The sequence below is a fragment of the Dialister pneumosintes genome, assembly GCF_001717505.1.
GTDB lineage: Bacteria > Bacillota > Negativicutes > Veillonellales > Dialisteraceae > Allisonella > Allisonella pneumosinta.
Genome location: NZ_CP017037.1, coordinates 1192672 through 1250342, shown reverse-complemented (window position 1 = coordinate 1250342; position 57671 = coordinate 1192672). Strand labels below are relative to the sequence as shown.

Genomic DNA, 57671 nt, shown 5'->3' with positions numbered 1-57671 from the left:
TTTCGGTACCAATAAAAAAGTAAGTGATAAATTTAAAAGTTTTGCAGTAAAAGCCATGCTTGCCATTAAAAATCCGGATTATAAAAACTCAAATGATATCAAATGGAACTTCACTAAATTCATAGTAGATCGCCAAGGAAATGTAGTCGCTCGCTTTGAACCGACACAGGATATGAATGAAGTTGAAACATGCATCAAAGAACTACTCACACAATAACATATAAAAAAGGACTTCTTTAAAGAAGTCCTTTTTTATATTAGAATTTACGTTCTACACCTACACGCCATACACGCCCATCCAAGTATATATCGCTATCTTTCTTATTCAAAATATTATCTATGCCGCCAAATACACTCATTCCATTTTTAAATTTCTTATTAAAAGAGAAATTTAATGTGTTATAAGTAAAGTTTCTATCTTTTCCATTTCTATCCGTATCATAAAAATCACTAATGAAAGTATCCCAAAGCACAGCAGAGAATCCATCATTCTTATGATCATCATAAACAAGCTGGAAAGAAATGGCGTTCTTCGCTCTTCCGGTTAAACGTTCACCGGATATAGCATCCGTTGCATCCAACCAACTGTCATGAATCTTGACACTTAACCGATTGGATAGATGATGACCTATTTCGGTTTCTACACCGTTTACTTGCGTTTTATCAATATTTACATATGTAGTCTTTGTCGATTCTATACGTTTAGTAGCAATCAGATTATTCACTTTATTTTTAAAATAGGAAATTTTACCAAAAGTTTTACCATCATCATATTCAAAGCCTACATCAAAATTGGTACTTTCTTCCGGTTTCAAGTTCGGATTTCCTACAATATTCATAACTACGGCAGAACCCATAGGATGTGTCATATCTAAATACATTTCACTGACAGTCGGTGCTTTATATCCTCTTCCATAGTTAGATTTAAAACGCAATTTGTCATTAATATGATAAGTAAGTCCTAATTTCGGTGTTGTTTTATTTCCGAAATGACTATTATGTTCAAATCGAAGAGAAGGTGTTATTAATAAATCATCATTAACTTGCCACAAATCTTCTGCATAACCGGCATAGGAATTAAAGTTATGTTTCCCAACGGTAGAACCGGCAGTCTTTTTAAGACGAGTTCCTTCATATTCTGTAAAACGATATTCTCCGCCAAAAGTTAATGTATGAGCATCATTTACATACATAGTATCTTTTGCTTCTGCTACCCAAGTTGTATATTTACTGAAATCACTCGTCATCTTAGGATACGTTTTATTCAACATATTTACTATAGCCGGCGGTCCACGGAAATCTGGACGTGCATTATATGTGTTTGTATTTTTCTTCAACTGATCATAATAGGTTCTGAAGCTATAATCATTTCTATCCGTTTGTCCTGCATATTCTACAGAAAATCCAATACGTTCATTATCAAAAGTAGAGTATTTATTTTTTGCAGTTACGGTCTTACCTGCCGGACTCTTAGAATAAGCATCTGCATACGCACTTTTCAAATCATCTTTTAAATAATCTACGTCAAAACGCAATGTGTTTTTATTGGCATTTTCAAAATCATACTTAGCAGCTGTATGATAGGTGCGATGCATACCATACATATTGGAGTTAATTCCATCAATAACAGTAATCTTTCCACCTCTTCCCATTTGTTCGGAATATTGATATTCTTTTCGTTCTCGTACTTTATCCCAACGAGCGGATACGGAAGAAGACCATCTTCCATTCTTACCTAAGTCTGCATAAACATAAGTGGCGGTATTCTTAGTCCCTGTTACCATACCTATGGTAGTAGAAGATTCACTGGGCACTTTAGTAATAATATTAATGATTCCGCCTATTGCATCTGAGCCATATAAAGCACTGGAAGAACCTCGAACGATTTCTATTCTTTCAATATCATTTACATTTAATCTCTCTAATGCATAGGAATTAGTCAATTTAGCAGTATCTTCGCCTGCCATTCTTTTCCCGTCAACTAAAATTAAAATATGGTTTTGGCTCATTCCTCGAATCTGCACATTACTACCTACTATACTGGAACGAACAGTTACATCATGTGCCAATGCGAGAGCATCTTGCACGGTAGTTGCCCCGAGATCTTGTATATCTTGTGCTGTAATCACTTCTGTAGCTTGTGGAATTGCTTTTATTTCTTCTTGTGTTCGATTAGCAGTTACCACCACTTCTGATGTAGATAATTTTTCTGCAGGTTCTGCAGCACAAGTAATCGGCATAGCTACTCCCAAAGAAGACATAACGATGCAAGAAACGATTCCCATTTTTAACATTTTATTGTTCATAACTAACTCCATTTTTACTAAATAACTAAATCCCTATTTTATATTACAAGGAACACATAATAAATGATCTTTCTGCCCAATATTTTCTTTAAGGATTTTAACCTGAATCCCATATAAAGGTTCTAATACTTCCGGACAAAAGACCTCTTCACAAGTACTGTCTGCCATAATTTGACCATTTTTAAGTGCTATTAAACGATGACCATATCTCGCTGCATAATTCAAATCGTGCATGACCATAAGTATCAAAATATTCATTTTTTGATAAAGAGAAGTAACCAATTCCATTAAACTCATTTGATGTTTTATATCCAAATAAGTTGTCGGTTCATCTAAAATAAGTACTTTTGGCTGTTTTGCCAAAGCCATTGCAATCCAAGCACGTTGTTTTTCTCCTCCGGATAAAGAACCTATTCTGCGATTTTTTAATTGCTGCAACGCCGTTTCTTGCAATGCCCATGCAACCAATTCTCTATCCTTATCATCCGCTTCCGAAAAGAGAGATTGGTAAGGCATCCGCCCATACATAACTAACTCTTTAACTAACATATCAGGAGGTGCTTCTACTATTTGCGGTAAATAAGAAATCTGCTGCGACTTTATCCGTTCACTTATAGAGTGAATTTCTTTATTTTGAAAAAGTACTTCTCCTTCAAGAACCGGAAGTATCCCTGCTAATGCTTTAACCAAGGTAGATTTACCGGAACCGTTAGGTCCGATAATCGATACAATTTCAGGTATATCAAATCGAAGAGAGATGTGTTCTAACACTTTTTTTGTTCCATAGCCGATACTGATTTGTTTCGTTTCCAATATACTCATTGTTTCATCTTCCTTTTTAGCAAATATAAAAAGAAGGGTGCTCCGATAAAACTCATAAAAATGCCAACCGGAACTTCGACCGGATTAAATAAAGTACGAGCTGCCATATCCGTAATGACAACAAATCCAGCACCTAAAACAGCAGAGCAAGGTATGAGTACTTTAAAATCCGAACCTACCAACAAACGAGTCACATGCGGAACAATTAAGCCGACAAACCCCAAAAGACCTGCCACGCTTACCGCGGATGCAGCTAATAAAGCTGCCACCATCACAAGTAATGTACGTGTTTGCTTGACAGGAACGCCCAACATACAAGCTACTTCATCTCCCAATTGTAATGCATTAAGTCTTCCTGCTAAACCCATAGCACCTACAACACCTAACAAACTGTAAGGGAGAATCATACGTACATGGCTCCAACCACACCCATTAAATCCGCCTGCCATCCAGCCAATGGTTCCTTGTACTTGATCGGAAAAAAATACGGATAAAGCAGTCATCCCTCCACCAAAAAATACAGAAACGGCAACACCTGATAAAACCAAAAATAAAGGTTGAACTCCTCGATTCCAAGCTAGTGCAAATACGAGTACCGCTGCCCCCATAGCACCTATAAATGCAACTATAGGTACCCAAAACACTAAATTCGGTGCCAGAAACATCAACAACATAGCTGCCATTCCTGCACCGGCGGAAATACCGATAATCCCCGGATCTGCTAAAGGGTTTCTAACCAGCCCCTGCAAAATGCAACCGGATAAAGCTAAATTCATACCTGTTAAAGCAGCATTCAACGCACGAGGAACACGCAATCGATAAATAAATTCCCCTGTATTGGCTAACGGAGAAGACGTTAAAAATTGCCATAATTCCACGGGAGATACCGTTCCTACCAAAAGAGATAAAAACAAACTGCCCAATAATCCTAATAGTCCTCCAAAAAAAGTGAGTTTTCGTATAGTTTGCCTTGATAACTCTACATGCATCATGACTCCTCCCCATATAGAAGATTTGCCATAAATTCCATTGCTTCTCCCACTTGACTGCCGGGATTTGAAGAAAATAACGTATCCGGTAAATTATAAACTTGCTTATTCTTTACCGCTGCCACTTGTCCCCATAACTCATCTTTTTCCATATCCGATACGACCTTATCAAAATGTCCTTTGTACGGGCCTTTATTAACAATAAAAATAGCTTCCGGATTTTTTCTGATAATATATTCCATACTGATAGGTACATAAGGTCCGTGAATCGTAGAATCTACATCTGCAATATTTATTCCACCAAGACGTTTCATAATATCACCGGCAAAACTTTCACCGGTTGCCATATTTTGACTGTTTGGCGATGCAAATAAAATTAACGCACGAGGAGCTGTTTTATTTCTGCTATGATGCAACGCTTTATCGCATTCCTCTTTTATTTTCTTCCTTAACGCATCCGCCTCGTTTTCATCCCCTGTCAATCGTCCATAAAGTTCTACCGTTCTATCCGTGTCTTCTATACTTTGTAATCCATTAATATAAAAAGGAATATGATTTTCTTTTAATACTTCTTTTACACGATTATGCATAGGTACATTAATCCCTATAACTAAATCCGGTTGGAGTGAAATAATTTTTTCAATATTAGGTTCATGTACAATACCTACTTCTTCCACCCCCTGTACTTGTTGCCTTAATTCCTCACTCATAATAGACGTAGTCGGTATACCAACCACCGCTTCTCGTCCCCCCACTGCACAGTACATTTCTAAATTAGCAGTATTTAGAAAAACAACTCGCTTCGGATGTTTAGGAATAGTAACAAATTCTCCTGTACTGTCCTGTACTTTTATAGTTTCCATCATCACATCTCCAGAAGAAGACTTCCAATGAAATCCCATATCTAAGACCACAAATAAAAGAAGTATCATACCGATATAAATAATAGGTTTTCTTATATTCACAAAATTACCTCCCTTTATGCATAGAAGGATGTGATACTTTATCTTGTTGTGACACAGAATCTACTCGTAATTCTTTTTTCCCTGCTAATAAATAGCTGATACATTCAATAATTGTTTGTAATAAATTCACTTGCCAAAATGCACCTGCCCGAGTTAATTCATAAGCCACCCCGTTAAAAAAAAGGAGTCCCCGTTTTTCCCATAATTGGAATAACCATTCTAAATCTGCCAACCGGGAATCTTTTTCTACCAATGTTTCTAACAAAATATATCCTTGTTCTATTTCTGTTGTTACCGCATCGGCAATCCATTGCAAAGGAGAACGTTTTGCACAAAACATAATCGGCTTTTCTCCACGTGATACAAAGGTTTCATAAGGTTGAAGGGTACGTCTTAACATAAAGGAATAGCTGTCTATATGCCCACCGGCACTACTTCCAAAAGGAAATATAGGTACTCCCATCTTTCCCATTACATTGTATAAGCTTCGCTCTCGATTCGTCCTCCTCCAGTGACGAACATTCACCTTTTTATATCCGCGTTTTTCTAAATAGTCGCTTCCGAAATCAAACATACATGCCTGTTCTTGTGTAGTAGCAGCACGAGATACTTTCCCTAACGTAATCATGCGTTGCAAATCACTCTCTTCAAAAACATCTAATTGGTACAAATCGGCACCGTCAATACCGCTATCCACCAAATCTTTTAAATCGTTTTCCCATATCTTCATAGTTTGATCAGGAAATCCATACATTAAATCAATAATAACTGCACATTGTCCGGTTTCTTTTAATTTACGAAGTCGTTCCAATACCACTTCTCTCGTATCTATACGCCCCACCTGTTGTCGTATATGCGTTTGAAAAGATTGTACGCCTAAAGAAATACGATTCACACCATACGAAAGCCATACATCCATTTTATCCGATGTTACATCATGTACACGCCCCTCTAAGGTAAATTCACAGTCATTAGCAAGCGGTAATGCGTTATGTAAAGTGGATAAAAGTCGTTTCGCATTGTAAGAAGAAAGAGAAGTTGGCGTACCACCACCAATGAATACGGCATGAATCAGTCCGTCTCTTAAACGGGGCTTTGCCGCATCCCTTTCTATTTCTTTTATAAGATGATCTACGTAAGTATCTTCTTCCTCCTGATTTGTTCCATTTTTAAAAAACTGACAATAAGTACACTTAGTTTTACAAAACGGAATATGCACATAAGCGGCTTGCCATTGTCCTTTGCGAGGAGCAGATTCCATAATCTCTTCCCATGTATGTTGTACCGTTTCCGGTGCTATAGGTGTAGTTGCAAGCTTTGCATGAACGACACGCTTACTCGAAAATGCAGATGTTAAAGGATTTCCTGTTTCTCTTCCAAACTGTATTTCTCGCTCTGCTTCCGACATAGATTCATATAATTTCTTTATAGTCACTACTACTCGCTCCCTGCCAACTCAATTAATTCCCTTACTATTCAAGTCTAAAAATAACCGGTGTAGTTATGGATACGGTATGTCCGGAAGCATTAGGATATGGACAAGTCTCCTCCGCCGCTTTTACGCCTGCATTATCCAGTACTTCTGAACCGGATGATTCTATAACGGAAACACCTAAACAATTTCCATTTGCATCCAAAGTCGTTTCTATATATACCGTACCGGTGATACCTCTTTTTATGGCAGACAACGGATATTTTTTATGTGCCGTAATAGCAACTCTAAACCCTTCCCTATCAAAAGGAATTCCCGGTTTACCTCCCCCTGCATCACCACCGGAAGAAGAACCTCCCGAATCATCTCCAAAACTATGTTCTTCCATTCCTTCTTCACCGGATAAACTATGTCCATGTGATTGCGGACTGCCTTTAACTGCCATCCCTTCTCCTACATATGTTTTAATACCTTGCGAAGCGTTTCCGCTATGTCTCCCTTGACTGTTAGTAGTTCCATCTCCATTTCCAATACCGACACCCAAAGATTCCGTAGCCCCCTCCTTATTTGTAGTTATAGATTCGCTTAAATCAATCACATAGATTTCCTGATCACCATGTTGTAAAGTAATACCGATAAAAATTAAAAGAACCGTTCCTAGATGAATAAGTAAGGAAGTGAAAAAAGCTTTTTTCCATGAATAAATTTTTATCACCTCTACTGTGCAGCAACAGCTAATCGCTTAACACCTGCACCTTTTAACATATCCATTACCTCAATAACTTGCCCATGTGAACTCTCTTTATCTGCTTCCAATAAAGCACTTACATTACCATTTTCTTTTGTAATATGCTGCATATATTGTGCCGCCTCTTCCATAGATACTTGCTTCTCTTCTATAAAAAGAGATCCCTCCTTTTGCAAAACTATATGTACAGGCGGTACATATGCATCCGATGCATGACGAGCTGTCGGCAACTGAACCGGTAAACTCTTCAGCTCTCCACCGGCACCGCTCATCATAAAGAAAACAAGCAAAAAGAAAATAATGTCAATCATCGGAATAATCATAAACATAGGCTTTTGTTTCATTCTGCAGGTTGAGAACATGATTCACTCCACCACTTTTTTCTTTCATAAACAATAAGTATACATACCTTTTCCATAGCATTTACAATCGAATCGATACGATGTGAAAAATATGTATAAAAAACAAAGGCAGTTAAAGCCACACATAATCCGGTAGCTGTTGCAATCAAAGCTTCTCCCACACCGCCGGTCACAGAAGAAACTCCTCCACCGGCACCTAATACACCAAAAGTACTAATCATGCCGGTGACTGTCCCCAGAAGTCCTAATAAAGGTGCAATAGTAACAATAGCACTTAAATAATCTAAATACTTTTTAAAACCTGCCATCTCAATAGACATACGCTCATTTAAAATATTACGTATTTCCAATTCGGTTCGTCCGGAGTTAAGACCTTCCTCAATAACTCGACCAAAACAAGAGGAACATTCACAACATTCTGTTATCGCTTCCCAGTGATTACAACGCACGGCATGTTCAACACCGATAAGCATTTTTCTAAAACCTTTGCATCGTATATTAAAATAATGAAATCTCTCTACAGCAATAGCCACAGAAATCAGTGACAACAATAAAAGAGGATACATAACCAGTCCACCGCTGACGAACCAATGCACTAACATCGATAGAGAATTAAACACTTACTCCCACCCTTTCAAATCCGTTACAACCAACGACGTATATATAAGAAATATAGCTACCGCAACCAATGCTGCTAATAAGTGTAAAATATATGATTTTATAAATAAAGACAGTACATCTATTATCATATTCACAAATACCTCCCATGAAACAATTCCCGAATACAATCACTGAGAAAATAAAAATTTATTTTCTCAGTGATTGTTTGTGTCATTATAAAACACTTTTTAATAACAATTGCGAATTGTTCGCAAATTATAATATCACAATTGAGAATTGTTCGCAAGTTATCTTTTGGAGTTAAATAATTAGCTGTTTTACTTTTTTTATTTTGCTGCCAATAACATGCACCTTCTAAAATTATGTCATTTTTTATCTATTTATAGTAGATAAACTATATAAATCACAGAGTTATCCACAACATGTTGATAACTCTGTGATTAACTTTATATAATTCCCCCACAAAATAATGTCTGTTACCTTTTTTCATAATAAAAAGCTTTGGAAAATTATACTTTTTCCAAAGCTTTTATACTTCTACTAATTAACAGTAGAATTATTTGCCATATCCATAAATTCTTCCGGTAATTCATCCGAAAGTTCTTCATTCGTCTTTACTAATGTATTTTGTGGATATAATCTTTGTAAATTAGCAATAGCATTTTGGTCGCCTAATGCAGCGGCACGCTTAAGCCAGAAAAGTACTTTTTCCTGACTCTTTTCTACACCAATTCCATGTTCATAACAAGCAGCCACCCATCCCATAGCTGCCGGATATCCTTGAATAGCGGCTGTACAAAATACTTCAAAGGCTTCTTTATTCTTACCTTCTGTTTTTAAAATAACACCCAATTGCAACATAGAAGAATGTAAGCCTGCTTTAGCACCTACTTCATACCATTTTTTAGCTTCTGATAAACTCTTCTTTACACCACGTCCATAGAAATAGCAGTTTCCCACATTCCCTGCAGCCAAAGGAAGCCCTGCTTTAGCTGCTTTATCAAAACATTCAAAAGCTTTCTTATCATCTTTTAATTTTTCATCAAAAGAATATACAAAACCTAATGCATTAGCAGCTGCAGCATTTCCTAAATTCCAAGCTTTTTCCCAAAGACGAACCGCCTCTTTCACATCACGTTCTACACCAATACCTTGGAAGTAATGAAAACCTAAACGATAATCCGCTTCAGAATACCCTAATTTAGAAACTTCTTTATAAGCAGCACAAGCTTTTGCATAGTCGGTATCTCTATGTCCATTATCATCATACTGTGTAGCTTGATCATAAGCAGCTAACCAATATCCGGCATCTGCCGCCTTATCAATACTCTCTAAACCACGTTTTTCATCAACGGAAGTTCCTAATCCGTAAAAGTAGCAATCTGCAATATCATCCATAGCAAACACATCGCCTGCCGCCGCTAACTCTTCCGCTTTAGGAAGCCATTCTTTCATGAAATCATCACGTTTTTTCTCTTCTTGCAAGTATCCAAGAGAAATAGCACATAACACATCTCCCTTTTCCATACCTTTCTGAAACCACTCCATGGACTTCTTCGGATTGTAATGTCCTACCCCTAAATACAATCTGGAATAAATGCCCATGAAATACATAGCTCTTGCATCCCCTGCATCTGCCAGTTGTTGGAAAATCGGATAAGCTTCTTTATGTTTAAACTGTTTAAACAACAATTCCGCCTGTGCTAATTCTTTACTCATCATGTATAAGCCTCCTGCCATTTTTAGGATAGTAAATCACGCGTTCCTATCCTGTATGAATTGTTATTATTATAAAATATTAATATGTATAATACAAATCTCGTCTAACATTCGATAAACACTAGAAATTTAACATCAAACAATTTTTAAATTGGTAGCCACGCAAACATTTTTTAATCGTATCTTATTATGTAAATTCTATATTTTTGCAAATAAAAAAGACCTACCGTGTTTAAACAGTAGGTCTTTTTTTATACTCTATCATATATCTCTCTACGGTTTCCTATATTAATTACTACGACGATACACTTATCATCTTTTATTTCGCAAATAACTCTATAATCTCCTGCTCTATATCTCCAAAAACCTTTTAAATTATGTGTTAGAGCTTTCCCTATATATCTAGGATTTTCAGCATTTTCTATTTTCGTTATCAGCTTTTTTATTTGTAATTGACCGATTTTAGATATTTTAGAGAGTTGCTTTATTGCTTGCTTTTCAAAAACAACAGAATACATTATACCCCCAACTTTTCAAAAACTTCACTTGCAGGAGTAAACTCGGTTTCACCCAATTCTTCACGTAATAGATAATCTTCACAAGCTTTCATATCAATCTCGTCTTCAATGCGTTCTAATGTATATTTTCTTAACATTTCAGATAAAGTCATGTGATTACTTTTAGCATACGCTTTGAATAATCTTTCTTCTTTGTCATTTACTCTAATGGATATGTTCATAGTCTAACCTCCTCGTATTACAAGTGTAATACAAATATATATAAATGTCAAGGTTAAAGCATATAAAACGCCAAAAGACCTACCGTGTTTAAACAGTAGGTCTTTTGGTGACTAGAGAAGCAAACCTGCAGGAGCCGGTATTAACTTTTTAGTTGTCCTCTTAAATGAATGTACCTTACCAAAGAGATTCCCTACCACATGGGATAGTGTATTTTCTCTTTCATTAAAATCTTGTTCCGTTTGATATTAGCCTAGTGTGTCAAGTGTCACATTCATAGCTACGATATAGTTTCTAACCTCTTGTATATACTCAACCAGTTGTTTATTATCAACATCTACTACCATTGGTATTTCTCTCTTAAATTCACCAAAGGGGTCAATCTTTCCTGGATTTTCTCGCTTAAACTCTATCATATCTCTTGATTTAAGGACAGTGTAATTAATATTGTTGCTCTTAAGCAAGTTATTTATGGAAATTCACATCATCTGTATTGGTTGCTGGGTTTGCGCATTTAGAGACGGGCAGTAATCGCAGCCGTCAGACCAAAGATGATGCCCGGGAGATTGGCCAAAACGATTGGCCAGTCGCGCTGCTCTTTGAAAAACCCATATCCAACCCACATCGTGCAGTTGATGAACGCGACAGACGGCTGAATCCAGTCTCCCTGATGACCGGACAGATTTCCAATGATTTGCGGAATATAAGAGACATACATACAAATGGACAGGCAGGAGGCAATCGCACCAATGATTTTCATCTTGCTTTTCCGAGCCTCTTTCTTAATGTTCTTCAACATGATATAACCCTCCTTCTACCGGAATCCCTTCGCCAAGGTGCATAGCCTGCTCTGCCTTGACTATTTGACAACGAGAACGGCGCACTTCGCCTCCTCCATGACTTCCTGCGTCGATGCCGTCGGGAAGCTCCTCGCGCGCTTCGGACAAGACATCACCGACATACCGGATGCATACATTCAGGAGATGTTTGATAAATTAAATCGACGTCCACGCAAATGCCTAGGATACAGAACTCCCTACGAGGTCTATTATTCAAAGACGTTGCACTTGACTTGACAATTCGCAGTCAAATGGACTGATAAATCTAGTATAGTTCTTTTATTTAACAAATGCAACAACACCAAGTCCTGCTGCTAAAACAGCATATATCCGGCGCTGTTTTTTTAGTCTTCTATTCGTTTTCTCCAGCGAATCTATCTCCTCTCTCAACGTCTTTATAAATGCTTTCTGCGTCGCTAAGTAGTTCTTGGCAGCGGTTAAGTCTTGATTGGCACTCGTCAATAATTCCTGTGTTTGATGCAGCTCCTCTTTGCAGGTCTTGAGCTCGTCCGACAGCACGTTCAAGCTTTCCGTTTGTTCGGCTGAGTTTTGCTTGAGCTGTTGCAATCTTATCTGTAGCATGCTGCACTGCATCTGTAGCTCTGTTGTTATACTCTTCAACATGTTGTACTGATGCACCGTCATGCTGATGGATTGTGCTGGATACGTGGAAGAGATAAACTCCGCCGCAGATGCAGAGTGCGGTAAAAATGATAAACAAATAAGTTACTCAAAAAGATGTTTGTAAAATTTTAAATTTTAAAGAAACAACTTTTTCAGAGTGGGTTAGAGCAAAATCATATCCACGTATAGATAAAATTGAAATACTGGCTAATTACTTTAATATAGAAAAATCAGATTTAATAGAAGATAAAACCTCTATTAACAATGGTTATTATCATGACAAAGAAGTTGCTGAAATAGCAGAACAACTACGAACCAATCCGGAAGGACGTATATTATTTGATGCATCAAGAGACTTATCAAAAGAAGATATAGATATTGTTTTAAATTTAATTAATGGTTTAAAGGCAAAAGAAAATAAATGAGTATTGTATTAACCTATCAATTATTACCGCATAAAATTAAAGCATTAACGCATGATAATCAAGATGGTAGTTACACTATCATCATTAATAATACTATTTCTATTGAATTGCAAAGAATTGCTATATTACACGAATTATTACATATAGAAAGAGATGATTTTTATACACATTATAATGCTAACTTAATTGAGAAGTTAGCACATTCTCATAATAAACAAAATGTAAATTTATCTAAATTTCAGTTTTATTGTGTTTAAATATTATTTTATTTAGAGTAAGGAGAATTAATATGGAAGTATTATCTGGAATTTTAGCGATTGCATCAATTGTATGGCTTATTTTTGGTTTAATAAAACCAACTAAAGCGGCTCCGTTTTTAAAGAAGCCTACTAGATTAAAAGTATTCGGAATGGCGTTATTACTCTTTTTCGCTGCAGGGGTAATCGCGCCTAAAGAAAGTGCGCCGCAAACTACAAGTGCAAAAGCAGATACAACGCAACAAGCTAAGAAGATTTATACTATGGGAGAATTGTACAATGCTAAAAATTTTGAAATTGCAGTATTGGATAAACAAGTGACCGATAGAGTATCAGATTCAAGTGGATATTTATTTACAAAAGCTGATGGTTCTTTTGTTGTTTTAACTATTCAATACAAGAATATAGCTAAAGAAGCAATGAGATTAGATAATAGTGCTTTTAGGTTAAAACTGGGAGATGCAACTTATTCCCCTGTTACCCTAACAATAAATATCAATGAAAACATCTTCTTAGACTTAATTAATCCCGGAATTTAAAAAACAGGCAAAATATATTTCGATGTCCCTAAAGATATTGCCAATTCTAACGATTTTATTTTACAACTATCTCGTAGTTTTGTATCTGACAACTCTTCAGGACAAATACTTTAAAAAAATAATCAATAACTAGCACCACTATTTTTAGCAAAATGTTGGAGATAGATATTACCACAAAATAAAAGAGCCACTACTATTTAAGTAGCGGCTCAGTGTCCAACGCCATTACACGCTGTAGACGATTCACTACTCATATTATAGCACAATAAAAAAACCCGCTACCCTGCGCCAACAGAGTAACGGGAAAATCAAAACCCCAACCACGAGGTCGATTTATAGTTTTATTATATCACAATCGACCTATTTTTTAAGGAGGTCGATTTTTTATGCGCAGAGCAAACGGAACTGGATCTATATATAAACGCAGCGATAACACTCGTAGACGTAAACCGTGGGTAGCAGTCATCAATCTAGGGATGAATGATAAGGGTATTCGTAAGAAAAAAATCATCGGAAGTTTTAGAACTCATAAAGAAGCGCAATCTGCGCTTGATTTATACAACGCCTCACCTACTGACAGAGTCATTAAAAAGATAACCTGGAAACAAATATGGGAACGTGTACTTGCTGAACGAGAAAGGCTGAATAAACCTATCAGTCTTGCCACGCTAAACGCATGGAAAAATCATTCTTCTAAAATTCAGTCTCTTACCCCGCAAGAAACAAAAACTATTCACCTGCAAGCTCTTATCGACTCTACCGATTCCGCTGCCGTTCAGCGTGCAATGCTAACGACTTATCACATGATTTATGACTATGCCTTAGCTAACGATTTAGCTATAAAAAATTATTCAAAATTTGTTAAAGTTCAGCAATTAAAAAAGTCAACACTTCATAAACCTTTTACTACAGAAGTAATGCAGCAGCTTTGGAGAGACACCCATCAAGATATCGTTAAAATTATACTTATTTATACTTATACAGGCATGCGGTCAAATGAATTATCTAAAATGGAGGTAAAAAATGTAGATCTCACTAAACGGATTATGATAGGTGGTTCAAAGACTTCTGCAGGGAAAAACAGAATTATACCTATCGCCAAATGCATTCTTCCTTTTGTGAAATATTTTTATAACATAGCATTATTTAAAAAATCCAAATTTTTAATTGTGCCTAACCTCTCAAGAGGTATTTACAAGTTAAAAGGAATGTTTTATGCCAGGGAAAGTTTCGAAAAATATTTTAATCGAGCTTATATACCACATGATGCTAGACACACTTTCATAACGTTATGCGATAATTACGGGATATCGGAAAAGATACAAAAACAAATTGTAGGGCATTCCAGTACTGATAACGTAACAAAAGACATTTACACACATAAAACTATCCCACAACTAATAGCTGCAGTTGATTCTCTTCCATATGGGATTGATATGCAAATGGCTCCTCGTGGTAGCCACGTGGTAGCCACGCAAAATAATTCTATACAAACTTAAACATGTCTTAATAGAAAAACACCTAGATTTTATCGATAAAGTCTAGGTGTTTAATCTTTGATTCTTATTATTATAACATAAAAAAGACAACTCCTTTCTGATACATCCTTTATATATCTTTATTTGATTTTTTAATTAACAATAATTAAGTATACTTTACTATGATTTGCACATCTTTACATTGCAATTTTAATAATTTACATAATTTTTTAGCAACCATATAAAAACAGCCATCTACAACAGATGACTGTTTTGGGTTTATATGCTTTGTAATGCTTGTAAAAAGTTTACTTTTCCTTTATTTCTAATGACCTCTCTAGCGGCAGATACACCGGCAGCAGCTGCCTGTTCTAATAATACTCGACCTCTTCTTCTATCTTGTTTCATACCGATGCCTTGCATTTTCATGAGTCCTAATACATAGTATCCTTCCGGCCATCCTGCAATAGCCGCTTTTTCCATGTATTTAATACCTTCGCTCATCTTAGATATATAAATCTTAAAACGTCCTATAGCAAAGTACCCTCGCCCATTCTTAGTTTTTACAGCCTGTTTATACCAATATTCCGCTTTCTTTAAATCCTTCATAACACCGATACCGTAAAAATTGCGATCGCCCATAGCACACATAGCATCTACATTTCCCATCTGTGCTGCTTTTTCTGTCCAAATAGCTGCTTGCATTTCACTTCGCTGCGGAAATACACGATCATCATATAGTCTCGCCATACTGAATACGGCTAATAAACTGCCTCGGCGACAAGCAATATCATAATAACGTCTTGCATTTTCAAAAGAACGTTCACAGCCCAACCCATAATGCCAACAATCACCCAAGCGTACTTCAGCGAGTCCATCACCCATAGCTGCTGCTTTTTCTACGTAAGAAAACGCTTTTTTTCTTACATCGTCTTTTTGTTCACGCATAAGAATACCTGCCACCTGAAGCATCGCTCCCCAGTACCCTGCATCAGCAGCCCGTTCCAACCATAAAACGGCTTGCTTTCTATCAGCTTTTACCATAATACCGAAAGCATATGCCATACCAAGTTCCATCATAGCAAGAATATCGTGTTCTTCTGCCATAATACGTAGAGAAGATTCTACTTGTTCATCACGCATCATTTCTTGTGCTTTAGCAATCACTTTAGCACGTTTAGCAGAAGTAAGGTCTACCCCTCGAAGTCCGATATCATATCGCATATAAGCAACAAAACAAAGAGGATCTCCTATCAGAAGTCCTTCTGCCAACAGACGAACTCCTTCGATACGGTCTTCTTTCTTTTCTGTGAATAAAGAATCCTGTATTAATAGTTCGCCTAAGCAATACATTCCTCGTGTATTTTCATTTTTTGCCATACGACGCAGACCTGCCATTGCATTTTTAAATTCGTGTTGAATAAATCTTTTTTCAGACAATGTTTGACTCATACTACTCCCCCTGAAAATTTTTATTGTATATTACTTTTTGAGGTAATCCCCCATAATTGTTGCTTTAAACGTGTAGCTTCTTTATCGCCTTGTACTTCCGCTCTATCCAACCATTCACGTGCGATTTTTTCATTTTTAGGAACACCATTTCCCTTATAATAGCAAATTGCCAAAAGATTTTCTGCCGGTGGATATCCTAAAGATGCTGCCGACTCAAACCAATGAATAGCTTCTTCATATCGCTTAGAAGCTTGTGCCATTTCTCCAAGTCGTGTCATAGCGGATACTTGACCTACTTCTGCTGAATTGACATACATAGTAATCGCTTTTTCCTTATTTTCTAAAGTGCCTATGCCGAACCAATAACATTCTGCAAGAAAATATACACCATCCGGATCTCCGGCTTCTGCCGACTTAGTAAACCAAGCCAAAGCGGTCTTTTCGTCTTTAGCAACACCCAATCCTACTAAATAAATGGTACCGATGCGTACAGCTACAAAGTAATCACCATGCTCCCAAGCCTCTTCATAACAAGTACGTGCTTTGACGAAATCTTGTGCTATGCCACGACCATAGTAATAACAATCGCCTAATTTTCCTAAGGAACGTATGTATCCACCTTGTAATGCTTTCTTAAAGTAAGAAAAAGCTTTATGCTTATCTCCTACGTTCCCTTCACCTAGAATACACATGGTACCTAATGCATCTGCCGCTTGCATAGAACCGTTAGATAGTGCTTTTTTATAGCAGATAACCGCCTTCTCTAAATCCCTTTCTATACCGCAGCCTTCATAATAACATTCACCTAAATGATATTCTGCATCTCGGTAACCTAATCCTGCCGCCTTGAGATAATATCTCCAAGCATCCTTTTCTCGTCCACTTCCTAAAGCACGTTCTTTATATAAAGTAGCTAAGTCATCCATAGCTATAAAATAACCGGTATCTGCTGACTTCTTTATCCACTCCGCCCCTTTTTCAATATCCGGTTCAATCCCCCATCCATTGATATATAGCATTCCTACTTCATATTGAGCAAATATATCTCCGGCTTGTGCAAGAGGAATTAACATTTCTGCCAATCCATTAAAAACGGTAGAAACACCGGTTGTTTCCGGTGGAATAATGGATGCCATTGCCACCCAAGCCAGATACTCGCCCTCTGCGGTACTCCGCTCAAGCCAATGTAAACATGCATCTCGATTTCTTTCTACATGTCCATACCCAAATCCATACAATATCCCTAGCAAATACATAGCTCGCGCATTTCCCTCTTCGGCTAATTCTTTGCAACGCAAAAAAGCTTCATCGAAATCACAAGCAAGAAATAATTTCTCGGCTATTTTTATTTTCTTATTCATACGCACTCCACACATTGTGTTATAGATATATTACTTATACAAAATAAATTCAGGAAGAAACGGTTCTTCCTGAATACGCATGCATCCTTATCGATTAGGTAAAAATAGAGTCGGATTTACTGCATCTCCATTAATTCGTACTTCATAATGACAATGCGGTCCCGTACTGTTCCCTGTACTACCAATCAAACTGATAGTTTGTCCTTGTACAACCTTATCTCCTACGGAAACAAACAGTGCAGAATTATGCCCATAACGTGTTTTAATCCCATTGCCATGGTCAATTTCTACGAGATAGCCATATCCGCTTGCCCAACCTGCCTGCGTTACTTTGCCATTGGCTGTTGCTTTTACCTGATCTCCGTAACTAGCAGCAATATCCAAGCCTTCATGATAGATAGTTCCTATGCCTCCAGGACTTTGTCTAAACCCGAATCCGCTGGATATTTCGCCTTGAACCGGCCAAATAGAAGGAAGGGATGACCCCGAAGAAAAAATAGTAGTGTCACCCGTAAATTGGGATATAATTACCGAGCGAAGCCGAACAATTGCTTTTATTTGTTTATCCAATTTGGTATCAAGCTCTACCATCTCCATTAACAATTGACCGGGATTTGATACGGGAGTGATGGTTGTACTACTTATATTTTCTGCTTTATCAGGCACTGTAGTAGCACCCCCCTGCCCCTTATTGGAAACAGGGATACCGTTTTCCGATTGATTGGTATTGCCATGTACTAAACTTTGTACTTCTGAAGACAGTTTTTCTACGGTTTCCGACTTCTTTATTAATGATTCCATGCGTTCTTGTGCCAGTTTCATCTGATTACGATACAGCTGATTTTCTGCACGAAGGGATGTCATCATATAAATAGAATACACTGCCGCACTAAGCAATAAAAATAAAAAGACACCTATTCCTATACCTATATATTTTATTTTTTTTAATTCTTTTTTTGAAAAGGAAATCTTCCATTCTCCTGTTTCGTTATTTATTTCTTTCCTCATGATGATTTACCTTAAATTGTCCACGACGAGTGGATCTTCCACTATTACGGCTAGAAAAGATAGATAAATCTGCTTCTGTCGCATTGCCAAGAGGTTCATTAATCGTTTGTCCGACACGACTGGATACTAGCGCTTCGTTTCTTGTTCGTATTTCTTTTTTCGAATAACCGGAAGATGAAATCTTACTTTCACGATGCATTCCTTGTGAAGAATTTTTCTTAGGCTCTTCTTTTATTTTTTTTACAATTCTACGCTTTTTAGGAGACTTAACGGTTACAGACTCTTCCATTTCTTTGCGTGCCTGTAATAAACGTGCTACTTGTTCTTGTGCTTCTACTACTACATTAGGCATTTGTGTATTAAGTGCCATATTGATACTTTCCGCTTCTTCAGAGGACAATACCCCTTTATAATCACCTGCCACGATTTTCTTTGCATAAATACGTGATGCACCGCTACCGGTCAAACAGGAAAACACGAACCCGTCATTACGACCGTTCAAAAGAGTTAAAGAAAAGCTTAATTTATCTCCAGTCATATCAAAAGCATCATAATTCACCAATCCCATGCGTTGAAAAGATTCCAATTGCATATTTGCTAAGAGTTCCTGTTGATGTAACATCCCCTCCGAAGTACTGACTAAATTACGCAATTGCTTAACTTCTGCCGATAACTGTCTTTCAACGGAAACACCGTCATGCCCCCCCATAAAGTAATGATATTTTTTACTTAAACGGTTAACCTTGGCACGTAAAAGAAAAAATTGAACCAGCAATATGACTAATAATATACCAAATATAGTGGCACCACTCATCAATAATAAATTATAATTCACTTCAAACATATGATATACCTCTACTCCGAATCCGTCGGATATCCTTTCATTAATTAGTCTTTTGCTAATTTTTTCATTAATCGTTCAAATTCTTCATTATTCTTAAAAGAAACGGAAATCTTCCCACGAGTGGCATTCTTTCCTTTACCAAAAGAAATAGTTACCGGTGTACCTAAAGAAGTATGTAACTTTTCTTCCAATTCACGAATCCAACTGTGTCCTTCATCTTTTGTTCGAATATTCTTTTTCTCTTCTTTTCTTTGACGAATAATTTCTTCTACTTGACGAGCAGATAAACATTCTTTTTCAATTTTTCTGGCAAGCTGAATTTGTTCCGCTACACTGGTAAGTGATAAAAGAGGTCTAACCTGTCCTCCTGTCACTTTATGTACCAAAATGAGTTCCTGTACTTCTTCCGGAAGTGCCAATAACCGTACGGTATTAGCTATATAGGAACGACTTTTACCAATAGTTTGAGCCATCTGTTCCTGTGTATATCCATATTCTTTCATTAAGCGGTCATAGGCTTGCCCTTCTTCTATAGAAGTTAAGTTTTCACGCTGTAAATTTTCGATTAAAGCAATTTCTGCTGATTGCTTATCTGTATATTCTCGAACAATAGCCGGAATCACAGTAAGTCCCGCTAAGGAGGCGGCACGTAAACGTCTTTCACCGGCAATCAATTCATATTTACGATTTTTTCTGCGTACAATAATCGGTTGCACTACTCCGTGTATACGAATAGAATCAGCTAATTCCTGCAATAGTTCCGGATCAAATTCACGCCGTGGCTGATACGCATTGGGAACAATATCTGTAATTTTTAATTCTTCTGTACCGCTTAATCCGGAGGTTTCTCCCAAAAGCGCCTCTAAACCTCGCCCCAATCTTTTATTTTTCGACACGTTTCAACACCTCCCGGCATAATTTTTTATAAGCAGTTCCACCTTTAGACTTAGGTGCATAAGTTGTAATCGGTTGTCCAAATCCCGGTGCTTCTGATAACTTTACACTACGTGGAATAACTGTCTTAAATACAATATCTCCAAAATAATCTTTTACTTCTTGCTGTACCTGCAAAGATAAATTGGTTCTTCCATCAAACATCGTAAGTAAAATACCAAGTATATCCAAATCCGGATTCAAATTCTTGGTCACACTGCGAATCGTTTTTACTAACTGAGATAATCCTTCTAACGCATAAAATTCCGCCTGTATCGGAATGATAATAGAATCCGCTGCTGACAATACATTTAGTGTCATCAACCCTAAAGCCGGTGGACAATCAATAATGAGATAATCAAAGTCAGACTGTATTTTATCAAATATATTCTTTAAAATATATTCTCGTTCTTCCATGGCTACCATTTCTATTTCCGCTCCTGCCAAATTCATAGAAGCAGGGAGAAGAAATAATCGTTTACTGCTTGTGGGATAGATAGCTTCTGTAACAGCTGTCTCACCCATCATCACATCATATATATCCACCACAAAGCGATGACGTTCCATGGATAAACCACTGGTAGCATTCCCTTGCGAATCCGTATCTATCAAAAGTACTTTTCTTCCCGCTTTTGCCAAAAACGCCGCCAAATTGACTGCCGTTGTAGTCTTTCCTACGCCACCTTTTTGATTAATGACTCCAATAATCTTTCCCATGCGTTAATCCTCTCTATCGAGTCGTCTATTTATTATGAAAACAAAAGACAAAATTCACTTTGGCTCTTGTGTAAGTATCTCTTTTATTATATCACACAAGCGTAATATTCTTATGTACCGAGTAGAAGTGTTTGGTAGATAAAATTAAAACAGATTCTAACCCTTTTCTATGAATTAGAATCTGTTTTAACTCACTATCATCCATGAATAACAAGAACAGGACAACGGCACTCTTGTGCTACTTGTTGGCTTACGCTTCCTATGATAATTCCTTTAATTTTTCCAAGTCCACGACTTCCAATAACCACCAAATCATAGCCCTCTTCTAAACTTTCTTCGATAACAACTTCTGCCGGATCTCCTAAAAAAGCGGCGGTCTCCACACTAATGTGAGGTGGAATTAACTCCGCCATTTTTCTCAACATCTCTTCTGCACCTGCTGTTAAATGTTCCGGAATATATCCCCCCGTATGTACTTGCTGTACCCCGGACATTACTTTTCCCAGTTCTACAACAGAAATGAGTGTTAGAGTAGCATCAAATTGTTGTGCCAAATGAGCTGCACGACGCAGTGCTTCCTTTGACTGATTAGAACCATCTACAGGTACTAAAATCTTTTTTAATGAGATGTCGTCAAATGTAAACATATTGCCTCCGTAGGAATTGTAATACAGACAAGCAGCCTACCACTGCTTTTTATCTTTATCATTATACCCCACTATCACCTAGTAATAAAGTGTATTTCTTGTTTTTTATATATGATTAATTAATAAAATAAAGAATTATATTTTTCCATTTCTTTTACAGTCAGTTGCCCGAAAGCCGATGCGTTCTTGCCTGATACAAAAGTAAAAGGTGTATCAAACAAACTGCCTATCAGTCTTGTAACCTTACCTATTTCTCCCATAGAAATTCCTACCACAGGAAAATGAGGAATTTCTTTTTTTGTCCTAAGAAGTGCATATAGCATTTGATGAACATCTTCTTTTGAGCGTGCCATGCAAGCAATTTTCCCGACGGAAGCACCTCTTACATACATATCTTTCCAAATGGCAACCAACTTTTCTGTAGAAGGAGTATGTTCCATATCATGAAAACTAAGAATAACCTTACAATTTTTTTCTTTTGCTTGCTGTAATAAAGAATGTGTTATTTCTAAAGGCAATGCCCACTCTATATCAATAGATGAGACAGATTGTTCCAACATATGTTTAAAAAAAGAGCTGTATTTTTCTTTCTCAAATACAACCTGCCCCCCTTCTTTTTGTGTTCGGAGTGTAACTAAAATCGGTTTATCTGTTTGTGTTTTAAAAAAAGAAATAGCTTTTTTCCCTGCTGTAATACTATAAGGAGATTCGCTATAATCAGCTCGCCATTCAAGCCCGTCAAAAGAAGTATCTTGCAGTTCTTTTAATTCCTGTTCCCATTCATTTTCATTTTTTCCTAAGAGAGGAACTATAATTTTTGTTTTCGACATAAGCACCTCCTTTTATTCATTATACTATGTATTTCCATATAAAAATCCTCTCTTTTTCAGAGAGGATTTTTACTACATTTTTATTTTTCGTTATCCAAATGTAATTTTTCAAAACAAAGGAATATGAGAGATAACAACATGGCTACTACGGTAGCAAGTCCCATGCCTTTGAGCTGAATAGGCCCTAAAACAATAGTGGCACCGGATAAGCCGGAAATCATGGTGGTAGCTGTTAAAATAAGGTTTTTTGACTTTGTATAATCCACATGTTTTTCAATAAGCATACGAATACCGGATGCGGCAATAAAACCAAAGAGTAAAATGCATACCCCGCCCATAACCGGAGTCGGAATAGCATGAATGATAGCTGCTACTTTACCGATAAAAGAGAATACGATAGCCAATACCGCCGCACCACCGATAACATAAGTACTATATACACCGGTAATCGCCATAACACCCATATTCTCACCGTAGGTAGTGTTCGGTGTAGAGCCTACCAAACCGGAAATAACATTGGATATCCCGTCTGCCAACAAAGAACGATGCAATCCCGGTTCTTTAATTAAATCTTTACCAACAATATCACTGGTTACAAATAAATGCCCAAGATGCTCGGCAAATACAACAAATACCGCCGGCATAATCATTAAAACAGCACTGAGATTAAATTCCGGTTTATAAAAAGTCGGGAAAGAAAACCAAGCTGCCGTCTGTACATGTGATAAATCTACAACCCCCAAGAACAAAGACAGAATATATCCGGAGATAACTCCGATCAAAATAGGAATAATACTGATAAATCCACGTCCAAGTACGGTTGCTAAAATAGTCACAGTCAAAGTAAACATGGAAATAATAATAGCAGTGGTATTACTCATCCCCTGCATTTCTCCCATAAACCCTGACATATTCATAGCTAAAGGAGCTAATTCCAAACCGATAATTGCTACAATGCATCCCATCGCTGCCGGTGGAAACAAGATGTCGACCCAATCTGTACCGATTTTCTTAACTAAAAACGCTAAAATAATGAAAGAGAAACCAAAAGCAATAAAGCCTCCTTGTGCATGCGCATAGGACATGCCTGCCGTAGCAGTCACAGCTAATACAGGAGAAATAAAAGCGAAACTCGAACCTAAATAAGCAGGTAACTTCCATTGACAAATAGCTAAGTATAAAAGTGTTCCAATCCCATTCATAAAAAGACAAGTTGCCGGATCTACATTTAATAAAAAGGGTACTAATACCGTAGAACCGAACATCGCAAATAAATGTTGGAAACTAAGAGGTATTGTCTTCCCTAATGATGGTCGTTCATGTACATCAATAATTTGTCTTTGTCCCATAATTCCTCCTTGATACAACCTGCTTCTTAAAAATTTCCAAAAAAAAAATCACGAAGTGCATGATTTTTGTCGGAATACAATCTAATATAAATTTTCTCTTGCACATTATGCACGTATTTTACATAAAATGCAAGCATTTTATATTTAATTTATCTTTTTATCAAGTTCTATATGTCTTATAATAGAAATAAAATAGAAATTCTAATTATTCGGGAGGTAATTATGGGCGAACCATCCCTTTTCAGTTCTACAATACCACAACCGTTAGCAGCCAGACTCAGACCGGAAACGTTAGACGACTATATAGGACAAACGCATCTGTTAGGTGCACAACGTGTATTACGTCGCCTCATAGAAAATGATGTTATTTCTTCCATGATTTTTTGGGGACCTCCAGGAGTCGGAAAAACTACATTAGCACAAATTATCGCTAACCACACCAAATCACTTTTTATTGAATTTTCTGCTGTAACCAGTGGCATCAAAGACATTCGAGACGTGATGAAACAGGCAGAAACTAACCAGCAATACGGACAACGTACGATTGTATTTGTAGATGAAATTCATCGTTTTAATAAAGCACAACAAGATGCTTTTTTACCATTTGTAGAAAAAGGCAGTATCATTTTAATCGGTGCTACGACCGAAAACCCTTCTTTTGAAATCAATAACGCGTTGCTTTCACGTTGCAAAGTATTTGTATTAAAAGCATTAACAATAGAAGATATTATCCAACTCTTACAACGTGCCTTATCACACCCCAAAGGCTTTGGCGGACAAAAAATTGAACTTGAAGAGGGTGTATTAGAGTCGATTGCATGCTTTGCTAATGGAGATGCACGCACCGCCTTATCCACTTTGGAAATGGCAGTACTTAACGGAAAAGAAACGCCGCAAACAACGATTGTTACTCAAGAAATATTAGAACAATGCACCTCTAAAAAATCTCTTCTTTATGATAAAAACGGAGAGGAGCATTACAATCTTATTTCCGCTTTGCATAAATCCATGAGAAATTCTGATCCGGATGCCGCCGTTTATTGGTTAGCACGTATGTTAGAAGCCGGTGAAGATCCCATTTATATTGCAAGAAGAGTCACTCGTTTTGCAGCGGAAGATGTCGGACTTGCCGACCCACAAGCTTTATCACTTTCCATTGCGGCTTTTGAAGCTTGCCGACTCATCGGAGTCCCTGAATGTAATGTCCATCTTACGGAAGCGGTTATCTATATGTCACTTGCCCCGAAATCCAATGCAATGGAAACTGCCTATCTGTCTGCCAAAGAGGATGCTGTCAAACACTTGGCAGAACCGGTTCCTCTTGTCATACGTAATGCCCCAACCAAACTTATGAAAGAATTAGAGTATGGAAAGGGATATCAATACGCACATAATACCAAAGATAAACTTACGAATATGCAATGTCTTCCTGATTCACTCAAAGACAAAACTTATTATCATCCAACAGAACAAGGGTTGGAAAAACAGTTCAAAGACCGCTTACAATTTATCAAAGAGTGGAAAAGAAAACATCAGTCGTGAAGAGATTATATGAAAAGTATATGTAAATATGAGTCTTATTTCTTATTATGTTTTTTAGCAGCAACAATCGCTGTACAAAAATCTTTTTATAAAACAGTAAAATAAACAATCTTATCTTGCTATATCTGTGATATATTATAATTACAAGGAAAAACGAAGTACCGTTTTACGAGGAAGACATTTTTCGAGATGCCCTCCTCGGTTTTTTATTTTTCAACAATCCATACTTGACTTAAACAAAAATATTATTTATGATTTACTTTAACCATGAAGATGGTTAGACAAATAAAGTTATTACTCCCATTCCTGTCGATATAAATAACATATATCTAGGGAACAATATTTTCAGATGAAAACTATATATTGTAAAAAAAGGAGACTGTTATGAAGAAAAAAATCGGATTGTCTTTATTAGTACTTAGTTTATGTGCTACCTCTTATGCATTAGGATTCTCATTCCGTGGTACCAATATGAGATGTCATTATCCTAAATTTTCTGCTCCACTTGTATTAAGTCCTACTAATGATGATATTGAAGAATATCTTGAAAAAGGGCAAGATTATATTGATAATTGCGATAGAGATATTCAGAAAATTCTTGATGCAAAAAAAGAGGCAATTGAAACCATGCATGATGTAGTAGAAGGAGCACAAGTGATTCCGTATTAATGCATCGAAAAAAGGCACTATATAGTGCCTTTTTATATTCTAGAAATCGACAGTACTTACTTCTTCCTATATAATGTAAGAACGTAACAGGAGGAACTATGGTTAAAACGAAAAAAACAGCTATTCCACTCGATAACAAAGACGAAGGTATAGTAAAAATAAATGCACGTGAATATGCTGAATTTGTAAAGTATAAAACGTCCCAAGCCAATAAAAAAACAAGAATCGATGAACAAGTAAATTTATATTTTGAAGTACTTCGTACTTATTTGGAAGATACCTTTATTACGAATCATTTACCCGGATTGGATAAGTTCTTTTCTTTACAATCCTTCTCTAATATAGCCGCCATCGGTGTAAATCTATTTAATATTCCTATGGATGATATGCTGACACTCATTCATGCATGGATTGCCGAACTTTATGAACTCAATCCGGATATGGTCTGGAAATTACCACAAGTAGCCAAACCACATGCCTTAGATGATACAGATGATGAAGCTATTGCTATTGTCGAAAATTTAATGGATGTTCGTATCGCACTCTATATAGAGTTAGTCCAATTTCTTGAAAAAGAATTATTGGATACAGAAAGAGAAACGAATGACTATTTAGCAAAAAAAGACATGCTTCTTCAAACTATGCAAATGATTTGGATGCTTACATTTAACGAGATACATAAAGTACCACAAGGAGAAGAAGTAAAAAAGCCGAATGTGCATTAAAAAAGACAGAGAATATTCTCTGTCTTTTTCTTATATCCTTATTGACGTAAAGCTCTCTTTAAAATTTTACCGGTAGAATTCTTCGGCATTTCATCAATAACCACAAAATGTCGTGGTACCTTGTAAGCGGCAATACGTTCTTTCATAAAGCGACGAATTGCATTTTCATCCAATTCTTCATCCAGTTTCATAACAATGTAAGCCCAAACCGCTTCCCCACGAAGATCATCCTGATGTCCTACTACAGCACATTCAGAAACCCCCGGAAATTCATAAATACAAGATTCGACTTCCCCCGGATAAATATTTTCACCGTTTACAATAATCAAATCTTTGATTCGGTCAACAATGTATACAAATTCATCTTTATCCAAATAAGCCAAATCTCCGGTACGAAGCCAACCATCAGATAACAGTACCTTCTTAGTTTCTTCTTCCTGATGCCAATATCCTTTCATAACATTGTCACCGCGAACTAACAATTCACCGACTTCGCCTGTCTTACAATCCAAACCCTCTCCATTAACTACTTTAACTTCAATTCCCGGAAGTGCAGGTCCTGCAGAAAGACTCTTAGGTCTATCTTGCGGAAGCATACTTACAACCGGAGAGGCTTCTGTTAATCCATATCCGATAATAACAAAATGTCCATATTTTTCATTAAAAGTTTCTGCTACCGTTTGTGGAAGAGAAGCTCCTCCAGATACAAATACACGAACACTTCTCATTAAATCTTCTTTACCGAAACGTGCCAATAAATGATACATCGGAGGTACCATAGCAGCAATAGTTACTTGATGTTTTGCAATCGTATTTACAATTTCAGTCGGATTCTTAGAACTCATAACTACGATAGTGCATCCCACTAATAACGGTACTAATACGGAAACGGTCCAGCCATAGCAATGGAACATCGGCAATACGCACAAGGCCATATCTTCCGGTGTATGTTTAAGAACTGCATTCGTTTGTTCTGCATTACGAATTAAATTCTTATGAGAAAGCATGGCCCCTTTCGGATTACCGGTGGTACCGGAAGTGTACACGAAAGTACATACGTCATCTTCTGTTAAATCGGAAGGAAATGCCGGTGCCTCTTCCGCTTTACCCTTTTCCGCTTCTACTTTCATTTCTTCAATAGAAACTTGTTCCACCGTAACTTCCATTGATTTATCAGTCACGAGAAGCTTAGCACCTGCATCTTTAAGAATAAATTCCACTTCTCTATCTACAAGGGAGTTATTAACAGGAATAATAACAGCTCCCAAGCTTACTACTGCTATATAAACAATAATAAATTCAGCACTGTTAGAAGAGTATAACGCTACTCTGTCACCACGTCTGATTCCACGACGATAAAAATCATTTCGATACATACGCACGAGCGCGGTGAGCTGTCCATAAGTCATATTCTGCTTTCCTACGAAAGCCATACGCTGAGGATCAGCCTTTTGAAATATTTGATGTAAAAACATTTGCAACCTCACTTCATAGCCAACATAGGCATAAATCTAAAAAAGAGCGATTTATATAGGTTTATTGAACAACTTTCCTACTACGCTCTATAAGTTTTTGTATTTTATAAATACAAAAACATTTTAGCAAAAAAACAGATTTTTATCAATAAAAATTCCTCATCTCATATCCGAAAAAGAACGATTTTATCGAATAATATTCTTACTTATAAGAAAAACCTGCACAAGGCAGGTTTCATAACATATCTTTTTTCCAAAGCACAAAAGTAACTACAGCGGTTAAGATAATACCACTGATTACCAATATCGTAAATCCCCATGGAGAATGCTCCATCGGCATAGGCACATTAACACCGAATAAACTATATAGAACTGTCGGTACGGCAAGTAAAATCGTTACCGAAGTCAAAAATTTCATAATCTGTGCCAAACTATTGGAAATAATCGAAGAATAAGAGTCCATCATCGAGATAAGAATGTTTGAATACACGCCCACCATTTCTAATGCCTGCTTATTTTCAATAATGACATCTTCCAATAAATCTTCATCTTCTTCATATACCTTAAGAAGAGATACCGACGCTAATGAACTGGTGCGTAATCGCATTAATCGTTCCATCACACTTTCATTGGCATGTAAAGCGAAGTTAAAGTATGTTAATGACTTTTGTAATTCCAGCATATGGAAAATTTCTTTATTTTCCATCGACTGACGAACTCTAGCTCCAATGACACCGGTCTGTTTATAAATTCTTTGCAAATAATACAAGAAAGAAGAAGATGCCGATGATAAAATTTGGAACAGAAAACGTGTCTTTTTATAGGTAGAAAATGAATAACCGGTACTATTCAAAAACTTGCTGATAACCGCATTCTTATCAAGGCAGACAGTAACAAAATATTTATTCGTAAGGAATATTCCGAGCGGTAACGCATCATAAGAATCCATTTCCACACATACCGGTGTATTCACTACGACAAAAATATAATCATCTTCCAATTCTACGTGAGAACGTTCTTCTCTATCCAATACGGTTTGTAGGGAATGAACAGGTATGCCGGTCAATTGATGAATTTGTATAAGCTCCTCTTCTGTAGGAGTATAACAATTTATCCAAGATCCTTTTTCAGCCGTATTCAAGTCCACTTCTATCAATTTGTGGTTAGCATCATGCTTGTATACATTCAGCATGCCGGCACCCCCCTTTATTACTTTTATAATCATCATTTTTTAATATATGACGGAACACATGAATCTGTCAAGGAATAGAACTTCTTCTTCTATTTTCGTTGCATATAACTTCTTTTTTCTTAAAAAATATGAGTTATACCGGCAAAGAGCGGAAATATAATAGAAGTAACCAAGCAAGCCGTAAGAAGTCCGGATAACAAAATACAAACAGGTGCTAACCACGCCGTTAATTTTTCTATTTGTCCTTGACTTTCTTTCGCTAATAAAGTGGCAATTTGTTCTAAGGATGTAGGTAGCTTGCCGCTTCCCATACCGATAGTTATCAATTGCACTATAAAACCTCGATTAAAATCTGATTTTTGTACCACTTCACCAAAAGGTTCTCCACGCTCCACTTGCATCGCCATATCTAATACTTGACGTTCCGCTTCTTCATTATCCGTTACATAAGCCGCCTGACGTAAAGCTTCTGACAAGATATAACCGGCTCGTAACAAATAAGAAAGGGCTTGTGTCCATCGTAAGGTATACAAATTACGAAACCAGAAACACCGAAAAAGAAACCTTGCTTTTTGCTCTTTTCCCTTTGTAGTTTTTGCATATCCATAAAAGAAAAGAATCAATAATAAAAAAAATCCTCCTATCCAACCGATATAAGTTTTAAAAAACACTCCCATCTGCAACATAATATGTGTCAGCAACGGAATAGGAATAGATAAAGAAGTAAATAAACTGGAAAAAGCCGGTAAAATCCAGAACATAGCAATAAAGAAAAATAATAAAGATAAACATAAAACAAAACAAGGATATACCAATGAAGATAACAATTTCTTCCTATAAGATGCTTGCTGTAAAAACCATGTAGCTAAGATATGCATTTGTTCTGCTAATGTACCGCTTTCTTCTCCTATATGTACTAAAGCGGACGCAAAAGACGGAAACCATTGACTTTTACGCATAGCTTCCGATATAGATTTTCCACCGGTAACATCTCTTTCTAATTGTTGCAACACTAAATGAGATGTTCTTTTTCTATACGCATATAAAAGTGGTAAAGAGGAGTCTACGGGAATACCTGCCATAAGCAAAGCTGACCATTCTTTAAAAAATAAAGCCAACTCTTTATTCGTTCCCTTTTGTTTTCGATACCTTTTTTTCTTTGTAATATAAATTGGGGTTAATGCATGTTCTCTTAAATAAGTTACAATTTCTTCTTTTGTTTCACCGAGTATCTCGCCTTGTATGATTGCCTTTCCCCTATAAGCTTTATAGTTATAAATATACATCCCTAATTCCCTACTATCCCTATTTTAAGAAAATAGCCAGTTTTCGTTTCTCTTTTTCTTCCCAAGTTCTGGAAATCGCACGTGCCCTACTTTCAATAGTACGCATACTACCTTGGCTTAGTCCCATATAAGAACGAATCTGCTCGTCTCGACCGTCTCGAATTAAACGAGCAATAGCCGGAGTCATCATTAAAATTTCACGGAGTAAAATAGATTCTCCCTCTCTTTTATAAAATAATTGTGCAGATATCGAACGAAGTACAGAAGATAAAACCATACGAATTTCATCTTGTTCATCCGCCGGAAACGCATGCACCACTCGAGAAATCGCCTCTACCGCACGTGAGCTATGCATGGTCGCTAATACCAAATGCCCCGTTTCTGCTGCCAATAAAGCAGCTCGCATAGTTTCACTATCTCGCATTTCTCCCACGACTATAATATCCGGATCTTCTCTAAGTGCTGCACGAATACCATCAGAAAATTTTAAAAAATCTCTTTCTTTTTCTCTCTGATGAATCAACGCTTTTCCCGATATGAATTCATACTCTACCGGATCCTCAAGCATAATAAGGTGTACTGATTTCAATTTATTAACAGCATCAATAATTCTAGCCAATAAAGTCGTTTTCCCTGAACCGGTAGGTCCTGTTATTAATACTAAACCGGAAGCTAACGAAGCCACTTCCTTTATCCACTCCTCATCACTATCCGGTGGTAATTGTTTCAAAGAAGGAAGTACACGAATAGAGGCGGTTCCTACGCCTCTCACACTATAAAGGTGAAAACGGAATCGATATCCCCCCTCAGAAAAAGAAGTATCTGCAGCTCCTCTTTCTCTAAATTCTTTTAATTTTTCCCCTTGAAAATAAGTACGTATCAAATAGTCAAAAATAGATGCATCAGCCACAATATTTAAAGGAGTTAATCTTCCATTAACACGTACTCGTACCACCTCTCCTCTTGTCAAATGAATATCAGTAGCTTTCGGATATTTCTTTATAATATGCACTAAAGAAAACATAGAACCTCCTTACGACTTTATAAGAATTCCCTTCTTTATTTTTTGCTCCCATACCTCCAAAAGAGACGGCTGTCCTTGTTCTTTCATAAGACGAGGTAGTTCATGAATATTTTTCTCTCTAATTACTTGTTTTTCCTTTTCTCCGATAGCCATCATTTCAAAAATACCGGTTCGTTTTACATATTCTTTTTTGCTCTTTATATCTATATCATGTACAGATACCAACTGTTGAGATATCACAAGAGATAAAGCATCTGCCAAAAGAGAAGATGATATTCCCATATCCAATAACCGAAGAGGTGCTTGCATAACAGAAGTCGTATGTAACGAAGAAAGCACCAAATGACCGGTTAAAGCCGCATGCACTGCAATTCGTGCTGTTTCTCCATCTCGAATTTCTCCTATCATCACAATGTCCGGATCTTGTCTTACTAATGCTTTTAACCCTTCGGAAAACGTAAGCCCCGCTTTTTCATTGACCTCGACCTGTGTCATTCCATGAACACGATACTCTATCGGATTTTCAATAGAAACAGCATGTACTGCTTCTGTACACAATATCTTTAAAGCCGTGTAAAGAGTGGAGGTTTTCCCGGAACCGGTTGCCCCTGTCGTTAAAATCAATCCTCTTTTTTCAGAAAGAGCCTTCAAAAATAAACTTTTTTGCACAGGAAGCATTCCCAGTTCATTCTCTTCAATAAACGGAAGATGACGTGGCAAAAGACGAATAACTACATGTTCTCCATAAAGAGAAGGCATCACAGAAAATCGTAAATCCAATTCCTTTTCATCCACTTTCCAATGACAACTTCCATCTTGCGGTAAACGATTTTCCCCTAAATCCATATGACCCATAACTTTAAATCGATTAACCAAAGCTACCATCTTAGAAGTAGAAAGTATCGCCACTTCCTTTAATATTCCATAATGACGAAAACGAATTCTTCCGTTTTTCATCATCGGCTCAACATGAATATCACTCACCCGACGAGCATATGCGGATGAAATCAATACATCAGCTATTTCTACAGCCGGCATCCCCTCAGATAACATAAATCCCCCTATTATACCCCTGCATATTTATAACCAATATATCATAAAAAACAAAATACCGTAAATTTATAAAAATGGAATAGTTGCTTAACATATACATTTTGTAAATTCATGCATTCTCAGTAAACTGTATAATTATTTGAAATATACACCTATCCTTGAAGCTCTTCTTGCATAGCAATAAAAAACAACACCTAAAAATTTAGGTGTTGTTTTTACTATATTCGTTATCACTTCAACATCGATTGTACAAACCAAATAATCTTATTATATTTTTCTACATCATCTTCCATATGGTTTGCTACATCAAACTGATCTTCTTCATCAGCCTGTGCACGAATAGCCAATGCCTGTACTTTTAACGCTTTCATATCATCAATAACAATCTGCATTGCACTTTTCACATCGATATCTACATTATCCAATTCCTGAATAGTCGCTACTTTTACATAGTCTTTCATGCTTGCCAACGGCATTTCATCATTCATTTTCAAGATTTCAGCTACTTCATCCAATATATCAGCAAATTCATCATAAATACTTTCTAAATATTCATGAACGGCTTTAAACTGCATACCAACTACATTCCAATGAAGATTATGTAACTTAATGTAAGAAACACCAATATTTGCAAGATAATTATTTACTTGTACTACTAATTCCTTTTTCATGATTATATTCTCCTTTTAATTTTTACTATTATATCTAAAAAAATAAATATAGTTTATAGATTCACAATACAATAAATTATGTATAATGTCAATACAACTATATCCTTTTATTTACTTAGCAAAATAAAGGATAACTATTGCTTATTCATACTACAAGAAAAAGCTCCCAAATTATAGATTTTGAGAGCTTTTTTCTTATTCTATCACGACTAAAAATTACTTTTTATCCATTATTTGTGCAACTAATGCTTTTAATTCTTCAATCTGTGCATCTTGCTTAGCAACCTGCTGACGAAGTTCTTTGATTTCTTTCGCCATGTTTACTTTAGCTGCTCTATTCGGTGTGCCTGATCCTACTTTCATAGATAATCCTGCATTCACCATATTTTCTCCACCACCAATAGATGCACCTATACTCCACATCATATCTTCATTGGGACGATAATAAGCACCAAGTGCTGCTGCATTAGCACCTCTATAGTTACCATAACCTGCCGCAATATCCCACTTGTTATCCGGATCAAAATCTAAGGGATGAAGTGCTGCTAAAGCTGCCGCACCTGCACCGACTTTATTCACCTTATCATTTACTTTTATAACCTGTGTATTGATATGATCAATAGCTTGTCCCTGTTGCTTGATTGCTTTATCTAATGCAATATTAGCATCCACCAAAGTAGAACTATCTTTAATATAAGTAGTTCCGAGGAAAGATTCTTTAAGTTTTGTAGAATTTTCAGCACCGATAGTATCAGTAATTACTTTATCTGCCGCTTTTCTATCTATAACTTCCTGATTTAAAGCAGAAGCTTTCGCTACATCTTTGATAACCAGATTTCCTGCTGCTTTCTTGGAGTAATTATCTTGCAATCCAATAGTCACATCACCATTTTCAATTTCATAAGTACCCGCTTTCACTGAAACATCTTTTAATTTACCGGTAAAAGCAAGTTCGCTTCCATCCCCCTTCTTAAGAGCAAGAGTTCCATCTTCTTTAATTTCTCCGCCGATAATTGCTGTTTGGGTTATAGCATTACCTATCTTCGCATTAAGCTGTCTAAGGTTTACTGCATCGGTATCATGTGTTGCATCCGCTACACCATGCACCTGCTGATTGCCCATATCCACATTAGTTTTTGTGATAGTAGGACCACCTGCAATAGTCATACCGTTTTTATTAACCTGAGTATCCCCTACCGTTAAACTGCCGTCTGCACTTAAATCTACATCCTTATTAAGACTTACTTTATATTCCGTACCACCTTTTGTATTTGTCTTACTGGAGTCTACAGAAAGATTGGCACCGGTGGTTACAGAAGAAGGTTTACCTGCCGTAGAAGCTACATCCGTCATTTTTTCTTCCAACGCTTTAAGCTGTGCCACGTTAACTGCGTCCGTATCTGATTTACCGGCAGCCACTCCGGTAATCTGACGAGTATATTCATTAGCAATATCCCCAATAGAAACTGCTCCTAACGAAGATTTCCATATCATATTGTCAGGAGTAGCACGTTTTCCGGTCAAAGGATCATATCCTATCTCATTACTTTCCGTACTTGCTACACTATAGGATCCTAAAGCTATACCCTTATCAACTTTAGCATGTGCACCATATCCCATAGCTACTGCAGTTTGTTTTTCTGCTGTACTGTCAACCCCCATAGCAATAGACCATTTCCCAAAAGCATGTGAATTTGTACCTATTGCGATATCATTCGTAGCAGATGCTATACTCTTAGATCCTAAAGCAATGGAAAAATCACTCTTAGCTTCCGACTCATACCCGGCTGCTAAAGCATTTTCTCCGCTGACAATCAAATTACTTCCTAAAGCGGTACCATGCTGTCCTCCACCATCATTCATACCATAAATCTTATTACCATGCCCAAAAGAGTTTCCGAGGCTATCTGCTTCTGAGCTGGTACCTACCACTACACTGCCCCAATTAGCGGTATTATTAAGCCCTACTACCACGTTTTGATCTTGCCCTGCATTCTTCTTGGTATAAATCCATTTCGTAGGATCCGAAGAATCCTTTTCTGCTGTATATCCGACTAAATTACCTATACCAAGTACGGTATTGTGTTCACCGAATATATGTGTCTGTTTATGATCATAATTAGCATAATCTGTACCAAATACAGCATTATGTGTTCCTTCTACTTCATTATAATGACCTACTACAATACTATTATTAACACCATTCTTGTCTCCTGTAACAGAAGAAGAAATACCTATAACCATGCTATCTACACCTTTAGCACCGTCATTATTAAAATTCGTACCTGCTCCATTCTTTGTACTATTTACAGCATAGAAATTCTGATGATTGGTCCCACCTATAGTGAAGCGACCGACTTGTGCTACATTATCTGCCGTTGCTATATCTGTAGCAGAAACAAATACAGGAGAAAGTAATCCCAATGCTACTAAAGTGGAAAGTATAGCATGCGCCGCCTTGCTTCCGTATGCGGAAGAAGATTTGTTATGACGTCTCTTTGTCAATTCAGACACTACTACATATCCATTTCTTACCGTACTCCATATAACCTTATAAATTTTGTTCATAAGCTCCTCTTAATGAAAAATAATACATAATTCATAATACTTATACATTGTATCAATATTACAAATAAGTATCAAACTTTTTAATTTCAATATTTCTATTTCTGTTTATTAACTCTTTCTATAACTATGCAATATTTTGTACTTTAATACATTATGGTCATAATAAAAATTTTACTATACCACAAGAAGCTCCCAATAATATAACAGAGCAAATAAAAGCAGCCGTAAAAGGTTTGGCACCTCGCTGTACAATAACGTCAAAATTAACATTCATTCCCAACGCTGCCATCGCCATCCCTAATAAAGTGTATGCAATAGAAACTAAATCTTGAATCCATACAGATAGAATATTCATATAAGAACCTACTGCACTGGCTAAGATAAAACCACCCATAAAATAAGGAATGGGAATAGACATTTCTTGCGTAGAATCTTTATTTCTCCGGTATTCCATAAATCCGATGAATAAAGCGATTGGTGCTAATAAAAGTACTCGTGACAGTTTAGCAATAATTGCATTATCCATACCGACAGTTCCCGCAACTCCACCGGCAGCTACCGCATGTGCAATTTCATGTAAACTTAAACCTGCCATGATACCAAACTGCAAATCAGAGAATCCGAGTACCGGTTGCAATCCTATTTCTATTAAGGTAAATATGGTACCCAAAATAGCTACAATAGCTACTGCTAACACGGAATCATTAGACTTTGCCTTCAGTGGAGCTGATACCCCCATAACAGCGGCGGCACCGCAAATACTGCAACCACAAGCCGTAAGCATAGCTAAAGTATGTTCCACGTTAAATAAACGGCACACCAGATAGGTAAGACAAAGCATTCCTGTTACGATAACCGCAGCAAATCCAAGACTTTGTATCCCACTGGATAAAAGAATAGCTAAATTTAATTTAAAACCTAATAGGATAATTCCCAGTCTTAAAAATTTATTTGCAATAAATCCGGTTCCACCACGTGCCATAGTCGTTATCTTCTTAAAAAATTGTATACTCATCCCGAGAAGTAATGCCAATACTAAATGTCCAATCAAAGAAAATCCCGGATAGGTAGCCAATGCTTTACCCATTAAAGAACAAGCTAACGTAACGGTCATGGCCACTAAAAAATCAGTTTGTAAAAACATAGAAATTTTCATAAATCCCTCCTATCATCATGCAGATTCATTATATAATTTCCAGTTTTTAAGTTTCAATCTATCCCTACAAAATAAAAAAGACAGTTTCTATAAAACTGTCTTTTTATAAGCAATTAAAAACCTCTTAATACATAGAGCGCACCGAAAAGCATAAAAAGTCCCCATGCAATCACAGCAAACACACCCAATGCAAGGAGCACGAGCCCTATTTTTGCCCATAGATATTTTCTTTTAGCCAGCAGAAAAATGGGTACCCCATATAAAAAAGTACAAACTCCTACGGAAAATGCACCAAACCAGAGTAGAGGTAAAAAAGCTAAATTTGGATATACTGCTCCATACCCAACAGGCAGTTGTTCGATAATAAGACCTGTAAAAAGAGTAATTCCCCATAAAATTACATTGCTGCTATATAAAATTTTTCTAAATTTAGATTCTTTATCTGTACAAAGAAAGACCAAAAATAACACGATAGATATTATCGGTATAAATACTTCTCCACAAAACATATACATCCTTTCTTACCCGATTATCTCCTCCAAATAACGCTTTCATTGAAATCGATACGTTCCTTCTTTAATGACTTTATAAGGAACGGATTGGGTCTTAAGTTCCCATGCGAGAGAGGAAAGTGTTTCATCAATAGACGCTCTGTTACTTAATGTTTCTTTTTTCTTCGTATAAATGGAACTATCAAAAATGTAACGAGCGGAATAGTTTCCATCTTTTCTCATGACTTGTATACTCATATAGTCCGTACCTTTGGATAGATAATGTGCTCGCAAACATACATAGTCAATTGTATTCAACGGAAAGCGAAGCGGTCTTTTTGTATTTAAAAAAAAATTACCATCTTCTATAAAAAACAAAATAAATCCTTGAATAGCTTGTTCGGAGTACCTTTTCCATACATAATAAGATACAATAAAAACAAGTGGGATAACTCCTAAAACTATAAACTCCACAACAAAATACTCCCATCTATTGTATATATAAATATCTATCTTCAGTATACTTTATGATAGCAATAGTCCCTAATCCTTAATTATATATAACGGCTAACAAAAAATTCTCACATTTTAAAAATGTGAGAATTTTATATTTTATAAGAAGAAAAGGAACGTGTCGATAATAAATACCGGAATTAAAATAGCTACTGACCACATCATATAACCAAAGAAACTTGGCATTTTAATTCCTTCCTGTTCTGCAATGGATTTAACCATAAAGTTCGGTGCATTTCCAATATAGGTATTCGCTCCCATAAATACAGCACCTGCAGAAATCGCTTCAAGCATAATCTGTGACACGATACCGACCGTTGTATGAATGCCTGTCGTTTCTCCCAAAGCACCTGCCGTTTGCAAGAATACCATATAGGTAGGAGTATTATCCAAGAACGAAGATAAAATACCGGTTCCCCAGAACATTTCCCACGGCTTAGACAAGCCTAGTTCAGAACCATGTACTTTAAGCAAAATTAAAGCAGGAATCATGGTAATGAAAATACCGATAAACAGTTTTGCAACTTCTTCCATAGGTGCAAAAGTAAAATTATTTGCTGCACGAGTTTCTTTCTTAGTCGTCTTCATTGAAAGGAATGCCGCTGCTAAAAGAACAACTATTTCTACGGTAATTGCATAGGGGAATACAACCCCTTCAAATACAGGAATACCTGCACCGTCTGCAAAGAAAGAGCACACTTTAGGAAGCATACCGTTGGAAATAACGCCAATGATAATCATAGCAATGTAAATAAAGTTATGTGCACCTTCTATGCGAATAGGTTCTTTCTCTTCTCCGGTTTCAGGATTACGTCCCGCTGCCAATTCTTTCTTATAGAAATAGGTATCAATACCAAAGAATGCAACGAATAAAATAGCTAAGTTTACAAGTAAGATAGGAAGTAAATGGAATGTCCAAGTGAACGGTACCCCTCTTTGAAATCCCATGAACAAAGGCGGATCGCCAAGTGGAGTTAAAGATCCTCCAATATTCGCTACCAAGAAAATAAAGAATACCATGAGATGCACTTTATTTTTTCTCCAAGAATTCGCACGAATTAAAGGACGAATCATAAGCATAGCTGCACCGGTCGTACCAATCCAACTTGCTAAAGCCGTTCCGATAAATAAAATCAGAGTATTAATTTTCGGAGTACCTGCCAAAGTTCCTTTGATTACAATCCCACCGGCTGCTACGAATAAAGAGAACAGTAAAACCAAGAACGGAACATAATCAAGAAGCACAGATTCTAAGAAATAAAAGGATACTACATTAAATCCATAAGCAATACCAAAAGGAATTAAAAATAGTGCCGACCATAAAAGTGCTGCATGCAGCATATGCTTTTCCCACCAATGAGGATTAATCAAAGGTGCAATCGCAATCGATAACAACATACCGACAAAAGGAACGACGCTCCAAATCGGTAATGTTTGACTAACTGCATGATGCAGTGCTTCAGATGCACTTACAGGTAATACACTCAATGTCATGCATGCCAATATGGAACACAAAATTTTATACATTTTTGTCATGTGATAAGGGTACACCATCCTTTCAAACGCTAAAGAGTAGTTAGAATTGAAAAATTCTGTTTTTATAGTTCTATAGTCGTCATGCAATTGTGTATCCCAGTTGCCTTATTATGAAGACATATCCCGACATATAAACTCACAGAAATATTCTTGCTATTCTTTCTTATTCAAAAAAATAAATACACTCTTATTATAGTGCATAACCTAATGACTGTAAACTATACCATGAATACTATAACTTTGCATTTTCTATCTTATGTAAATCTTCTTTATTTTGTTATATGAAATAAGAACTAACTCCTATTTTTATGCTTTTACATGTATATCTTTTTTGTTATATATTTAACAGCATATACAAAAATAGAGCCATAAACGGCTCTATTTTGTAAACGATAATTAAAATACTTCTGTCAAAACAATGGTCTGTTCTCTGGAGGGACCTACGGAAACGATTCCAATCGGTACACCAATGAGCTTAGCCATCGCTTCTAAATATATTTTGGCATTTTCAGGAAGTTCTTCATAGTTTCGAATGCTTGAGATGTCCTGCATCCACCCCTTAAAGGTTCTATAAACAGGTGTCACCTGCTCCAACAACTTAAGATCTGCCGGATATTCTTCAATGGTCTTACCATCTTTTTCGTATCCTACACAAACTTTAATTTCTTCCATGGTATCCAACACATCCAAACGAGTGATCGCCAAACGATCAAAACTGTTTAAACCGGCTGCATAACGTACAGCACGTGCATCTAACCAACCCACACGACGAGGACGTCCGGTAACCGTGCCGTATTCATGAGCAATATCACGAATCTTATCACCGATTTCATTGCATTGTTCAGTCGGGAACGGACCTTCGCCTACACGAGTGGAATAAGCTTTTACAACACCGAAAATATTATGCATCATATGCGGTCCGATACCGGCACCCACGCAAGCACCACCGGCTACCGGATGAGAGCTTGTTACATAAGGATAGGTACCATTGTCTAAATCAAGCATGGAAGCCTGTGCCCCTTCAAACAATACATTCTTACCTTCATCAATATATTTCTGTACCGTGTAATTGGTATCGCATACATAAGGACGAAGTACTTCTGCATAGCCTAAATAATCTGCTAACATCTGTTCATAATCGAATCCGTCCATATTATAAAGTTTCTTTAAAATCATATTCTTGGATTCAATATTGTATTTCAGCTTTTCTGCAAAAACTTCCTTATCCATCAAATCGCAAATGCGAATACCGATGCGGTTAATCTTATCTGCATAGCAAGGTCCGATACCGTTCTTAGTTGTACCTATTTTACGGTTTCCCTTGCAAGCTTCTTCCGCTTCATCCAGTCGGATATGATAAGGGAATACAATATGTGCTCGAGTAGAAATCTGTAAATTCTTTGCATTAACGCCTTTGGATTCCAATGTATGCATTTCTTCAATGAGAGATTTCGGGTCAATAACGACACCGGTACCTACAATGCAAATAGTATCATTATACATAATACCGCTCGGCATTAAACGCAAAGGATATGCTTGACCACCGGTGACTACTGTATGTCCCGCATTATTTCCCCCTTGGGAACGCACCACGACATCCGCTTTTGCTGCGAGATAATCAACGATTTTTCCCTTACCTTCATCGCCCCACTGAGCACCTATGACCATAGCTGTTGCCATATATCTTTCGTCCTCCTTTAACTCTTATGAGTTATTACCATCGGTTATATGTAAATTACAATCCAAAGCGAGCAAAAATGCTATCTACATGTGTCAACATGGACTTCGGATCAAAACAAGCTTTGATTTCTTCCGGAGTCATATACTGACGAATGTCTTCATCTTTACAAAGATTTTCATAGAAATCTTCTCCTTGAAGCCATCTCTTCATCGCATTGCGCTGTACCCAGCGATAAGCAACATCACGATATACGCCCTTAGATACCAATTCCAAGAGTACACGTGGACTGAAAATCAATCCGCCGGTTAAGTTTAAATCTTCCATCATCTTATCCGGATATACTAATAATTTATCAATAAGATTAATAGTTTCATGAAGAATATAATCCAATGCTGTAGTTGCATCCGGGAAAATGACACGCTCTACAGAAGAATGTGAAATATCACGTTCATGCCAGAGCGGTACATTTTGGAATCCAGGTACGGTATACCCCTGAACCAAGCGAGCCATACCGCATATACGTTCACTACGTACCGGATTACGTTTATGAGGCATAGCGGAAGATCCCTTTTGTTTCGGGCTGAAATATTCTTCAGCTTCTCTTACTTCCGTTCTCTGCAAATGACGAATTTCCAATGCAATCTGTGCTAAGGTTGCTGCAATAACTCCTAAAGTAGACAAATACATCGCATGGCGATCACGCTGTACCACCTGTGTAGAAATTAATTCCGGTTTAAGTCCTAATTTTTTACATACATATTCTTCTACATAAGGATCAATATCCGCATAAGTACCTACCGCACCGGACAACTTACCTACTGCAATTTCTTCCTTAGCCTTTTTCATTCTTTCAATATTTCTAAGAGTTTCAGAATACCAAAGGAGCAATTTTAAACCGAAAGTAGTCGGTTCGGCATGTACACCATGCGTACGTCCGATAGTGGGCGTATATTTAAATTCCACAGCTCTTCGTTTAAGTACTTCCGCCAACTTCTGTAAACCGTCTAAAAGCAAATCGGAAGCTCTGGAAATTTGAAGACAAAAACCGGTATCTCTCACATCCGTAGATGTAAGTCCCATATGAATATACTTCGCTTCATCCCCTACTTTTTCTCCTACCGCCGTAAGGAAAGCAATAATATCATGGTTAATTTCTGCATCAATTTCATGTATACGGTCTACATCAAAATCTGCTTTTGCTTTAATGACTTCTACAGCTTCTTTAGGAATACGACCTAATTCGGCATTGGCTTCACAAGCAGCAATTTCCACATCAAGCATGGTTTGCCACTCATGACGTTCATTCCAAATAGCATCCATTTCCTGTCTTGTGTATCTCGGAATCATATAATCCTCCCTCGGTTACTCTCTCGCGCACAGATACCGCTGCCAACCTCAGCAGCCAAAGCTTGTGCCAGACATCTCGTTTACTGCTTTCAAACATAATTTTTGAATTTTTTCAGTTTTAAACGAGCTACATAATAGTACTTCTACTTTATACGATACCGTATGAAGTCATTTTGTGCCAGATGTGATTTGTTACTAAGAACAAATATCCTTTCATAGTCTTTGTAATATACTATAAAGTCACTGTTTTATTACGCTATGAAACACCTTTCAGCACATATGAAAAGCCCCCAACGAAGGGGGCTTTATCGGTACTTTAAATAAGTATCCCTTATGATTATATAAAATTACTCTTTATATAGTCAATAATTATTTATAGAGTATACTCTTTATTTAAAGAGACAATTTCTAAAAAATCATATAAACTAATTCTTCTTTTATTTATTTTTAGGTATAATAAAAACTAATATCCATACTACTTATTCATGTACGTTTAAATTCATAAAGGAGCTTTCACTTTGCATTTTTTTAAAAAATGGGAAAACGATCCGATTATTCAAAACTATTTTTCTTTTAAAGGTCGTATAAACAGAAAATATTTCTTCTTTTACTCCTTGCAATGGGCACTCTTACTTATTGCACTTTACTATGTTGATGAATTATTATCAAGGTCACCTTCACCCATATCTGAAATACTCATCTTAATACCTACCATTTTGATTTGTATCATCATTGCACTCTCAAATCTTTCTTTAGCGACACGTCGCTTGCATGATATGGGTTATCAGGCAGCTCCCATCCTTTGTCTTATCTATGGACTCAGTTTCCTAAGCCCGGCATTGGATTCTTTCTTCCATGCCAATAAAGCTATCATACATGCTGTTTCTTTATTTAATACCGGTTGTTCTCTATATTTACTCTTCGGAAGAGGCGATAAAGGACCTAATAAATATGGAGAACCAAAATAACAGTAAGGAATAAATTATCATGCGAAAACTCTTTATTTCAGAATGCACGCTTACCTCTGCCGGAAAAGCTTACGAATCAATATTGCGAGGAACACTACCCGACTTGACCGTGATTGCCAAAGAGCATGCACTCTATTTCACATCCATTCCACCTTTTGAACCGACCGGAAATTTTTATACGGTACAAACTCCTATCACACAAAAAATTTATAGTGAAGATTCCAAATCTCGCACACTCTTAGCATGGAACTCTTATATAGCACATCGTCATCTTCCGGTAAACACCCAATTGACAATTATGCCGACAGGTGTTTTACTTACTACACCTAACAACTTACTCGATACTTATACACCTCTACATTTTCCTAATCCGTTGCAAGAAGTCATGACGGCTAAAGAAATAGCTATGCACTATCAAATTTCTATAAAAAGTGTAATACATGATATACAAACGTCTTTTTCTTCCCATGAGAAAAAAGTATCCGGACAAGATTGGTTGGTTACTAAAGAAGCTGCATTATTTCACTATGAAAATAAAGAAATAGAATCCCCCTATATCAATCCGCTATTACGTGTGTTTACTACATTAGAAGCTTCTCACCTATGGAAAAAAGCTGCAAATGAAGTACGTTCTGCCGCTTCCGGTTCCGGACATCGTACAGCACGCATGGATAGCAACGACTGTCGAAAAGCAGAACGCACTTGGCTTGTAACCTATGAAGCAATGGAAAAACTTTTCGGTACACCATCCTATAAAGAATGGTCTTCTATGATTCAAAATTTAAATGCTGAATAAAAATAATTATAAATTTTGAAAACCTATTGAAGATTAGAAAGAAGAGATCTACAATAGTACTGCTATAAATCTTATCGTACGCAAGGAGAATATTATGATTATTACAATTGCACGTGAATGCGGTGCAGGTGGCGAAGTCGTAGGAAAATTACTTTCCAAGAAATTCAATATTCCTTTTTATAGTTGGGAAACACTGCTGGATATGGCAAAAGAAAAAGGACTTTATGATGAAATGCCGACCTTTTTTACAGAAGATCCGATGAACAGTCTAATCTATGCTTTAAGTATTAATAGCCATTCTACCCAAGTAAAACAAGCTCCGCTTAAAATACTATATGACTTGTTAAAAGATACCGACTGCATATTAATCGGCCGCTGTGGCAATTATGTATTCCGTGATAGAGGCGACTGTATCAGTATTTTCTTACATGGTGAATTTTCTAAGCGTGTTGAATCTATGTCTAAAAAATGGAAAATTACTAAGACGGAAGCCACAAAACGTATTCCCAAAATGGACGAATACCGTGCACTCTATCATAAATTTTATACCTCTGAAGTATGGGGTATGTCCAATTATTATGATCTCACCATCAATACCTATCGTTTAGGATGTGAAAAAACAGCCGACTTTATTGAAGCATATATTCAACAAGCCGCTGTTCCTATCTATACCAAACCAACCCCTTCGGAGGATGTGTAATGTTACCTATTTTAAAACAATTTGGAATTATTATTACCTTATCTTTTATCGGAGAAGTATTGCATTCCATACTTCCTCTTCCGGTACCTGCCAGTATTTACGGTATCATACTTTTATTTATTTGTTTACGGAGTCACTTACTACATGTCATACAAATTCGTGAGACTATTTATTTTCTCATTGAAATCATGCCTATTTTATTCATTCCGGCAGCAGTCGGCCTGATGGACTCATGGTCTTTAATTCAGCCTAAGTTATTTCCCTATTTACTCATTATTATAATAGGACTTGTAGTTGTAATGGTCGTATCCGGTCTTACCACACAATGTATCATTCGTTACCAGAATAAATCTAAATAGGAGGTTCTCATGTCTACATTTTTAACATCCTCCGTATTTTTAGGAGTATTCCTCTCTTTAGCTGCTTATCAATGTGGCATTATCATTCGTGATAAATCTAAATTTTCATTAGCCAATCCCTTATTATTATCCATTGTATTTATCATTATCTTTTTAAAAGTATGCGGTATCGATTATCACACCTATTATGACGGTGCTAGATACATCAGCTATTTATTAACTCCGGCTACTATCTGTCTTGCCGTGCCGCTTTATGAGCAGATAAAATTATTAACACGTAACCTTTCTGCCATTATCGGTGGAATTACTGCCGGTATGCTTGCCGGACTTCTTACCGTCTATGGACTTTGCCGTCTATTTCATTTTGACCATGCATCCTACGTTACGTTATTACCTAAATCTATCACTACCGCTATCGGTATGGGTGTATCACAAGAGTTGGGCGGCTATGTATCCATTACAGTGGCTGCCATCATTGCTACCGGTATTTTAGGTAATATCTTAGCAGAACCTATCTGTAAATTATTCGGTATTAAAGATCCGGTCGCTAAAGGTATCGCTTGCGGAAGTGCTGCCCATGCAATGGGTACTACCAAAGCTATGGAAATGGGATCTATCGAAGGGGCGATGAGTTCTCTTTCCCTCGTAGCATCCGGTGTTTTAACAGTCGTCGGAGCTTCTCTTTTTGCATTACTCCTATAAATAAAAATGCATAGATAACACAGATTATCCACTAAAAGCCAGGTATCAAATACCTGGCTTTTAGTATTACAGTCCGGTTTCATTATAACTCTTACATAATCATTTCCACTTTCATATCATGCTATACTAAAGAGGGTTTTACCCTATATATAACGATGTCATAGTACATCTATCATAGAGGAGGTTCATATGAAAGTACAATTAGAAGGTGTAGCGGAAACCTTACTCATTCCGCTCTGGGCAAGAGCCCATGAAACACAAAAAAATAAAAATCGATTATTGAATGATCCGCATGCGATAGAAATGATTCAACAAATTGATTATGATTTTAGTAAATTTAAAAAAGCAAAAGGTTCACAAATTGGAGTAGCCGTTCGTTCTAACATCCTAGATAACGAAACACTCGCATTTATAAAAAAACATCCTGATGCACTTATCATCAATCTGGCAGCCGGACTCGATACTCGATTTTATAGAGTCAACAATGAACACATCTATTGGGTCAATATCGATTTACCGGAAGTTATAGCACTACGTAAGCAATTACTTCCCAAAGAACCGGAAAATATGCAAAACATCGGGCTTTCTATGTTTGACCCTATCTGGATAGAACAAATAACCTCCCATAAAAATAGACCGGTACTTTTTATTATGGAAGGTGCTTCCATGTACTTTAAAGAAAAAGAATTACACGACCTGTGTGAACTTATCGTTACACATTTCCCCAATTCTTTTATGCTCATGGAAACATCCACCCCCTTCATCATCAAAAATCAACAATTTCATGATGCCATTTCTAAAGAAAAAACTCCTTTCCATTGGGCGATTACCAAAGGAAAAGAAATTACCAAATTACACCCTTCCATTCGTTATATAAAAGAACAAACCTTATATGAAGGCTACCGTTCTTATTGGGGAATATTAGGACTACTCTCTCTCATTCCATGGTGGAATAATAACTGCAACGATAAAATCGTATATATCCAATTTAAAGCATAAGAAAAAGACCTGCATCAACGATGCAGGTCTTTTCTATTATTCTAGCTTTTGCAATACATTGTTCTCTAAATCATTAATGTTATACAAATGTTGCATGACTTCAAAAGTTTCTTTTAAATTACGACGAGCGGACTTCCATCCACCACCATCTGTAACCCATAAAAACTCTACAAACGGAATACTCTCCACTTCTGTTGTAATCATTTTATAACTTCTTGCTGTTTCATTAAGCTTAGAGCCACCGCTCGCATAGAAATTGGTTTCTATCAAATATAGCTTATGTGGTGATTTAATCACAAAATCAAAACGTTTTGTAGTAATGCCTTCTGCTGATATAGTTGATAAATCCACATTCCATTTCTTCTCAATCTCTGTTAAATACATTTCTTTATAATATTCAAAACCGGTCTTCTTAATATATCGTTCCACCAAATTTTCCATTTGATGTCCACCGCGATTTTTTCTTCCATTACTATCCAGTCCGGTTTCTACACCTAACACGTAATCCACCAGATTATTAATAATATGATTTTCTATTAAATCAAATAATCCGGTCTTTTCCATAAAAAGTACATATTCTTCTATACTATAGTTAAGCTTGTCAAAATTAATTAAATAAGCACCTTCTTCATCTTGTACGTAAATTTCTTTTTGACGAACCGCCAATAATATAGGAATACATTTTAAAATTTCAGGATACTTTTTTGTAAGTGTTATAAAATCCTGTTTTATATTTTTAGAGTGTATTAATGAGTTTAATAAATTTAATTCTATTTTAATAGATTCTACATTTGTATATACCTTATAAAAATCAACATAGTACTGATATGTATTAATGCTTGGTCGCATCTTAGAAAGCCACTCTTCAAAATCTCTCATAAGTTCAGATTCTCCTTATTTTGAAAGCCTACGTTTAGACAGCTCTAAATATTCAATAGAATTATCTATTCCAATATACCATCTATTCAATGCTTTAGCTGCTACACCCGTAGTAGAACTTCCACAAAATGGATCTAATATTAAATAGCCAGGAAGACTACTGGCTTCAATAATTCTTTCTAATAAATATAACGGTTTCTGTGTGGGATGCCTACCTTCCAGCTTCTCTGATTTCTTAGTTAAAGCGCCTCTCCAGACATCTTTCATTTGCTTTCCACCATTAGCTATTTTCATTTCCTGATAATTAAATAAATGATGAATTCCTTGTCCTGCTTTTTTTGCCCATAAAATAGTTTCCGTACTATGTGTAAAACAACGACATGCTAAATTAGGTGGTGGATTTGTCTTTTCCCAAATTATATTATTAAGAATTTTAAAGCCTTCCTGCTCCAGTGCCAATCCTACACTATAAATATTATGATAAGTACCACTTATCCATATAGTTCCATTCGATCTTAAAATGCGATGGCATTCCTTTATCCAATGCCTATTAAATGCATGTTTTTCCTCCGTATTTAATCCTTTATCCCATTTTCCCTTATTCACAGATACCATTCGTCCCGCTTGACAAGTAATTCCATTATTACTTAAAAAATAAGGTGGATCTGCGAAAATAAGATCTATAGATTCTTTAGGCAATCTTTTTAACAAAGAAAAAGTATCTCCATGCAATAAGCAAGTTCTGTCATTTTTATAATAAACAGGTATGCTACCAAGTACTCTATCTATTCTATTCATAGTTTCTTATAATCACTTCTTTTCCCCATCGTTTATCCCCTCTACTGTTAATATTACGTTTCACATCTATTGATTCAATAATATACTCCTCATATAACTCACGTACTAATTTTACATCATTGTTACTAAGCATAAGTCTTACCCCTTTTTGATCTAATCTTTTAAAAAGGTCTGCCAATCTCTTATGATCTTCATATAAAAAACCTGATTTACTATAGTCAGTAAAACTTGCGGTCTCACTCATAGGAACATAGGGTGAGTCTAAGTATACAAATGCATTATTAGTCGATATAATATCGCAAAATTCTTCAAAGTCAGAGCATGAAATTATGACCTTATTTTTATTTAAATACTCAGATATAGCTCTTACATTATCAGGAACTATAGAAGAACCTATTATTTTTTTATTATAAGGAACATTAAATAGTCCTTTTTTATTAACTCGATATAATCCATTAAAACAATGTTTATTAAGCCAAATAAGCAATCCTGCTGATTCTACATCATATATTTCATTTATAATTTTTTTATTATATAAATCTCGTTGTTCTAAATAAAATTCTAAATTACACTCTCTATTATCTAAAAAGTTTATATACGTAATTAAACTTTCTACTTCATTTTTAATTTGCTTATATACATTAATAAGTTGTGGGTTAATATCATTAATATAAGCTCTTTGGGGACAAGTTTTTAAAAATACAGCCCCTCCTCCGATAAAAGGCTCATAGTATGAATCAAAGCTAGCAGGTAATCTTTCTCTGATTACATCTAAAAGCTGTGTTTTTCCTCCCGCCCATTTTATAAATGGCATGAAACCTACATGAGTCATTCTATTTCCTCTATTTTCTTAATAGTATGCAAAGAATTTGTAAATTTTGCTTCATATAGTAGCTATATGGTTAAATACCTAATTTTTACTTTAAACTTATAATAACGAATATTCTTCATCTTTTCTATATATTTTTACATTTTCCGTTAATTGTTTCTTATGTATCAGATAAACAATGCTATCTACTTTATTTTAATATACAGAACAAACATTCTATTTATTATACCATATTTTATCTTTAAAAATAATGCAATCAATTTAGTTCTAGTACTATGCATTTTTCGGTACATTCAGTCTCTATGCCACTTTCAAGAACTTCGATGTACTATTTTAAAAAAGTAAGTGTTTATCGAATATGTCTTTATACATAGATAGCATTTTAATTAGTTAAAGTTTTAATTCGTATTTAGAAATATCCCTAAAAAAATAAAAAGGCATCCCTAAAAAGAGATGCCTTTATTTTTGGTGCGCCTAGGGGGATTCGAACTCCCGACACACGGTTTAGGAAACCGCTGCTCTATCCATCTGAGCTATAGACGCATAAGACAGTATTATTCTATCATAACTTCTTTTATCATCACAACATCTTTACTATCTGATACTTATATTCTTATTATTTTGTATTAATAAAATAATTTCTTATAAATCACTTCTAACTCATCTACCATTTTCTTCGTCGTAAAACGTTCTCTTACCCAATGCATACCTTGTGTTGAAAAAGTAGATAATAAAACTCTATCTTCATCCAATTGTTTTATTTTCTCATATAATTCTTGTGTATTATTTTTTTCTACAAGAAATCCAGTTTCTCCATCTTTAATAACTTCCGATGTACCGCCTACATCAAAAGCTATGGCAGGTTTCCCCATAGCCATTCCTTCCGCCAAGACTAGACCGAAAGTTTCAAAACGTGACGGTAATACGAGAACATCCGCCATTTGTAAACAATATGCCACATCGGTTCGATGTCCCAGACAAATTACTTTTCCTGAAAGCCCTAATTGTCGAACTTGTCTTTTTAGAACTGGTAAACCATGCCCTTTACCAATCACCACTAACTTCCAAGACTCTTTACTCGCATATTGTGAAAGTACGTCCAGTAAATATTGATGTCCCTTGTGTTGTAAATTTTTGATACGAGATACAACAGCAAGCACTAAAGTATCCTTATCTATTCCATATTGTTTTCTCAATTTTTCACGTACAGCACTATCCGGTTTAAACGTATCTGTATCAATACCGCTATAACGAACCAGAAGATGGCTTTCATGAAAACCTCTTTGTATCGCATCTCTCTTGACATATTCACTGACACAAATTAAGGTATCCAACTCATCGATAACATATTCTCTCTCCGGATTTCCAAAAATACCATGTGCCGTATACACAACCGGTATCCCCAACTGCCTCTTTACCTTAGCAGCCACAATGCCGGCAGCTCCGGAATTGGCATGTATTAAATCTATATGATGCTTCTTTACAATGCGTGCTAAAAGCCAAGCAGACAAAGAACGGGAAAGACGAATAGGAAGAAAAAAAGTCGGTATACCCATATCGGAAAGTTTATCTGCCAACTGTCCGCCACCGGAAGCTAAAAACACTTCATATCCTCTTTGATGTAATTCTTTTATCACTGTAAAAACATAGGTTTCTGCACCACCTATATTCATGCGAGGTACTACAAATAAAATTCGTTTCATACGCTATTCCTTACTTGCTTGCTTATTTTATAATTTTCTTACCTTTTTCTTAACCGTTCGTTCCATCTGTCTCAGCCAAACAAAAAGAAGATGAATCGAACTTACTTTGAGCTTAAATTCCCACATCGGTTGTCTTGCCGGAATAGGAATACGAGGCAATGCTAACGGATTTTGTTTCCAAAGAGGAACTCCATAAAATATACCTAGCCCCAATCGATATCCACATTTCTTAGCTTCTTCTATCACTTCTTCATTGAAATCTCCGTACGGATAACAAATACAGGAAACATCTTTTTCTGTTAACGCATCGAAAACTTCTTTACTTTGTGTCAACTCATCACGTAACCGCAAAGGTTCGCATTCCGAAAGAAAGGGATGATCCATCGTATGTGAACCGATATAGTTCCCTTCCCGTTGCCATTGGAGCAATTCTTCATCATTCATCGTTACCGTAAGCTCTTTTCCGAAGTTTTCCCATTTATTTTCTTTTCCTCGCCAATTAGCAATAGAAAAAACATTGCCAATCTGATGATATTTCTTGAGTATGGGAAGTGCCGTTTCTACATTATCTTTATATCCGTCATCAAAGGTAAGTACAATCGGTTTATCCGGTAAAGGCGATCCATGCAGGATATGACTTTCCAATTGTTCCATGGTAATACTATGAAAACCTTTTTCTTCTAAATACTGCATTTGCTCTTCAAATTTTTCTACGGGAAGAGAGTTTCTGTCTCCTTTTACCGTAGCAATGCGATGATACATCAAAATTGGCACACGTTTGCGAAAATGATAATATATATATGCTAAAAGTAAGATAAACAGTATTTTCATTTTTGTATTCTCCTTAGTTGACTCATGGATTATACTATACTAAGAATTTGATACATTATAGCATATTCCACTTTTGTATTTATAAGTAGGTACCGATGAAAACTTTTCTTGTCTATAATACCTCTTTCTTTGGAGATATGATTCTTACTAATCCATTATGTCGCCAATTAAAACGAGTATATCCACACTCTCATCTTGTATTCATTTCTGACAAAACCTATGCGGATGTAGCACGTTATATGGATGGTGTTGATGAAGTATGGATTTATGATAAGCATAAAAAACACAAAGGAATTATCGGTTTTTACAATTTCTATAAAGAACATAAGAATGCATATTCTTTCGATGCGGCTTTTATCATTTATGGAAATGAACGAGGCATTTTTCTGTCTAAATTATTAGGAGCTAAAAAAATCTATGCAGACAGCACACATAAATATGTACATCGCTTACTGGATAATCCTCCTATTAATTATGGAAAATGGTACCAAATACAAGATCAAAATACTTACTTAGCAGAACTCTATACACAAGTCCCCACCGAAAGTCTTCCAATGAAATACCATGTGCCGGAAGAAGCTTTTGCTTATGTGGACTCTATATTATTAAAAGATATTCATAAACCGATTGTTGCACTCAATCCGATTACAAAGAATAAGGAAAAGGATTTAAAGCGAGATATGCTCATCCCCTTAATAGAGCTTATTACTAAAGCGTCTATGATGCCTGTTATTATCGGTACGGGAAAAGAATTGGAATCCTACTATGAATCACTGCCGGAACATACAAAAGAAAAAACCTTAAATCTTATCAATAAAACGACTGTTCCGCAATTAGCTGCGTTCCTTAAACGTACTAAAGTACTTATCAGTGCCGATACAGGAACTGCACATTTTGCACTGGCGCTCGATGTTCCGGTTGTAGATATTTTTTATCGAAAAAACAAAGAAAGCTTACGTATCTGGGCTCCCAAAAACTTTTACAGGCACAAAGTATTATCTGCCGGTGATGATTTCAGTGCAGAAAATATTTGGAAAAATGCACTGGAGCTTATAAATAGATAAACTAAGCTATTGCCACCTTTGAGGATTGTATGAAAAAACTGACTTTAATAGAACTCCAAGAATATTTATTGTCTTCTTTAGTTGCTTTTGATTCTTTTTGTAAAAAACATGCCATCCATTATTCTTTATGTGGAGGTACACTGATAGGTGCTATCAGACATCAAGGATTTATCCCCTGGGATGATGATATTGATGTTATGATGACACGCCAAGAATACGACAAGCTGACAAAAGTATGGATGCAGTATCCTAAAGAAGGATATACGCTCACTACCAATCGCACAACCAGCAATGCATTTGCCGGTGAAAGTGGAAAATGGTATGCCAATAATACCGCTCCGACTTATCCACGGGATGATTTTGATATCGGTTTATTCATGGATATTTTTGTAATCGATACCTTACCGGAAGATGAACAAGAAGCGAAAAAGTATTTTGCTAAAGTTCATCGTTTAGGAAGACAATTTCATATTATTCGTAAACGAATGCATAAACCTCTATGGAAACTCTTGGCAACTTTATTTCCGATGTTCCACCCCGACAAAGTATTTTCCCAATTAGAAAAAGAAATTGCTCGCCATCGTGATAAAGAAAACACCTATGGTGCCATCATGCTCGGTTCTTCGAATGACATGCTAAGAGAACGCCTTCCGACAAATTACTTAAAACATTTTGTAGACGTCCCTTTTAACGGTCACCTCTTCCCTGCCATCGCCCAATACGATGCTTATCTACGTCACTATTATGGTGACTATATGCAACTTCCCCCGGAAAAAGAAAGGCTCTCCTATCATACAAAGAATCATATTCTCAAAGAATAGGTAATTTTTTATCTAAACCGAAAAACATAAATATAAGATACATACATAATAAAAAGCAGATAGAAATTTCTATCTGCTTTTTATTCTTTTGTTTTTTCTATTAATTCAGAGGGATTAACCGTAACGAGAAGTACTCCGATGATGACACAAGTGCAACCTATCAACATAGAGACCGTAATTTCAGAAGAGTCTCCCCATATATAGGTCAGAAGGCAACCCCAAATGATATAAGTAATATTGGTTGCCATCCCTTTCGCACAACCGATAGTGTTATTGGCACGATACCAAAGTAAATAGGAAATGCCGGCAGCAATTCCTGCAAACAAGAAAAAGAGTAACGCTTCTTTTTCACTGCAAATGGAAGGAATCGCCGTGTAACCACGCACAAAAGGAAGAATAGCAACCCAGAGTGTAATCGCTGACACGCATTCACGAATGGTAATCGCAATATCCGGCAGTATATGTTGCATGCCATATACCGCCACTACGCTTTCACTGCCCCAACAAAGAGCTGCCAGTAATGAAAATATGACTCCCATATAAAAGGTATCTGTCAAAGATTGTTCAGGAGAATACCCGACTAGAGTACCTCCTACGACAGATAAACAAATACCTATCCACATCTTTTTAGTAATAGGTTGCTTAAGCCAAAAAGCTGCCAGTAAACAACCTACGATAGGATATAAGGAAGATAGAAGCAAAGCACTGGCAGGACCGGCTAATGCAATTCCCATGACATAGGAAGACTGCCCGATGGGGCCACCAAGAAGCGCAGCAAAACAAATGACGGCACCGGCACGTGTACAAAAAGATTTTCGTATACGTGAGAAAAGCCCTCTCCCTATATTAAGTAACAACAAAGAAATAGCAGCGGCACTATCCGTTAATGCTACGCAAGCAAGAGGAATACCGAAAAACCATAATAAAGAATCTTCTCTATTCATGATTGCAAAAGGAATATGCGTATAACCGAGTGAAATCAATAAATTATTAACACCCCATAAAAAGCCGCTCAATAATCCGGTAAGTATCCCTATCATAACTTACCTCCAGTCTTCAATTCTTGTAAAAGAGTATCGACTAACAACGAATATTCTTTGGCGTATTCATATTGTTTTTGTGCATATTCTCCAAAATGAATGCCCATATCTTCTTTAAATTCACACCAATTACTCCATAACAAGCCTCCGATAGCATGATATGCCAATATACGAATATATAATTCTGAAGAACATTCTCCTTTAAAATAAATATGCATTAATCGTTCTGACTCTTCCAATGTATAGCCTGCATAAATAGCAAACATCGCTAAATCGAAATGTTTGTCTTGCATCCCTGCATATTCCCAATCGATAAGAACTACTTCCTGTTTATCCGTGATCATAAAATTATCCGGAACGGCATCCATATGTGTCAGTGTCCAATGTTCTTTATTTACTTTCTCTATCCACGGTTTCCAATTATAAATTCGATTTTTCACTTCATCATAATCTGCGTACATAGACTTTTTACGAATCCATAAGGATTGGTAATAATCTAACATCCGATACAAATCAAAAGTATATGATGTATGTATGTTCTTTTCATGAAAAGCACGCAACTTTTCCATACATAAAGAAACATCTTCTGTATTCATCGGATTACAAGTTCTTGCATTTTCTATGAACTTTGTAATTTTATATCCTTGTTTTTCATCAATAGCAATCACCGTATCGCTTAAAGATAGTCCGGCTATAGCACGATAGGTATCACTTTCTTGCTTTCGATTAATGAGTTTTTCCGTACCGACACCGTTTAAACGCAGTACATAACGAGAATCTCCATGTCTAAAAATATAAGAGTCATTGGTCATTCCCTTTTTTAACGGAACAATATCACTAATCCCCTTACCCATAACAGAGGTGACTATTCTTTTTATTTTGCTAAGGGGTATCATTGGTATTCTCCTCTTCTAAAATAGGTATAACGAGATTTTGTGCAGATGTTGCATAAAATCGGGTTGCTTTATAGTAATGATAAACTTTATCTTCTAATAATGCGCCTTCCGCTTTCCTTCTAAGAATCCATACATACCAATAAAAAGACATAATAGCTGCATATTGTACAAAAGGAATCAGCATATATTCGGATACTTTAGATTGCATATACTCTTCTATAATATGTACACAAGAAACCATAGAATGCGTATTAATCGGCATATGACTGATAAAAGAACCTATATCACAGGCAGGATGTGCATCTCCTGCAAACTGCCAATTAGTAAAAGAAACTTGTTTTTCTTCATCAATAAGAATTTCTTCCAAGTTTGCACCGTTGTAACATAAAACCGTTTGCATCGAAGACAAACGGGAAACGTCTTCCCATATTTCTTTTATACGGTTGTACATCGTGTTAAAATCGGATGGCATTTTAACTTGCATTTCTTCCATCTCTTTTTGATTTCTTTCTATTTCTTCCCAAATATTAAGCGAGTATCCGGAAAGAATCCCGGAATGATGGAGCTTACGATAGGTGGCTACTACCTTTTTTACTTCGTCTTCCGACTGAGGATTGAGCGGTTTATATTCTTTTTCTACAGCAAGAATTTCCCAACCTTTGTATTTATCAAAATACACACTTTGTGTATACATCCCTAAAGACTGTGCAAGGGTTAGAAATTTTGCTTTCTTCTCCCATACGGATTGTCCTTTTTGGCTCCAATCGGGTAATACATATACATATCTTTTCTGTTTGCATATAAAGCGAAATGCCATATAACCGGCAGCTTTTTTCAGAATACGAATTTGTGTAATATCCCTGGCTTTGCAAGAAAGTGCATGACAAATATTTGTCATAATCGAAGAGTCTACATTATCAACATAAGAAAAATCGAACTCTCTTAATTCATCTAAAGAGTCAAACTCTAAAATCTTATGAGAATCATAAGGTTTCATAACCATCGACAATTTATCAATATGTTTAATATACACATCTTCCCAAAGCAACTGCTTCGTTTCTTCTTTTTGATACTCTTCTTTCAAAATATCAGAAAATTTTTCACTGAATGCTTTTGAAAAGTAAACATGCCCCATCATGTACCAAGAATTACTCCCACCAATAACTACATCGGTTATGACTCCATGTGAATTAGTCGTTATGCAATATTCACCGGTGGTACCCGTCGCATATTGCGCTGCATAATATGCTTCGTATACATAAGGAGTAAATACATTATCTACAAAATAATTATCCGAAGAGCAAATATACGTATTCCCTAATTCTTCCAATACTGCCATTAAAGTCGATGTAT

General features: G+C 36.3%; 59 protein-coding genes, 1 tRNA gene and 1 pseudogene (2 of these 61 only partly in view). 16 read left to right on the top strand and 45 right to left on the bottom strand.

Going from position 1 to position 57671, the window contains the following annotated elements; genetic code table 11:
- Positions 1 to 217, top strand: the end of a protein-coding gene (locus BCB69_RS06145) for a glutathione peroxidase (protein ID WP_069177327.1). Its footprint begins 350 nt before the window's first position; the window shows 217 of its 567 coding nt (coding positions 351-567); its start codon lies off the left edge, out of view; the stop codon is at positions 215 to 217.
- A gap of 40 nt (positions 218 to 257) precedes the next feature.
- On the opposite strand, the gene BCB69_RS06140 is transcribed toward BCB69_RS06145, so the two are convergent.
- The 14 genes from BCB69_RS06140 to BCB69_RS06340 all read right to left on the bottom strand — a co-directional run bounded on the left by BCB69_RS06140 (position 258) and on the right by BCB69_RS06340 (position 12185).
- A complete protein-coding gene (locus BCB69_RS06140) occupies positions 258 to 2306 on the bottom strand; it encodes a TonB-dependent receptor plug domain-containing protein (protein ID WP_083990043.1) in 2049 nt (682 codons plus the stop codon).
- A gap of 33 nt (positions 2307 to 2339) precedes the next feature.
- Positions 2340 to 3128 carry an ABC transporter ATP-binding protein gene (locus tag BCB69_RS06135; protein ID WP_069177326.1) on the bottom strand — a complete coding sequence of 263 codons (789 nt, stop codon included), beginning with the start codon at positions 3126 to 3128 and terminating at the stop codon, positions 2340 to 2342.
- On the bottom strand, positions 3125 to 4117 hold the full coding sequence (locus tag BCB69_RS06130; protein WP_216821572.1) for a FecCD family ABC transporter permease: 993 nt from the start codon (positions 4115 to 4117) through the stop codon (positions 3125 to 3127). Before BCB69_RS06130 ends, BCB69_RS06135 begins: the two co-directional genes overlap by 4 nt.
- On the bottom strand, positions 4117 to 5082 hold the full coding sequence (locus BCB69_RS06125) for an ABC transporter substrate-binding protein (RefSeq protein WP_083990042.1): 966 nt from the start codon (positions 5080 to 5082) through the stop codon (positions 4117 to 4119). Before BCB69_RS06125 ends, BCB69_RS06130 begins: the two co-directional genes overlap by 1 nt.
- A 4-nt stretch (positions 5083 to 5086) precedes the next feature.
- Positions 5087 to 6517, bottom strand: a complete 1431-nt coding sequence (gene hutW, locus BCB69_RS06120) for a heme anaerobic degradation radical SAM methyltransferase ChuW/HutW (RefSeq protein WP_069177324.1) — start codon at positions 6515 to 6517, stop codon at positions 5087 to 5089.
- Between the two features lie 37 nt (positions 6518 to 6554).
- On the bottom strand, positions 6555 to 7229 hold the full coding sequence (locus BCB69_RS06115; RefSeq protein WP_069177323.1) for an energy transducer TonB family protein: 675 nt from the start codon (positions 7227 to 7229) through the stop codon (positions 6555 to 6557).
- Between the two features lie 2 nt (positions 7230 to 7231).
- Positions 7232 to 7606 (bottom strand): ExbD/TolR family protein, encoded by a 375-nt coding sequence (locus tag BCB69_RS06110; RefSeq protein WP_236887185.1) that lies wholly within the window; start codon positions 7604 to 7606, stop codon positions 7232 to 7234.
- Entirely contained in the window at positions 7603 to 8226 is a 624-nt protein-coding gene (locus tag BCB69_RS06105) for a MotA/TolQ/ExbB proton channel family protein (protein WP_069177322.1), read from the bottom strand. The genes BCB69_RS06110 and BCB69_RS06105 overlap by 4 nt, the downstream gene beginning before the upstream one ends.
- Before the next feature lie 18 nt (positions 8227 to 8244).
- Entirely contained in the window at positions 8245 to 8379 is a 135-nt protein-coding gene (locus tag BCB69_RS06550; protein ID WP_257784613.1) for a hypothetical protein, read from the bottom strand.
- A gap of 406 nt (positions 8380 to 8785) precedes the next feature.
- Positions 8786 to 9967 carry a tetratricopeptide repeat protein gene (locus tag BCB69_RS06100; protein ID WP_069177321.1) on the bottom strand — a complete coding sequence of 394 codons (1182 nt, stop codon included), beginning with the start codon at positions 9965 to 9967 and terminating at the stop codon, positions 8786 to 8788.
- Between the two features lie 248 nt (positions 9968 to 10215).
- The gene (locus BCB69_RS06095; protein ID WP_022513711.1) at positions 10216 to 10482 is read right to left on the bottom strand and encodes a type II toxin-antitoxin system RelE family toxin; all 267 of its coding nucleotides are present in this window, start codon (positions 10480 to 10482) and stop codon (positions 10216 to 10218) included.
- A complete protein-coding gene (relB, locus tag BCB69_RS06090) occupies positions 10482 to 10703 on the bottom strand; it encodes a type II toxin-antitoxin system RelB family antitoxin (protein ID WP_022513712.1) in 222 nt (73 codons plus the stop codon). The genes BCB69_RS06095 and relB overlap by 1 nt, the downstream gene beginning before the upstream one ends.
- A gap of 512 nt (positions 10704 to 11215) precedes the next feature.
- A complete protein-coding gene (locus tag BCB69_RS06085; RefSeq protein WP_022513714.1) occupies positions 11216 to 11500 on the bottom strand; it encodes a hypothetical protein in 285 nt (94 codons plus the stop codon).
- Positions 11501 to 11819: 319 nt separating this feature from the next.
- On the bottom strand, positions 11820 to 12185 hold the full coding sequence (locus BCB69_RS06340; protein ID WP_159049979.1) for a coiled-coil domain-containing protein: 366 nt from the start codon (positions 12183 to 12185) through the stop codon (positions 11820 to 11822).
- A gap of 95 nt (positions 12186 to 12280) precedes the next feature.
- Between BCB69_RS06340 and BCB69_RS06570 the strand changes: the two are divergent.
- From BCB69_RS06570 to BCB69_RS06065, 4 genes and pseudogenes are all read left to right on the top strand, one after another.
- Positions 12281 to 12589: pseudogene (locus BCB69_RS06570) on the top strand (helix-turn-helix domain-containing protein); the annotation flags it as partial.
- Positions 12586 to 12846, top strand: a complete 261-nt coding sequence (locus tag BCB69_RS06075) for a hypothetical protein (protein WP_069177319.1) — start codon at positions 12586 to 12588, stop codon at positions 12844 to 12846. The pseudogene BCB69_RS06570 and the gene BCB69_RS06075, both read left to right, overlap by 4 nt.
- A gap of 32 nt (positions 12847 to 12878) precedes the next feature.
- Positions 12879 to 13385: a DUF4352 domain-containing protein gene (locus BCB69_RS06070; RefSeq protein ID WP_069177318.1), complete on the top strand. Its 507-nt coding sequence runs from the start codon at positions 12879 to 12881 to the stop codon at positions 13383 to 13385.
- A 386-nt stretch (positions 13386 to 13771) separates the two neighbouring features.
- Complete coding sequence (locus BCB69_RS06065) at positions 13772 to 14884, top strand: tyrosine-type recombinase/integrase (protein ID WP_069177317.1); 1113 nt, start codon at positions 13772 to 13774, stop codon at positions 14882 to 14884.
- A 258-nt stretch (positions 14885 to 15142) separates the two neighbouring features.
- Here BCB69_RS06065 and BCB69_RS06060 read toward each other — a convergent pair whose 3' ends face one another.
- From BCB69_RS06060 to uraA, 9 genes are all read right to left on the bottom strand, one after another.
- Entirely contained in the window at positions 15143 to 16315 is a 1173-nt protein-coding gene (locus BCB69_RS06060; protein WP_022514026.1) for a tetratricopeptide repeat protein, read from the bottom strand.
- Between the two features lie 20 nt (positions 16316 to 16335).
- On the bottom strand, positions 16336 to 17676 hold the full coding sequence (locus BCB69_RS06055) for an SEL1-like repeat protein (protein WP_069177316.1): 1341 nt from the start codon (positions 17674 to 17676) through the stop codon (positions 16336 to 16338).
- Positions 17677 to 17763: 87 nt separating this feature from the next.
- Positions 17764 to 18684, bottom strand: coding sequence for a M23 family metallopeptidase (locus BCB69_RS06050; protein WP_022514028.1), 921 nt, complete (start codon positions 18682 to 18684; stop codon positions 17764 to 17766).
- Positions 18665 to 19528: a DUF4446 family protein gene (locus tag BCB69_RS06045; protein ID WP_022514029.1), complete on the bottom strand. Its 864-nt coding sequence runs from the start codon at positions 19526 to 19528 to the stop codon at positions 18665 to 18667. The genes BCB69_RS06050 and BCB69_RS06045 overlap by 20 nt, the downstream gene beginning before the upstream one ends.
- A 44-nt stretch (positions 19529 to 19572) precedes the next feature.
- Positions 19573 to 20424: a ParB/RepB/Spo0J family partition protein gene (locus BCB69_RS06040; protein ID WP_069177315.1), complete on the bottom strand. Its 852-nt coding sequence runs from the start codon at positions 20422 to 20424 to the stop codon at positions 19573 to 19575.
- Positions 20411 to 21178, bottom strand: a complete 768-nt coding sequence (locus BCB69_RS06035) for a ParA family protein (RefSeq protein ID WP_069177314.1) — start codon at positions 21176 to 21178, stop codon at positions 20411 to 20413. The genes BCB69_RS06040 and BCB69_RS06035 overlap by 14 nt, the downstream gene beginning before the upstream one ends.
- Before the next feature lie 197 nt (positions 21179 to 21375).
- Positions 21376 to 21825, bottom strand: coding sequence for a universal stress protein (locus BCB69_RS06030; protein WP_022514032.1), 450 nt, complete (start codon positions 21823 to 21825; stop codon positions 21376 to 21378).
- A gap of 119 nt (positions 21826 to 21944) precedes the next feature.
- Positions 21945 to 22655: a type I 3-dehydroquinate dehydratase gene (gene aroD, locus BCB69_RS06025; RefSeq protein ID WP_022514033.1), complete on the bottom strand. Its 711-nt coding sequence runs from the start codon at positions 22653 to 22655 to the stop codon at positions 21945 to 21947.
- Positions 22656 to 22735: 80 nt separating this feature from the next.
- On the bottom strand, positions 22736 to 24004 hold the full coding sequence (gene uraA, locus BCB69_RS06020; protein ID WP_022514034.1) for a uracil permease: 1269 nt from the start codon (positions 24002 to 24004) through the stop codon (positions 22736 to 22738).
- 222 nt (positions 24005 to 24226) lie between these two features.
- Here uraA and BCB69_RS06015 point away from each other — a divergent pair, with 222 nt between their 5' ends.
- The 3 genes from BCB69_RS06015 (at position 24227) to BCB69_RS06005 (ending at position 26940) form a co-directional block, all read left to right on the top strand.
- Positions 24227 to 25546, top strand: a complete 1320-nt coding sequence (locus BCB69_RS06015) for a replication-associated recombination protein A (RefSeq protein ID WP_069177313.1) — start codon at positions 24227 to 24229, stop codon at positions 25544 to 25546.
- Between the two features lie 384 nt (positions 25547 to 25930).
- Positions 25931 to 26215, top strand: coding sequence for a hypothetical protein (locus tag BCB69_RS06010; protein ID WP_022514036.1), 285 nt, complete (start codon positions 25931 to 25933; stop codon positions 26213 to 26215).
- A gap of 98 nt (positions 26216 to 26313) precedes the next feature.
- Positions 26314 to 26940, top strand: coding sequence for a hypothetical protein (locus BCB69_RS06005; RefSeq protein ID WP_069177312.1), 627 nt, complete (start codon positions 26314 to 26316; stop codon positions 26938 to 26940).
- A gap of 38 nt (positions 26941 to 26978) precedes the next feature.
- Here BCB69_RS06005 and BCB69_RS06000 read toward each other — a convergent pair whose 3' ends face one another.
- The 13 genes from BCB69_RS06000 to purB form a co-directional block, all read right to left on the bottom strand.
- Positions 26979 to 28415, bottom strand: coding sequence for a class I adenylate-forming enzyme family protein (locus tag BCB69_RS06000; RefSeq protein WP_069177311.1), 1437 nt, complete (start codon positions 28413 to 28415; stop codon positions 26979 to 26981).
- 235 nt (positions 28416 to 28650) lie between these two features.
- On the bottom strand, positions 28651 to 29607 hold the full coding sequence (locus BCB69_RS05995) for a magnesium transporter CorA family protein (RefSeq protein WP_022514039.1): 957 nt from the start codon (positions 29605 to 29607) through the stop codon (positions 28651 to 28653).
- 119 nt (positions 29608 to 29726) lie between these two features.
- Positions 29727 to 30893 (bottom strand): type II secretion system F family protein, encoded by a 1167-nt coding sequence (locus BCB69_RS05990; RefSeq protein ID WP_069177310.1) that lies wholly within the window; start codon positions 30891 to 30893, stop codon positions 29727 to 29729.
- A 19-nt stretch (positions 30894 to 30912) separates the two neighbouring features.
- Complete coding sequence (locus tag BCB69_RS05985; RefSeq protein WP_069177309.1) at positions 30913 to 31917, bottom strand: type IV pilus twitching motility protein PilT; 1005 nt, start codon at positions 31915 to 31917, stop codon at positions 30913 to 30915.
- Between the two features lie 9 nt (positions 31918 to 31926).
- The gene (locus BCB69_RS05980; RefSeq protein ID WP_069177308.1) at positions 31927 to 32970 is read right to left on the bottom strand and encodes a GspE/PulE family protein; all 1044 of its coding nucleotides are present in this window, start codon (positions 32968 to 32970) and stop codon (positions 31927 to 31929) included.
- 230 nt (positions 32971 to 33200) lie between these two features.
- A complete protein-coding gene (locus BCB69_RS05975; protein ID WP_069177307.1) occupies positions 33201 to 33641 on the bottom strand; it encodes a Dps family protein in 441 nt (146 codons plus the stop codon).
- A 216-nt stretch (positions 33642 to 33857) separates the two neighbouring features.
- Entirely contained in the window at positions 33858 to 36209 is a 2352-nt protein-coding gene (locus BCB69_RS05970) for an ESPR-type extended signal peptide-containing protein (RefSeq protein WP_069177306.1), read from the bottom strand.
- A gap of 157 nt (positions 36210 to 36366) precedes the next feature.
- Positions 36367 to 37365, bottom strand: coding sequence for a YeiH family protein (locus tag BCB69_RS05965; RefSeq protein WP_069177305.1), 999 nt, complete (start codon positions 37363 to 37365; stop codon positions 36367 to 36369).
- 113 nt (positions 37366 to 37478) lie between these two features.
- Positions 37479 to 37835, bottom strand: a complete 357-nt coding sequence (locus BCB69_RS05960) for a hypothetical protein (RefSeq protein WP_159049978.1) — start codon at positions 37833 to 37835, stop codon at positions 37479 to 37481.
- 81 nt (positions 37836 to 37916) lie between these two features.
- The gene (locus tag BCB69_RS05955; protein ID WP_069177303.1) at positions 37917 to 38330 is read right to left on the bottom strand and encodes a hypothetical protein; all 414 of its coding nucleotides are present in this window, start codon (positions 38328 to 38330) and stop codon (positions 37917 to 37919) included.
- 138 nt (positions 38331 to 38468) lie between these two features.
- A complete protein-coding gene (locus tag BCB69_RS05950; protein WP_069177302.1) occupies positions 38469 to 39905 on the bottom strand; it encodes a sodium:proton antiporter in 1437 nt (478 codons plus the stop codon).
- A 396-nt stretch (positions 39906 to 40301) separates the two neighbouring features.
- The gene (locus BCB69_RS05945) at positions 40302 to 41585 is read right to left on the bottom strand and encodes an adenylosuccinate synthase (RefSeq protein WP_022513178.1); all 1284 of its coding nucleotides are present in this window, start codon (positions 41583 to 41585) and stop codon (positions 40302 to 40304) included.
- A 55-nt stretch (positions 41586 to 41640) separates the two neighbouring features.
- Entirely contained in the window at positions 41641 to 42933 is a 1293-nt protein-coding gene (gene purB, locus BCB69_RS05940) for an adenylosuccinate lyase (RefSeq protein ID WP_022513179.1), read from the bottom strand.
- 518 nt (positions 42934 to 43451) lie between these two features.
- Between purB and BCB69_RS05935 the strand changes: the two genes are divergently transcribed.
- The 6 genes from BCB69_RS05935 (at position 43452) to BCB69_RS05910 (ending at position 47457) form a co-directional block, all read left to right on the top strand.
- Entirely contained in the window at positions 43452 to 43901 is a 450-nt protein-coding gene (locus BCB69_RS05935) for a DUF805 domain-containing protein (protein ID WP_022513180.1), read from the top strand.
- 19 nt (positions 43902 to 43920) lie between these two features.
- Complete coding sequence (locus BCB69_RS05930; protein WP_022513181.1) at positions 43921 to 44697, top strand: helix-turn-helix domain-containing protein; 777 nt, start codon at positions 43921 to 43923, stop codon at positions 44695 to 44697.
- Positions 44698 to 44791: 94 nt separating this feature from the next.
- Entirely contained in the window at positions 44792 to 45397 is a 606-nt protein-coding gene (locus BCB69_RS05925) for a cytidylate kinase-like family protein (protein ID WP_022513182.1), read from the top strand.
- Entirely contained in the window at positions 45397 to 45756 is a 360-nt protein-coding gene (locus BCB69_RS05920) for a CidA/LrgA family protein (RefSeq protein WP_022513183.1), read from the top strand. Before BCB69_RS05925 ends, BCB69_RS05920 begins: the two co-directional genes overlap by 1 nt.
- Before the next feature lie 9 nt (positions 45757 to 45765).
- Positions 45766 to 46458 carry an LrgB family protein gene (locus BCB69_RS05915; protein ID WP_069177301.1) on the top strand — a complete coding sequence of 231 codons (693 nt, stop codon included), beginning with the start codon at positions 45766 to 45768 and terminating at the stop codon, positions 46456 to 46458.
- A gap of 189 nt (positions 46459 to 46647) precedes the next feature.
- Entirely contained in the window at positions 46648 to 47457 is an 810-nt protein-coding gene (locus BCB69_RS05910) for a class I SAM-dependent methyltransferase (protein WP_022513185.1), read from the top strand.
- A gap of 36 nt (positions 47458 to 47493) precedes the next feature.
- On the opposite strand, the gene BCB69_RS05905 is transcribed toward BCB69_RS05910, so the two are convergent.
- From BCB69_RS05905 to BCB69_RS05880, 6 genes are all read right to left on the bottom strand, one after another.
- Positions 47494 to 48336 (bottom strand): type II restriction endonuclease, encoded by an 843-nt coding sequence (locus BCB69_RS05905; RefSeq protein ID WP_069177300.1) that lies wholly within the window; start codon positions 48334 to 48336, stop codon positions 47494 to 47496.
- Positions 48337 to 48351: 15 nt separating this feature from the next.
- The gene (locus BCB69_RS05900) at positions 48352 to 49134 is read right to left on the bottom strand and encodes a DNA-methyltransferase (protein WP_069177299.1); all 783 of its coding nucleotides are present in this window, start codon (positions 49132 to 49134) and stop codon (positions 48352 to 48354) included.
- Positions 49127 to 49966: a DNA adenine methylase gene (locus BCB69_RS05895; RefSeq protein ID WP_069177298.1), complete on the bottom strand. Its 840-nt coding sequence runs from the start codon at positions 49964 to 49966 to the stop codon at positions 49127 to 49129. The genes BCB69_RS05900 and BCB69_RS05895 overlap by 8 nt, the downstream gene beginning before the upstream one ends.
- Before the next feature lie 463 nt (positions 49967 to 50429).
- Positions 50430 to 50506 (bottom strand) — tRNA-Arg (locus BCB69_RS05890).
- Positions 50507 to 50589: 83 nt separating this feature from the next.
- Complete coding sequence (locus tag BCB69_RS05885) at positions 50590 to 51666, bottom strand: glycosyltransferase family 4 protein (RefSeq protein WP_069177297.1); 1077 nt, start codon at positions 51664 to 51666, stop codon at positions 50590 to 50592.
- Between the two features lie 27 nt (positions 51667 to 51693).
- Entirely contained in the window at positions 51694 to 52497 is an 804-nt protein-coding gene (locus BCB69_RS05880) for a polysaccharide deacetylase family protein (protein WP_069177296.1), read from the bottom strand.
- Between the two features lie 95 nt (positions 52498 to 52592).
- Here BCB69_RS05880 and BCB69_RS05875 point away from each other — a divergent pair, with 95 nt between their 5' ends.
- Together BCB69_RS05875 and BCB69_RS05870 are read left to right on the top strand one after the other, a co-directional pair.
- Positions 52593 to 53561, top strand: coding sequence for a glycosyltransferase family 9 protein (locus BCB69_RS05875; RefSeq protein ID WP_022513191.1), 969 nt, complete (start codon positions 52593 to 52595; stop codon positions 53559 to 53561).
- A 29-nt stretch (positions 53562 to 53590) separates the two neighbouring features.
- On the top strand, positions 53591 to 54382 hold the full coding sequence (locus BCB69_RS05870; RefSeq protein WP_069177295.1) for a LicD family protein: 792 nt from the start codon (positions 53591 to 53593) through the stop codon (positions 54380 to 54382).
- A gap of 80 nt (positions 54383 to 54462) precedes the next feature.
- Here the strand turns inward: BCB69_RS05870 and BCB69_RS05865 are convergent, their stop codons facing one another.
- The 3 genes in view from BCB69_RS05865 to BCB69_RS05855 are tightly spaced (each overlapping or abutting the next) and all read right to left on the bottom strand, a layout consistent with a single transcriptional unit that may run on beyond the window.
- Positions 54463 to 55422 carry a DMT family transporter gene (locus tag BCB69_RS05865; RefSeq protein ID WP_069177294.1) on the bottom strand — a complete coding sequence of 320 codons (960 nt, stop codon included), beginning with the start codon at positions 55420 to 55422 and terminating at the stop codon, positions 54463 to 54465.
- Positions 55419 to 56318: a choline kinase family protein gene (locus BCB69_RS05860; protein WP_069177293.1), complete on the bottom strand. Its 900-nt coding sequence runs from the start codon at positions 56316 to 56318 to the stop codon at positions 55419 to 55421. The genes BCB69_RS05865 and BCB69_RS05860 overlap by 4 nt, the downstream gene beginning before the upstream one ends.
- On the bottom strand, positions 56305 to 57671 hold the 3' portion of the coding sequence (locus BCB69_RS05855) for a sugar phosphate nucleotidyltransferase (protein WP_069177292.1). Its footprint extends 445 nt past the window's final position; only the last 1367 of its 1812 coding nucleotides appear in the window; its start codon lies beyond the right edge, outside the window; its stop codon occupies positions 56305 to 56307. The genes BCB69_RS05860 and BCB69_RS05855 overlap by 14 nt, the downstream gene beginning before the upstream one ends.

Excerpts from the sequence above, each read along its gene's own strand:
- BCB69_RS05895 (WP_069177298.1), bottom strand. The coding sequence starts at position 49,966 with ATGACTCATGTAGGTTTCATGCCATTTATAAAATGGGCGGGAGGAAAA.
- BCB69_RS05980 (WP_069177308.1), bottom strand. The coding sequence starts at position 32,970 with ATGTTATCTGAGGGGATGCCGGCTGTAGAAATAGCTGATGTATTGATT.
- BCB69_RS05920 (WP_022513183.1), top strand. The coding sequence starts at position 45,397 with ATGTTACCTATTTTAAAACAATTTGGAATTATTATTACCTTATCTTTT.
- BCB69_RS05870 (WP_069177295.1), top strand. The coding sequence starts at position 53,591 with ATGAAAAAACTGACTTTAATAGAACTCCAAGAATATTTATTGTCTTCT.
- BCB69_RS06070 (WP_069177318.1), top strand. The coding sequence starts at position 12,879 with ATGGAAGTATTATCTGGAATTTTAGCGATTGCATCAATTGTATGGCTT.
- BCB69_RS06110 (WP_236887185.1), bottom strand. The coding sequence starts at position 7,606 with ATGAAACAAAAGCCTATGTTTATGATTATTCCGATGATTGACATTATT.
- BCB69_RS05925 (WP_022513182.1), top strand. The coding sequence starts at position 44,792 with ATGATTATTACAATTGCACGTGAATGCGGTGCAGGTGGCGAAGTCGTA.
- BCB69_RS05975 (WP_069177307.1), bottom strand. The coding sequence starts at position 33,641 with ATGAAAAAGGAATTAGTAGTACAAGTAAATAATTATCTTGCAAATATT.
- BCB69_RS06010 (WP_022514036.1), top strand. The coding sequence starts at position 25,931 with ATGAAGAAAAAAATCGGATTGTCTTTATTAGTACTTAGTTTATGTGCT.
- relB (WP_022513712.1), bottom strand. The coding sequence starts at position 10,703 with ATGAACATATCCATTAGAGTAAATGACAAAGAAGAAAGATTATTCAAA.
- BCB69_RS05985 (WP_069177309.1), bottom strand. The coding sequence starts at position 31,917 with ATGTTTTCTTTAGTGCATATTATAAAGAAATATCCGAAAGCTACTGAT.
- BCB69_RS06045 (WP_022514029.1), bottom strand. The coding sequence starts at position 19,528 with ATGTTTGAAGTGAATTATAATTTATTATTGATGAGTGGTGCCACTATA.
- BCB69_RS05860 (WP_069177293.1), bottom strand. The coding sequence starts at position 56,318 with ATGATACCCCTTAGCAAAATAAAAAGAATAGTCACCTCTGTTATGGGT.
- BCB69_RS06130 (WP_216821572.1), bottom strand. The coding sequence starts at position 4,117 with ATGCATGTAGAGTTATCAAGGCAAACTATACGAAAACTCACTTTTTTT.
- BCB69_RS06050 (WP_022514028.1), bottom strand. The coding sequence starts at position 18,684 with ATGAGGAAAGAAATAAATAACGAAACAGGAGAATGGAAGATTTCCTTT.
- BCB69_RS05950 (WP_069177302.1), bottom strand. The coding sequence starts at position 39,905 with ATGACAAAAATGTATAAAATTTTGTGTTCCATATTGGCATGCATGACA.
- BCB69_RS06135 (WP_069177326.1), bottom strand. The coding sequence starts at position 3,128 with ATGAGTATATTGGAAACGAAACAAATCAGTATCGGCTATGGAACAAAA.
- BCB69_RS05880 (WP_069177296.1), bottom strand. The coding sequence starts at position 52,497 with ATGAAAATACTGTTTATCTTACTTTTAGCATATATATATTATCATTTT.
- BCB69_RS06055 (WP_069177316.1), bottom strand. The coding sequence starts at position 17,676 with ATGAATAAGAAAATAAAAATAGCCGAGAAATTATTTCTTGCTTGTGAT.
- BCB69_RS05965 (WP_069177305.1), bottom strand. The coding sequence starts at position 37,365 with ATGAAAATTTCTATGTTTTTACAAACTGATTTTTTAGTGGCCATGACC.
- BCB69_RS05885 (WP_069177297.1), bottom strand. The coding sequence starts at position 51,666 with ATGAAACGAATTTTATTTGTAGTACCTCGCATGAATATAGGTGGTGCA.
- BCB69_RS06085 (WP_022513714.1), bottom strand. The coding sequence starts at position 11,500 with ATGTTGAAGAACATTAAGAAAGAGGCTCGGAAAAGCAAGATGAAAATC.
- BCB69_RS06035 (WP_069177314.1), bottom strand. The coding sequence starts at position 21,178 with ATGGGAAAGATTATTGGAGTCATTAATCAAAAAGGTGGCGTAGGAAAG.
- BCB69_RS06100 (WP_069177321.1), bottom strand. The coding sequence starts at position 9,967 with ATGATGAGTAAAGAATTAGCACAGGCGGAATTGTTGTTTAAACAGTTT.
- aroD (WP_022514033.1), bottom strand. The coding sequence starts at position 22,655 with ATGTCGAAAACAAAAATTATAGTTCCTCTCTTAGGAAAAAATGAAAAT.
- BCB69_RS05865 (WP_069177294.1), bottom strand. The coding sequence starts at position 55,422 with ATGATAGGGATACTTACCGGATTATTGAGCGGCTTTTTATGGGGTGTT.
- BCB69_RS06005 (WP_069177312.1), top strand. The coding sequence starts at position 26,314 with ATGGTTAAAACGAAAAAAACAGCTATTCCACTCGATAACAAAGACGAA.
- BCB69_RS05915 (WP_069177301.1), top strand. The coding sequence starts at position 45,766 with ATGTCTACATTTTTAACATCCTCCGTATTTTTAGGAGTATTCCTCTCT.
- BCB69_RS05900 (WP_069177299.1), bottom strand. The coding sequence starts at position 49,134 with ATGAATAGAATAGATAGAGTACTTGGTAGCATACCTGTTTATTATAAA.
- BCB69_RS06030 (WP_022514032.1), bottom strand. The coding sequence starts at position 21,825 with ATGTTTACATTTGACGACATCTCATTAAAAAAGATTTTAGTACCTGTA.
- BCB69_RS06060 (WP_022514026.1), bottom strand. The coding sequence starts at position 16,315 with ATGAGTCAAACATTGTCTGAAAAAAGATTTATTCAACACGAATTTAAA.
- BCB69_RS05970 (WP_069177306.1), bottom strand. The coding sequence starts at position 36,209 with ATGAACAAAATTTATAAGGTTATATGGAGTACGGTAAGAAATGGATAT.
- BCB69_RS05930 (WP_022513181.1), top strand. The coding sequence starts at position 43,921 with ATGCGAAAACTCTTTATTTCAGAATGCACGCTTACCTCTGCCGGAAAA.
- BCB69_RS06105 (WP_069177322.1), bottom strand. The coding sequence starts at position 8,226 with ATGTTAGTGCATTGGTTCGTCAGCGGTGGACTGGTTATGTATCCTCTT.
- BCB69_RS06065 (WP_069177317.1), top strand. The coding sequence starts at position 13,772 with ATGCGCAGAGCAAACGGAACTGGATCTATATATAAACGCAGCGATAAC.
- purB (WP_022513179.1), bottom strand. The coding sequence starts at position 42,933 with ATGATTCCGAGATACACAAGACAGGAAATGGATGCTATTTGGAATGAA.
- BCB69_RS05990 (WP_069177310.1), bottom strand. The coding sequence starts at position 30,893 with ATGTATATTTATAACTATAAAGCTTATAGGGGAAAGGCAATCATACAA.
- BCB69_RS06095 (WP_022513711.1), bottom strand. The coding sequence starts at position 10,482 with ATGTATTCTGTTGTTTTTGAAAAGCAAGCAATAAAGCAACTCTCTAAA.
- BCB69_RS06015 (WP_069177313.1), top strand. The coding sequence starts at position 24,227 with ATGGGCGAACCATCCCTTTTCAGTTCTACAATACCACAACCGTTAGCA.
- BCB69_RS05995 (WP_022514039.1), bottom strand. The coding sequence starts at position 29,607 with ATGCTGAATGTATACAAGCATGATGCTAACCACAAATTGATAGAAGTG.
- BCB69_RS06075 (WP_069177319.1), top strand. The coding sequence starts at position 12,586 with ATGAGTATTGTATTAACCTATCAATTATTACCGCATAAAATTAAAGCA.
- BCB69_RS05905 (WP_069177300.1), bottom strand. The coding sequence starts at position 48,336 with ATGAGAGATTTTGAAGAGTGGCTTTCTAAGATGCGACCAAGCATTAAT.
- BCB69_RS06000 (WP_069177311.1), bottom strand. The coding sequence starts at position 28,415 with ATGTTTTTACATCAAATATTTCAAAAGGCTGATCCTCAGCGTATGGCT.
- BCB69_RS05945 (WP_022513178.1), bottom strand. The coding sequence starts at position 41,585 with ATGGCAACAGCTATGGTCATAGGTGCTCAGTGGGGCGATGAAGGTAAG.
- BCB69_RS06140 (WP_083990043.1), bottom strand. The coding sequence starts at position 2,306 with ATGAACAATAAAATGTTAAAAATGGGAATCGTTTCTTGCATCGTTATG.
- BCB69_RS06340 (WP_159049979.1), bottom strand. The coding sequence starts at position 12,185 with ATGACGGTGCATCAGTACAACATGTTGAAGAGTATAACAACAGAGCTA.
- BCB69_RS05875 (WP_022513191.1), top strand. The coding sequence starts at position 52,593 with ATGAAAACTTTTCTTGTCTATAATACCTCTTTCTTTGGAGATATGATT.
- uraA (WP_022514034.1), bottom strand. The coding sequence starts at position 24,004 with ATGGGACAAAGACAAATTATTGATGTACATGAACGACCATCATTAGGG.
- BCB69_RS05910 (WP_022513185.1), top strand. The coding sequence starts at position 46,648 with ATGAAAGTACAATTAGAAGGTGTAGCGGAAACCTTACTCATTCCGCTC.